The organism is Mesorhizobium sp. A623 (assembly GCF_054489405.1).
This window is the reverse complement of record NZ_JBTMXB010000003.1, coordinates 1-57,356: the sequence shown is the minus strand read 5'-3', so window position 1 is coordinate 57,356 and position 57,356 is coordinate 1. Positions and strand designations below refer to the sequence as shown.

The window sequence follows — 57,356 nt, the reverse complement described above, 5'->3', positions numbered from 1 at the left end:
GGCCGCAAGGCCGGCGAACGGGCCGTGCGGCGCCTGGGAGCGCGCAAGGCGGCGACCGGTCCGGTCGATGTCGTCTTCGACCCCCGCGTGGCTCGCGGCATTGCCGGTCATCTGGCAGGCGCGATCAACGGCGCATCCGTCGCGCGAAAGACCAGCTTTTTGCGTGATATGATGGGCAAGCAGGTCACGGCGGCGGCAATCACAGTCAGCGACGAGCCGCTGCGCCGGCGCGGCCAGGCATCGCGACCCTTCGACGGCGAGGGCGTCGAAGGCGAAAAGCTGCTCATGGTGGAAAAGGGCATCCTGAACCATTGGTTCCTGTCCACATCGGCTGCACGGGAACTCGGACTGGCAACCAATGGCCGCGGTTCGCGCGGTGGATCGTCGGTGTCGCCGTCCTCGACGAATTTTGCCATCGAAGCCGGCGACAAGACCCCGGAAGAATTGATCGGATCGCTCAAATCCGGTTTCTATGTAACCGAGGTGTTCGGACAGGGCGTCAACATGATTACCGGCGAATATAGCCGTGGCGCTTCCGGGTTCTGGATCGAGAACGGCGCGCTTGCCTATCCCGTCTCCGAAGTGACCATCGCCTCCAACCTGAAGACGATGTTCCTTGGCATGGTTGCCGCCAATGACCTCGACCGTGGCTTTGGAACCGCCTCGCCGACGCTTCTTGTCGAAGGAATGACCCTTGCGGGAAGTTGAAGAAAGCAGTTTACCCGACGTTGCAGACGATCTCGCGCTGCTTCTGGATGCCGCGCGTCAGGCGGGCACTATCGCCATGGGCTATTTCGGCAACAGCCCGGAAGTGTGGATGAAGGGCGGCACGTCTCCTGTTAGCGAAGCCGACTACGCAGCCGACAAATATTTGCGCGAAACCCTGCTTGCGGCACGCCCGGACTATGGATGGCTGTCGGAAGAGACAGCGGACGACCTCGCCAGGCTTTCCGCGCGCCGCACGTTTGTCGTCGACCCCATCGATGGCACGCGGGGCTTCCTGCAAGGCCTCGATACATGGTGCGTCAGCGTTGCCGTGGTCGAGCAGGGCAAGTCGCTTGTCGGCGTGCTGGAGTGCCCGGCCAAACAGGAAACCTACCGGGCGGTACGGGGAGAGGGCGCGTTCCTCAACGACCGTCCCATCCGTGTCAATCGGCCCGGCCAAATGTTGAAAATGGCCGGCCCCAAGGCGATGATCGACCTTCTTTCGCCGGGTTGGCAGGAACGGCTGACGCGGATACCGCATATCCCATCGCTTGCCTATCGGCTGGCCATGGTTGCCAGCGGCACGCTGGATGCAACCTTTGTCAAGCCGAACGCTCACGATTGGGACATTGCCGCTGCCGACCTTATCTTGCGAGAAGCGGGCGGCGAACTGATCGGTCGGGACGGCCAGGCGCCCAATTATGGCGGCGAAGCGATCCGCCACGGTGCGCTTGCCGCAGGCAGCGGCGAACTGTTTGCCGCTCTCGCCGATATAGTCGCGACGCTTGACCGCTAGGAAGCGGTTTTCAAGGCGTCTGCTTTGCTCTAGACACAGCGCTAATCACGGAGCGTGAAGGACCCGACATGGCTGGCAATGGCGAAAAGAAGCAGTTGCTTCATCTGGTTTTCGGCGGAGAGCTGACAAATGTGGGCGGAACTGAATTCCGCGACCTCAATGCGCTCGACATCGTCGGTATCTACCCGGACTATGACACGGCGCAGACGGCATGGAGGGCAAAGGCCCAGGCCAGCGTGGATGATGCCCATATGCGCTATTTCGTCGTTCACCTGCACCGGCTTCTTGATCCCGACGGCAAGGCCGACGCGTGACGACGGACCAGTGCATATCGGCAGTGCGAGCGGCTACGCCCCCATCTGACAAGAAGCGCGGCGGAAAGGCGAAAGGGCTGTGGCGCAAGATACGCCAGCCCTTGGCGAAATCGCGGTTCGTCAAAGGTGCCATCGCCAGCCTTTTCGCGACCGGCCTGCGGTTCGTGCGCCTGACCAACCCGCTGGTCGAAGGCTCGGCGAAAATCCTTGGTGATTCGTATTCCGATATCGAGCCGGTGATCGTTGCCCTCTGGCATGGCCAGCATCTGCTGGCTCCAGCTTTCTACCCGCGTGGAAGCGGCCTGGCCGCAATGGTATCGCGTAGCGCCGATGCGGAACTCAATGCGGCGGTACTCGCAAAATTCGGTATCGAGAGCGTTCGCGGTTCAGGCGGGCGCGAGGCCGCGCACAATACCGACAAGGGCGGCGCAAAGGCCCTGATCGCCTTGAAAAAGACCCTGAAGGCAGGCACCAATGTGTGCATGATCGCCGACATCCCACACGGTACGCCCCGCGATTCCGGCATGGGCATCATCCTGCTGGCGAAATTGTCCGGTCGGCCCATACTGCCGGTTGCCTTCACCACCAGCCGCCGCAAGGTGCTGGAGAAAAGCTGGGACAAGACCACGATAAACCTGCCTTTCGGACATGGGTCGACAGTGGTCGGTGCGCCCGTCTTCGTTCCTTCGGACGCCGACGGCGCCGAAATGGAGCGCAAGCGGCAGGAACTCACCATCGCCCTCAACGCGGCGACGGCGGAAGCCTATCGCCTGGTGGATGACCGGCGATGAGCGAGCGCTGGGCGCGCACCGTATTGATGCTGTACCGCTGCGCCGGTGCCGCCGCCTATCCGGTCATGGGATCCTATGTGGCGTGGCGCGCGGCCAGGGGCAAGGAAGAGCGCAGCCGCAGCCGCGAGCGCTATGGCATCACCACGCGCGAGCGGCCGCAAGGCCCGCTCATCTGGGTTCACGCCGCAAGCGTGGGCGAAACCATCGCCGTGGTGCGGCTGGTGGAGAGCATTCTCGACTACGGCATCCATATCGTTCTCACCACCGGCACGGTGACATCCGCCAAGGTTGCCGAAGAACGGCTTGGCCAGAGGATCATTCACCAATATGTTCCGCTCGACCTGAAACCGGCCGTCAGCCGCTTCCTGAATCACTGGCGGCCCGACCTCGCGATTATCGCCGAGTCGGAAATCTGGCCGATGACCATTCTGGAACTGGGTGCCCGCCATGTGCCGCAGGTACTCGTCAATGGCCGGCTTTCCGACCGTTCCTTCGCCTCGTGGAAGAAGCGCGCCAATATCGCGGCGGCGCTGTTCGAAAACCTCGCCCATGTCGTTGCCCAATCCGAGATCGACAGCGAACGTTTCAAGGAACTGGGCGCGAGGCCGGTAACGGTTTCGGGAAATCTCAAGGTCGATACCAGCCCGCCGCCAGTCGATGACAAGGCGCTGCACGCGCTGAAGCATCAGATCGCTGCGCGCCCGACCTGGGCTGCCGTGTCGACGCATGAGGGCGAGGAAATCGTGGCGGCCGAGGTCCACGTGACCCTGGCAGCGCGCCATCCGGGATTGCTGACGATCATCGTGCCGCGTCATCCCGACCGGGCGCAGGCGCTTGGCGAGCAATTTGCCGGGATGGGGTTGAAGGTGGCGCGGCGCAGCGCAGGCGACAAGATCACGCCCGACATCGATATTCTGCTCGGCGATACGATAGGCGAAATGGGCCTTTACCTTCGGCTCACGGAGATCGCCTTTGTCGGCCGGTCGCTTACCTCCGAGGGTGGGCAGAACCCACTTGAACCGGCAATGCTCGACACCGCCGTTCTTGCCGGCCGCAACGTCCAGAATTTCCGCGATTCCTATCAGCGCCTGATCGACAAGGGCGGCGCCAAGCTGGTGCGCGACCGCACCATGCTGGCGGGGGCCGTTAATTTCCTGCTGACCAATGAGGGCGCGCGCCATGACATGATGGCTGCGGGTGCGGCGGCGGTTGAGGAAATGCGCGGTGCGCTCGCCTGTACGCTAAAATCGCTCGAGCCGTTTATCCAGCCTCTCGTTTTGAAGGCGCGCCTGAAGGGCGCGAACGGCAGGTAGGCGTGGTTTCGGAAGCCCCTCCGTTCTGGTGGGAAAAGCCCGACTGGCGCGCCCGCGCATTGTGGCCGCTTTCGATGCTGTACGGGGCGGTTGCCGGCCACCGCATGAAGGCGGGCCCCCGCGAAAAAATTGGCGCGCCGGTGCTGTGCGTCGGCAACCTGACAGTTGGCGGCACCGGCAAGACGCCTGTGGCGATTGCGTTGGCGAAACGCGCACGTCGCATGAACCTCAAGCCGGGCTTTCTGTCACGCGGTCATGGCGGCAGCTTTGGCGAGCCGCACATCGTGGACGCGGCACATGACAGCGCCAGGCATGTCGGCGACGAACCGCTGCTGCTTGCAGCCCATGCGCCGGTCGCCGTCACGCCCAACAGGGCGGCGGGGGCTCGCCTGCTTCTGGAAAAGCAGGGTTGCGATTTCCTCATCATGGACGACGGCTTCCAGAGTGCGCGGATCCATATCGATTATGCGCTGGTGGTGGTCGATGCCCGCTACGGCCTGGGCAACGGGCATGTCATCCCGGGCGGCCCGCTCCGGGCCAGCGTTTCGAACCAGCTTCTGTTCACCGATGCGGTTCTGAAAATGGGGGACGGGCAAGCGGCCGATGCGCTGGTGCGCCGGGCGGCGCGTGGCGGGAAGCCGATTTTCGAGGCTCGCACCAGACCGCTTGGCAAGAAGGCATTTGCCGGAAAAAGGCTGCTCGCTTTTGCCGGCATCGGCCATCCGGAAAAATTCTTCGCTACCCTGGCGGAAGCCGGCGGTATCGTTGAACAGACGCGCTTCTTCCCGGACCACCATTTCTATCTCGAGGATGAACTGGCGGATCTGGAGGAGGAAACGAAAAAGACCGGTCTCGAACTTGTCACGACGGCAAAGGATGCCGTGCGCCTGCATCACGACGCCCCGCAGGGTTTTATAGATCGACTCGCCGTCATGGAGATCGAAACCTTGTTCGACCCGGAACAGGCGCCCGAAAGGATCATCGGCGAGACGCTCGATGCCTGGCAGCGCCGCCGGCTGGCGGGCTGAAGTCAGTGGCGGCTACGCAATTCCGGGTGGCTGGCTAGCTCTCGCTCAAGTGCTGCTGTCGCGGTAGCATAGGGTTCCTGCCGCGCCACGCTCCAGTATTTCAGCTCGTCAAGCGGGATGGATTCACCGGTTACCGCGCAGCGGACGAACGCGCCGGCGCTGATGACCTGGAAATCGCCATCTAGATAGCGGACGCGGGCTTCCTTGCTGCCGGGGCCTTCGAAACGGTTCATCATTGTGCCATACCTGACGTTATCGGTGTGTCATCACCATAAACCCACTCCAGGTCAAGCATCACGATTTTTGCGGCATGGTGATAATTTGCCTCGGGCAGGCAGCATGGCGTCGAAGTCTTCCGCCCGGAATCGGGTGTCTGCCAAGCTGGAAAGGCGATAACACCGAAGTCCTTGCGTAGGAGAGACCTGTGAACCCCACCCTGAGCGCCGCAAAAAAGCTTCCGATGGACATGGTCGCGTTCATTGCCGTGTTCGTCACCGTGGTGGGCTGGGCGTCGTCGTTTCCGGCGATTCGTGCGGGGCTTCATGCCTTTGGGCCTATCGAACTGGGTTCGCTGCGTTTCACCATCGCGGCGGTGCCGGCAGCGGTCTTTCTGGCACTCAAGCGGCCGCCCATGCCCCGGCCCGGCGAATGGTGGCGCTTTGCCTGCGGCGGCATTGTCTTCGTCGCGCTCTATACCGTCATGCTCAATATCGGCGAGCAGACCGTGTCGGCGGGGGCCGCCAGCTTCATCATCAATGTCGCGCCGATCCTGACTGCGATCATGGCCATGCCGCTGCTTGGCGAGCGCTTTTCGGTGCTGGCCTGGATCGGCACGTTCCTGTCTTTTGTCGGTATCGGCATCATTGCGCTTGGCGAAGGGCAGGGCCTGGTCCTCGATCACGGCGCGGTGCTGATTCTCGGCTCCGCCTTTTGCACGGCGGTCAATACGATCGTGCAGAAACCGCTTTTCGCGCGCCATCAGCCGCTCACCGTAGCCGCCGGCAACATGGTGATCGGAGCACTCTGTCTTTCGCCGTTCCTGGCGAGCGGGCTTGCGCAGGCTGCCGTCGCAAAAACCGCTGACCTGGCGGCCGTGCTTTATCTGGGCATCGTGCCGAGCTTGATCGCCTATGCGACCTGGGCCATAGCCCTGTCACGGCTGCCGGCCGGGCGCGCCTCGAACTTTCTCTACTGCGTGCCGCCGGTGGCGACGCTCATCGGCTTCGTCTGGCTGGGCGAGGTGCCGACGGCACTGGGCATCGTCGGCGGCGTTCTGGCGCTGGGCGGCGTCGTGGTGGTCAATCTGAAGCGGTGAGCCGCTCTATCTTCTTGTTTGGGCATCGGATTTTCCGAAAACCGGTCCCACTTTTCGGTCCGATACTCTAACGCCGCCCGAACAGGCGCTCTATGTCCGCCAGCTTCAACTCGATGTAGGTTGGACGGCCGTGGTTGCAGGTGCCGGACCCCGGCGTTGCTTCCATCTGGCGCAGCAGGGCGTTCATCTCATCGGGCTTGAGCAGGCGACCCGAGCGCACGGAACCGTGACAGGCCATGGTCGAGGCGATGCGGTCCAGCCGCTCGGTTAGCGTATCCGTCGTGTCGTTGTCGGCGATTTCGTCGGCAAGATCGCGGACCAGTTGCTGGACGTTGGTTTCGCCCAGCATCGACGGCGTTTCGCGCACGGCGACCGCTCCCGGCCCAAAACGCTCAAGGCGAAGCCCGAACCGGGCCAGCGTTTCCGAATGCACGGCCAGCCGCTCGGCATCGTCTTCCGGCAGGTCGACGATTTCCGGCAGCAGCAACATCTGCGACGGCACCGGGCGTGCGTAAAGCGCGTTTTTCAAAGCCTCATAGACCAGTCGCTCATGCGCGGCATGTTGGTCGACGATAATCAGTGAATCGTTGGTCTGGGCGACGATATAGTTCTCGTGCACCTGCGCGCGCGCCGCCCCTAACTCCTTGGAGAGCAAGGCTTCCGCCGGCTCGCTCAGGCCGGCGCGGCTATCCGCGCTGAAGGCCGACTGGAGGTTTTCTCCAAATCCCGGTTCCAGGGGACGGTGCGGTGAAGAGGATAAATCGAAGCCGGAAGAACCGGATGCCCTCTGCGCTGCTCCATAGCTGCGATGGTCGGCAGCGGCGGCTGGATGCGCGTAAGGTGCCGCACCCTGCCGAAACGCGGCCATCATGCCGGCAGCGCCCGTTGTGGCGGCGCGGATGCCAGCCCCTTCAAGCGCTTGCCGGATAGAGCCCACGATCAGTCCGCGAACCAGTCCGGGATCGCGGAAACGCACATCCGCCTTGGCCGGGTGGACATTGACGTCGACCGTCCCCGGATCAAGGGTCAGGAACAGGACCGTCACCGCGTTTCGGTCGCGCGGCAACACGTCCGCAAACGCGCCGCGAATGGCGCCCGCGATCAGCTTGTCGCGTACTGGGCGGCCGTTGACATAGGCATATTGCTGCAAGGCGTTGGCGCGACTGAAGGAGGGAATGGAGACGTAGCCGGTCAGCCGGACACCCTCGCGCATCGCATCGATGAGAATTGAATTTTCGGGAAAGTCCTTGCCCATCACCTGCGCGATGCGCCGCAATTGTCCCTCCGGCGTGGCGTCGGTCACCGGCAGTTCGAGCGTCGAACGGTCCGGTCCCGCCAGCGTGAAACGCACCGAAGGGAAAGCGATGGCAATGCGCTTGACCACGTCGCCGGTGGCCGTGCTTTCGGCCCGCTCGCCCTTCATGAATTTCAGCCGGGCGGGCGTGGCGAAGAACAGGTCGCGTACCTCGACCGTGGTGCCCCGATTGGCGGCTGCCGGCCGGATCGGCAGGATGTGGCCGCCTTCGATGCCGATTTCGGCGGCATTCTCGCTCGATGCCGTCCGCGACCGGATGGACAGCTTTGCGATCGACCCGATCGACGGCAGCGCCTCGCCACGAAAGCCCAGCGAGCGGATATCGTGGATGTCGTTTGAAAGTTTGGAGGTGCAGTGACGGGCAATTGCCAGCGCCAGTTCGCCCTGCGAAATACCCGCGCCATCATCCGTGACGCGGATGAGCGACAAGCCGCCGCCTGCGGTGGCGATGTCGACCCGGCTCGCGCCTGCGTCCAGCGCGTTCTCGACCAGTTCCTTGACGACGCTGGCAGGTCTTTCAATGACCTCGCCGGCCGCGATCTGGTTGATCATCGTTTCGGAAAGCTGGTGAATTGGCATAAGTGGATTATAGGCAGATTCGCCCAGAGACGATACAAGCCGAATAATTCTGGTGGCCGAAACCATGCCAATCCCCGCACGATAGGCAGACATCGGGCTTGCATCGTTTTACGGTGGATTTTTCGCTGGAGCAGCGCAACAGTTTCCAGACCAAAAGGGCGGCCATGACCACGACATTTCTTTCCCATCTTGAAAGCGAACTGGACGGCTTGAAAGCGGCTGGCCTCTATAAGGCAGAGCGCGTGATTACTTCCACGCAAAGCGCCGAGATCGAAGTCGGCGGCGACAAGGTGCTGAACTTCTGCGCCAATAATTATCTCGGCCTTGCCGACAATGCGGAACTGCGCAACGCGGCGAAAAAGGCGCTCGACCGCTATGGCTACGGCATGGCGTCCGTGCGCTTCATCTGCGGTACGCAAGAAGAACACAAGCAGTTGGAGGCGCGGATTTCCAGCTTCCTCGGCCTGGAAGACACAATCCTCTACGGCTCGTGCTTCGACGCCAATGGCGGCCTGTTCGAAACGCTGCTCGGGGAAGAGGACGCGGTCATCTCCGACGCGCTCAACCACGCCTCGATCATCGATGGCGTGCGGCTTTCGAAGGCAAAGCGTTTTCGCTATGCGAACAACGACATGGCCGCGTTGGAAGAAGAGTTGAAGAAGGCCGATGGAAGCCGCTTCAAGCTTATCGCCACGGATGGCGTGTTCTCCATGGACGGCATCATCGCCGATCTGGGTGGTGTCTGCGACCTTGCCGAAAAATACGGCGCCATGGTGATGGTGGACGACAGCCATGCGGTCGGCTTTGTCGGCAAGCACGGGCGCGGTTCGGCCGAGCATTGCGGTGTCGAGGGCAGGGTGGACATCGTTACCGGTACGCTCGGCAAGGCTCTCGGCGGCGCTTCCGGCGGCTACACGTCGGGCAAGCGACCGGTCGTCGACTGGCTGCGCCAGCGTTCGCGCCCGTATTTGTTTTCAAATACGCTGATGCCGGCGATTGCCGCCGCTTCGCTCCAGGTATTCGACATCATCGACAATGGCGATGCGCTTCGCCGCCATCTCTATGCCAATGCGAAGCAGTTTCGCGACGGCATGACCAAGCTTGGTTTCACGCTGGCTGGATCCGATCACCCGATCATTCCCGTCATGCTGGGCGATGCGGCGCTGGCGCAGGAAATGGCGTCGCGGATGTTGAAGCGCGGCATCTACGTTATCGGCTTTGCTTTCCCGGTCGTGCCGAAAGGCCAGGCGCGCATTCGCACGCAGATGTCCGCCGCGCACTCGACGGTCGACATCGACCGCGCGGTGGAAGCGTTCGGCGAAGTCGGCCGTGAACTGGGGGTGATCTGATGTCGAACATGATGCGCGCGCTCGTCAAGGCCAAGGCCGAGCCGGGCATATGGATGGAACAGGTGCCGATCCCGGAAATCGGCCCCAACGATGTGCTGATCAAGATCAAGAAGACCGCCATCTGCGGCACCGATGTCCATATCTACAACTGGGACCAGTGGGCGCAAAAGACCGTTCCCGTGCCGATGGTGACCGGCCATGAATTCGTCGGCACGGTCGCGGACTTTGGTGCTGCCGTGACCGAATACAAGGTCGGCCAGCGGGTTTCGGGCGAGGGGCATATCGTTTGCGGCCATTGCCGCAACTGCCGGGCGGGCAGGGGGCACCTGTGCCGCAATACGCTGGGCGTCGGCGTCAACCGGCCTGGCGCGTTCGGCGAATACCTGTCCATTCCCCAGCACAATGTGGTGCCGATCCCGGACGACGTGCCGGATGAGATCGCCGCGATTTTCGATCCGCTCGGCAATGCGGTTCATACCGCCCTGTCGTTCGACCTCGTCGGCGAGGACGTTCTGGTCACCGGTGCCGGACCGATCGGCATCATGGGCGCGCTGGTGGCGCAATGCGTCGGTGCGCGCAAAGTGGTTATCACCGATATCAATCCGGTGCGGCTGGCGCTGGCGAAAAAACTCGGCGTCCAGCATGTGGTGGACGCTTCGAAGGAAAAACTCCGGGAGGTGATGCCCAGTCTCGGCATGACGGAAGGGTTCGATGTCGGCCTGGAAATGTCGGGCGCGGCACCCGCTTTCCGCGACATGATCGACACGATGAACAATGGCGGCAAGATCGCCATTCTCGGCATCGCGCCGACCGGGTTCGAGATCGACTGGAACAAGGTCATCTTCAAGATGCTGACATTGAAGGGTATCTACGGCCGCGAGATGTTCGAAACCTGGTACAAGATGATTGCGTTGGTGCAGGGGCCGCTTGACGTAAGCGGTCTGATAACGCACCGCATCGGCATCGATGACTACATTTCAGGCTTCGAGGCGATGAAGAGCGGCAGTTCCGGAAAAGTGGTGATGGATTGGTGAGGGCCCGCCCTTGATAGGATGCGCGGTTTGATGCACACGGCATGCCGATGACCCAGATCTTGCCCGAGTTTCCTCATCCGCTCGACCATCTCGTGCTACCGACGGCGGACCTTGCGGTCGCCCGCACGCGGCTGACAGCACTTGGCTTTACCGTTGCGCCGCGCGGCATCCACCCCTTCGGCACCGAAAATTGCTGCGTCTATTTTTCGGGCGGGACTTTTATGGAGCCGCTCGCGGTCGGCGATGCGGACGCGGCGAGGATCGCGATTGGCAAAGGCAACGTCTTCGTGGCACGGGATCGCACCTATCGTGATTGCCTGGGCGATGAAGGTTTTTCGGCCGTGGTGTTCGGCACGGCTAATGCCGACGCCGACCATGCACGTTACGTCGCGGCGGGCGTTTCGGCCGGCGACCGGCTCGATTTCTCACGCCCGTTCGTCGATACGTCCGGGAAAAGCGACATGGCATCTTTCCGGCTGGCATTCGCCACCGCCAAGGCTGCGCCCGAATCCTTCCTGTTCTCCTGCGAGCGCGTCAACGCGCCGAATGTGGATCGTTCCGCGCTTCAAGCCCATGCCAACGGCGTCAGCGGCATCGCCGAGATTGTGGCGGTCAGCCTCGATCCTGCCGGGCAACGCGACCTGCTGCGCATAGCCGCCGGCGCCGATGACGGGGTTCCCGGAAATACGCTGGACCTGCCCAACGCGACGCTCACCGTGCTTGATGGTGACGCTTTCGAGAAACGCTTCGGTGTTGCGCCCAATGCGGCTTCCAATTTGCGCTTCGCGGCGGTCGTATTTTCCGTCGACAGCCTGGAAGCCGTCGGCGAACTGCTTGCGGCCAACGCTGTCGCGCACCATTTGCGCGGTGACGCCATCGTCGTTTCGCCAGTGCCAGGACAGGGCGCAATTTTCGTTTTCAGAGAGATCGCATGACCAAGCCAAACGCATCCGTGACAGCCGGCAAGGTTGTTTTCGACAATCATGGGCCATTGTCGCTGATCGCCGGTCCGTGCCAGCTGGAATCGCGCCAGCACGCCTTCGACATGGCTGGCGCGCTGAAGGAGATATGCACGAAGCTTGGTATCGGCCTCGTCTACAAGAGCAGTTACGACAAGGCCAACCGTACGTCGCTTGGCGGCACACGTGGAGCCGGGCTCGATGCCGCGTTGCCGGTGTTCGACGATTTGCGCCGGGAGTTCTCGCTGCCGGTTTTGACCGACGTTCACACTGAAGAGCAATGCGCCATCGTCGCGTCGCATGTCGATATCCTGCAAATCCCGGCCTTCCTGTCGCGCCAGACCGATCTTTTGATCGCGGCGGCGAAAACCGGCAAGATCGTCAACGTCAAGAAGGGCCAGTTCCTGGCGCCCTGGGACATGAAGAACGTCGTGGCCAAGATCACCGGTTCCGGCAACGCCAATGTGCTAGTCACCGAACGCGGCGCTTCCTTCGGCTATAACACGCTGGTTTCCGATATGCGCTCCTTGCCGATCATGGCCGAGATGGGCGCGCCGGTCATCTTCGATGCCACCCATTCCGTGCAGCAGCCGGGCGGGCAGGGCGGCTCGACGGGTGGCGAGCGCCGCTTTGTCGAAACGCTGGCGCGCGCGGCGGTCGCTGTCGGTGTCGCCGGCGTCTTCATCGAAACGCATCAGGACCCCGACAACGCGCCCTCCGATGGCCCGAACATGGTGCCTCTGAAGGATTTGTCGGCGCTGCTTGAACGGCTGATGGCGTTCGACCGCATCGCCAAGTCGGCATAAGGCGCTTTGCCTTTTGCCGTGCATTGGCTACGAGCCAGTTTGCAAACTCTACCCAGCCGGTCATCTGACGCAGTTTTCTGCGCTTCCGATGCTCACGTACTGTAGTACGCTCCGCTCCGGTTCTCGAAAACCACGCCATATGCCTCGACTGGACGAGTTATCAAACAGTCTCTAAGACGTTTCGCAAACTTCCGATCCGCAAAATAGGGACGTACAATGACCGCTATCATCGACATCGTCGGCCGTGAAATCCTCGACAGCCGCGGCAATCCGACCGTCGAGGTCGATGTCTTCCTCGAAGACGGTTCGATGGGCCGCGCTGCTGTTCCCTCCGGCGCGTCCACCGGCGCACATGAGGCGGTCGAGTTGCGTGACGGCGGCGCGCGCTATCTCGGCAAGGGCGTCGAGCGTGCGGTCGAGGCGGTCAACGGCGAATTGTTCGAGGCCATTGGCGGCATGGAAGCCGAAAACCAGATCCATATCGACCAGACTATGAGAGAACTGGACGGCACGCCCAACAAGAGCAGGCTCGGCGCCAATGCGATCCTCGGTGTGTCGCTGGCGGTAGCCAAGGCTGCGGCGGACGCTGCCGGCCTGCCGCTCTACCGCTATGTCGGCGGGGCGAATTCGCATGTCCTGCCGGTGCCGATGATGAACATCATCAATGGCGGCATGCATGCCGACAATCCCATCGATTTCCAGGAGTTCATGGTGCTTCCGGTCGGCGCTTCGTCGATCCGCGAGGCGGTGCGCTGGGGCTCGGAAATTTTCCATACGCTGAAGAAGCGGTTGAAGGATGCCGGCCACAACACCAATGTCGGCGACGAGGGCGGCTTTGCGCCGAATTTGAAGAGCGCGCAGGCAGCGCTTGATTTCATAATGGAATCCATTGAGCAGGCCGGCTTCAAGCCGGGCGAGGAAGTGGCGCTTGGCCTCGACTGCGCCGCGACCGAATTCTTCAAGGACGGCAATTACGTCTATGAAGGCGAGCGCAAGACGCGCGACCCCAAGGTCCAGGCCAAATATCTGGCCAAGCTTGCCGCCGACTACCCGATCATCACGATCGAGGACGGCATGGCTGAGGACGACTGGGAAGGCTGGAAGCACCTCACCGACCTGTGCGGCAAGAAGGTTCAACTTGTCGGCGACGATCTGTTCGTCACCAATACGGCGCGCCTGAGGGACGGCATCCGCATGGGCGTCGCCAATTCCATCCTTGTCAAGGTCAACCAGGTCGGCTCGCTGAGCGAGACGCTCGATGCGGTCGAAACCGCGCACAAGGCCGGCTACACGGCAGTGATGTCGCATCGCTCCGGCGAGACGGAAGATTCCACCATTGCCGACCTCGCGGTCGCTACCAATTGCGGGCAGATCAAGACCGGTTCGCTGGCGCGCTCGGACCGCACCGCGAAATACAACCAGTTGATCCGCATCGAGCAGGAACTCGGCAAGCAGGCGCGCTATGCAGGCAAGTCCATCCTCAAAGCATAGGCTTTGAAGCAATCGGCATGAAAAGGCGGGGAATTCCTCGCCTTTTTCGTTGCTCGCCCTGCCGCAACGGCGCTCCGTAACCGTCCATTAAGCACAATCGGCGACAAGGAACGGATAAGGATTCGGGCCATGTGGACACGTCAGCACAAGCAGAGAAACACCGGGCGGCTGATCATCCCCCTGCTTTGCGCGGTGTTCGTTGCCTATTTCGGCTACCATGCGTATCATGGTGAATTCGGCATCACCTCAAGATCCCGCCTTCAGGCTGAAACGGCGGGGCTTCAGGCGCAACTCGATGCCGTCAAAACGCGGCGCATCGATCTGGAGCGACGCGTCCGGCTCTTGCATGATGGTACGATCGAGAAGGATATGCTGGACGAGCAGGCGCGCAGCGCTCTCAATTTGTCTCGCGAGGACGAGATCACCATCATGTTGCCTTCCGCATCGAATTAACCTGAATCCGGTTAATCATCGATATTCTCAACGATTTTAATTGCTTAGACGCATGCCAGCCATGCGTTTTTCCACATGGCGAAAGCTGGATTTGCGTGTTAGCCTTTTCCCTACCGGTTGGGAGAACGGTCTCCCTCAATGTCCGTAAAGAGACGCCATCAGGGAGTGATGCATGGCTACCGCCGCCAAGAAAGCGCCTGCCAAATCCAGCAGCAAATCGCCGGGTCTTTCCACGCCCAAGCCCGCGGAATTCTCCAAGGACGATGAACTCGCCGCCTATCGGCATATGCTGCTCATCCGCCGCTTCGAGGAAAAGGCCGGCCAGTTGTACGGCATGGGCTTCATCGGCGGCTTCTGCCATCTCTATATAGGCCAGGAAGCCGTCGTTACCGGCATGCGGATGGCTCTGATCGAAGGCGATCAGATGATTACGGCCTACCGCGATCATGCCCATATGCTGGCGATGGAACTGTCACCGCGCGGCATCATGGCCGAATTGACCGGGCGCCGAAGCGGCCTTTCCCATGGCAAGGGCGGCTCCATGCACATGTTCTCCAAGGAAAAGCATTTCTACGGCGGTCACGGCATCGTCGGGGCGCAGGTGTCGCTTGGTACCGGGCTAGCCTTCGCCAATCGCTATCGCGGCAACAAGAATGTGTCGCTGACCTATTTCGGCGACGGGGCGGCCAATCAGGGGCAGGTCTACGAGAGCTTCAACATGGCCTCGCTATGGAAGCTGCCGGTGATCTACATCATCGAAAACAACCGCTACGCCATGGGCACAGCCGTGACCCGCTCGTCGGCGGAAACGAATTTCTCGCATCGCGGCGCTTCCTTCCGCATTCCCGGCATCCAGGTCGACGGCATGGATGTGCGGGCGGTGAAATCCGCCGCCGACATGGCGACCGAATGGTGCCGTTCGGGCAATGGCCCCATCATTCTCGAGATGGAAACCTACCGCTACCGCGGCCACTCCATGTCCGATCCCGCAAAATACCGCACCAAGGAAGAAGTGCAGAAAATGCGCTCCGACCATGATCCGATCGAGCAGGTCAAGGCGCGGCTGATCGGCAAGAAGTGGGCCAGCGAAGACGAACTCAAGACCATCGACAAGGAAGTTCGCGACATCGTCGCCGATGCGGCCGAGTTCGCGCAAGCCGATCCAGAGCCGGATGCGTCCGAACTCTGGACCGATATCGTACTTTGAGGGGGAACAGGACATGCCCATCGAAATTCTCATGCCCGCCCTCTCGCCAACTATGGAAGAGGGCAACCTTTCAAAATGGCTGAAAAACGAAGGCGACAAGGTCGCTGCTGGAGATATTCTGGCTGAAATCGAGACCGACAAGGCGACGATGGAAGTCGAAGCGATCGATGAGGGCACGATCGGAAAAATCCTGATCGCGGCCGGCACCGAAGGCGTCAAGGTCAATACGCCGATTGCGGTGCTGTTGCAGGATGGCGAAAGCGCCGGCGATTTGGACAAGGCAGCCGCGCCTGCGAAGGCCGAAGCGCCCGCGTCGGAGGAAAAAACGCCGGACACCAAGGCGGCAGCCGCACCCGTCGCCGCCGCGCCGAAGATGGAGATTGCCGCCGATCCCGACATTCCCGCCGGCACCGAAATGGTATCGACGACGGTGCGTGAAGCGCTGCGTGACGCGATGGCAGAAGAAATGCGGCGCGACCCGGACGTGTTCGTCATGGGTGAGGAAGTCGCCGAGTACCAGGGCGCTTACAAGATTACCCAGGGCCTGCTGCAGGAATTTGGCGACCGGCGCGTCGTCGATACGCCGATCACCGAGCACGGCTTTACCGGCGTCGGCGTAGGTGCTGCCATGGCCGGCCTGAAGCCGATCGTGGAATTCATGACCTTCAACTTCGCCATGCAGGCGATCGACCAGATCGTCAACTCGGCCGCCAAGACGCTTTACATGTCGGGCGGCCAGATGGGCGCGCCGATCGTGTTTCGTGGCCCGAACGGGGCCGCCGCGCGCGTCGGTGCCCAGCATTCGCAATGCTATGCCGCCTGGTACAGCCATATTCCCGGCCTGAAAGTGGTGATGCCCTACACGGCAGCCGACGCCAAGGGCCTGCTCAAGGCGGCGATCCGCGATCCGAACCCGGTGATCTTCCTCGAAAACGAAATCCTGTATGGACAGCATTTCGACGTGCCGAAGCTTGATGATTTCGTCCTGCCCATCGGCAAGGCGCGCATCCACAAGCAGGGCAAGGACGTCACCATCGTCTCCTTCGGCATCGGCATGAGCTATGTCGTGAAGGCGGAAGCCGAACTGGCCGCACTGGGCATCGATGCCGAGATCATCGATCTGCGGACGATCCGTCCGCTCGACCTGGACACCATTCTTGCCTCGGTGAAGAAGACCAACCGCCTGGTCGTCGTGGAAGAAGGCTTTCCGCAATCCTCGGTCGGCGATCACATCGCCAGCCAGATCATGCAGCGCGCTTTCGATTTCCTGGACGCGCCGGTCATCACGATTGCCGGCAAGGACGTTCCGATGCCCTATGCGGCCAATCTGGAAAAGCTGGCACTGCCCAATGTCGGCGAAGTCGTCGAGGCGGTCAAAGCCGTCACGTATCGCTGAGCGCCGGGGGAGGACAACATGCCGATCAACATTACCATGCCGGCCCTTTCGCCCACGATGGAAGAGGGCAATCTCGCCAAATGGCTCGTGAAAGAGGGCGACAAGGTTTCGCCGGGCGATGTCATCGCCGAGATCGAGACTGATAAGGCGACCATGGAAGTGGAAGCCGTGGATGAAGGCACCGTTGCCAAGCTGGTCGTTCCGGCTGGTACGGAAGGCGTCAAGGTCAACGCGTTGATCGCAATTCTGGCGGCCGAGGGCGAGGATGCCGGCGCTGCCGCGAAGAGCGGTGGTGACGCTGCACCAGCGAAGGCAGAAGCGCCGAAGGAGGAAACTCCGAAGGCGGACACACCCAAGGCTGAAGCGTCAAAACCGGAAGCTGCACCCGCTCCCGTAGCTGCTGCCAAGGCCAGCGAGCCGTCCAGCGGCAACCGCAGCTTCGCGTCGCCTTTGGCGCGGCGGATTGCCAAGGATGCCGGCGTCGATGTGTCGGCGGTGATTGGCACCGGGCCGCATGGCCGTGTCGTCAAGGCCGATGTGGAGGCAGCGATTGCCGGCGGCGGCGCAACAAAAGCTGCACCTGCTGCAAGAACGGCACCCGCAAGTGCTGCAGCACCCGCATCCAAGGCCATGTCCGACGAGCAGGTGCTAAAACTGTTCGACAAGGATTCCTACGAACTCGTCCCGCACGACAACATGCGCAAGACGATTGCGCGGCGTCTGGTCGAAGCGAAAAGCACCATCCCGCATTTCTACCTGACGCTCGATTGCGAACTCGACGCCCTCCTGGCGCTGCGCTCGCAACTGAACGCGGCGGCTCCCGTCAAGAAGACGGAAAAGGGCGAGATTCCCGCCTACAAACTGTCCGTCAACGATATGATCATCAAGGCCATGGGCCTGGCGCTCAAGGCCGTGCCGGATGCGAATGCGTCCTGGACCGATACGGCGATGGTCAAGCACAAGCACGCCGATGTCGGCGTCGCCGTGTCCATCCCCGGCGGGCTGATCACGCCGATCATTCGCAGGGCCGAGGAAAAGACGCTGTCGGTCATCTCTAACGAGATGAAGGATCTGGCCGCCCGCGCCCGGACGCGCAAGCTCAAGCCGGAAGAATACCAGGGCGGCACCACGGCGGTGTCGAATTTGGGCATGTTCGGCATCAAGGACTTTGCGGCCGTCATCAACCCGCCGCATGCGACCATCCTGGCGGTCGGGGCAGGTGAGGCTCGGCCGGTGGTGAAGGATGGCGAGATCAAGGTCGCGACCGTCATGTCGGTGACGCTGTCGACCGACCATCGCGCTGTCGACGGTGCGCTCGGGGCCGAACTGCTGGTGGCGTTCAAGCGGTTGATCGAAAGCCCGATGAGCATGCTGGTTTAGCATCGGCTTATGAAAGCATTCCCTTGCTGCGGTTACGCTGACTTGTGACTGCGACGCGGGGCGTAACGGGAGAAAATACCGTGGCTGAGAATTACGACGTCATCATCATCGGCTCCGGCCCCGGCGGCTATGTCACGGCCGTTCGCGCAGCGCAGCTTGGCTTCAAGACAGCCATCGTCGAACGCGAGCATCTGGGCGGCATCTGCCTGAACTGGGGCTGTATCCCGACGAAGGCGCTGCTGCGCTCGGCCGAAATCATGCATTACGCCGACAATCTGAAGGATTACGGCCTGAAGATCGACGGCAAGGTCACCGCCGACACGGCAGCCATCGTAGATCGCTCGCGAAAGGTTTCGCTGCGGCTGAACGGCGGCGTCGGATTCCTGATGAAGAAGAACAAGGTCGACGTGATCTGGGGCGAAGCCAAGTTTACCAAGCCAGGTGAAATTGTCGTGTCCAAATCGGCCAAGAAGCCGATGGAGCCGCAGCCGCCAGCGCCGAAAGGCACGAAAGGCGAGGGCACCTACACCGCCAAGCACATCATCGTCGCGACCGGTGCGCGTCCGCGCGTGCTGCCCGGCATCGAGCCTGACGGCAAGCTGATCTGGACCTATTTCGAGGCGATGGTGCCGCCGGAAATGCCGAAATCGCTGCTGGTTATGGGATCGGGCGCTATCGGTATCGAATTCGCCTCATTCTACCGCACCATGGGCGTCGATGTGACCGTGGTGGAATTGATGTCTGCGGTCATGCCGATCGAGGATGCGGAAGTTTCGAAATTCGCGCAGAAGCAATTCGAGAAGCAGGGCATGAAGATCATCCTCGAAGCCAAGGTGACCAAGGTCGAGAAGGGCGCGAACTCGGTCACCGCGCATATCGAGATGAAGGACGGAAAGGTCGAGAAGATCACGGCCGACCGGATGATTTCCGCTGTCGGCGTCCAAGGCAATATCGAGAATCTCGGACTGGAAGCGCTTGGCGTGAAAACTGATCGCGGCTGCGTGGTGGTCGACGGTTTCGGCAAGACCAACGTTGCCGGCATCTATGCCATCGGCGACGTCGCCGGCCCACCGATGCTGGCGCACAAGGCCGAGCATGAAGGCGTCATCTGCATCGAGAAGATTGCAAATGTGCCGGGAGTGCACGGGATCGACAAATCGAAGATACCGGGCTGCACCTACTGCAACCCGCAGGTAGCGTCAGTCGGTTTGACGGAAGCAAAAGCGAAGGCCGAGGGGAAGGAAATTCGGGTCGGCCGCTTCCAGTTCGCCGCCAACGGCAAGGCGATCGCGCTTGGCGAAGATCAGGGTTTTATCAAGACAATCTTCGACAAGAAGACTGGTCAGTTGCTCGGCGCGCATATGGTCGGCGCGGAAGTGACCGAACTGATCCAGGGCTTCGTCGTGGCAATGAACCTCGAGACCACCGAAGAAGAACTGATGCATACCGTGTTCCCGCATCCGACGCTTTCGGAAATGATGAAGGAAAGCGTGCTCGACGCCTATGGGCGGGCGTTGAACGCATAGTGCGGGCCTTGCGGGAACCAAATCGCGGATTGGTGCGTTTCTGGATGCTTTTGTGTGCATCATATGAGGAGAGGGCGAATGGACGTAAACGGCGTAGGCTGGATAGGAGCTATTATAATTGGCGGTTTGGCCGGTTGGCTGGCCGAAATGTTTATGAAGAGCAATACGGGCGTCTTCATGAATATCATTCTGGGTATTATCGGCGCTGTGGTGCTCAACGCCATTTTGCAGGCGTTGAACTTCAGCAGCTTCGGTGTGGGCTGGCTGGCTTATCTGATTACGGGCTTTATCGGAGCCTGCATCCTGATTGCCGTTGGACGCATGATACGCCGTTAAACCGGCATACTACTCGCTATGCGAAAAAGGCTGTTGCGGCATGCGCCGCAGCGGCCTTTTTTCTTCTGCCGAAAAGCCTTAGATGTCTTTGTGAAAGCAGGAGCCACAGAGTGCCTGCGCATGAACTGGATTTCAGATGGTCACCGTTCTAGATTCGCTCGCCAACCCGCCCCGAGTACGGCATCCTGAAAAGGCCCATCGGCCCGATCAGGAAGTCTTGCGCAAACCCGACTGGATTCGGGTCCGGGCGCCGGTTTCCAAAGGCTATGCCGAGACGCGCGAGATCGTGAAATCGAACAAGCTGGTTACGGTGTGCGAAGAGGCCGGGTGCCCCAATATCGGTGAGTGCTGGGACAAGAAGCACGCAACCTTCATGATCATGGGCGAGATTTGCACGCGCGCTTGTGCTTTCTGCAACGTTGCCACCGGTATCCCCACCGCGCTCGACGCGGACGAGCCCGCGCGCGTGGCACATGCCGTCAAGCAGATGGGGCTGGCGCATGTCGTCATCACCTCCGTCGACCGCGACGATCTGGACGATGGCGGCGCGCAGCATTTTGCCGAGGTAATCCGCGCCATTCGCGCAGCCACGCCTTTGACCACGATTGAAATCCTGACGCCCGATTTCCTGCGCAAGGATGGCGCATTGGAGATCGTGGTTGCCGCCAAGCCGGATGTGTTCAACCACAATCTGGAAACCGTGCCGTCGAACTACCTGACCGTTCGGCCCGGCGCGCGCTATTTCCATTCGATCCGGCTGCTTCAGCGCGTGAAGGAACTGGACCCGACCATCTTCACTAAATCGGGCATCATGGTCGGCCTCGGCGAGGAACGGCACGAAGTCCTGCAATTGATGGACGATCTGCGTTCGGCAAACGTCGATTTCATGACCATCGGCCAGTATCTGCAGCCGTCGAAGAAGCATCACCCGGTGATCCGCTTCGTCACGCCGGAGGAGTTCACGTCCTTTGCCACCATCGGCAAGACCAAGGGCTTCCTGCTGGTGGCTTCAAGCCCGCTGACGCGGTCGTCGCATCATGCCGGCGATGACTTTGCCCGCTTGCGTGCGGCTCGCGAAGCATCCCTGAAGAAAATCGCATAAACGTCTGCCTGAATGCCGAAATTCGAAGCAAAACGCCGCGTCGCCCATACGCCAGACCAGATGTTTGCGCTGGTTGCGGACATCGAAAAATATCCGCAGTTCCTGCCTTTGTGCGAATCGCTCACCGTGCGCTCGCGCAAGGAGCGCGATGGCCGCACCATGCTCATTGCCGACATGAGCATCGGCTACAAGGCCATACGCGAAACCTTTACGACGCAGGTTCTGCTCAAGCCGGACGAGAAGACGATCGACGTGAAATATATCGACGGGCCGTTCAAATACCTGACCAATATCTGGCGTTTCGAAGCGTCCGGTGACGGTTGCGACGTGTGCTTCTTCATCGACTACGAATTCAAGAGCCGCATCCTGGGCGCTATCATGGGAACGATGTTCGACCGGGCATTCCGCATGTTTTCGGAAAGCTTTGAAAAGCGCGCCGATGCAATCTACGGAGCGGCTCAGCCGGCCTGATCGTCGGCGAGCGCCCGCAAGCCCATCTCAAGCGCATGCCGAACCGTTTCGCGGCGGATGAAATCGCGCCCGCGATTATCGAAGATGAGCTTTTCCGTGACGACGGGCTTGCCCTTCAACGCCAGACCGAACCAGACCAGCCCGACCGGTTTTTCCGCACTGCCCCCGTCCGGCCCGGCAATGCCGGTGACCGAAAGCGCGATGCCGGCATGGGAGCGCGCCAGCGCGCCAGCCGCCATTTCCTGTGCCGTCTGGAGCGAAACCGCGCCATGCGCATCAAGCGTGGCGGCGGCAACGCCGATCATCTCCATTTTGGCGTCGTTGGAATAGGTGACGAAGCCCCGGTCGACCATCGAGGACGAACCGGGAATATCCGTAAGCTTGGAGATGATCATGCCGCCGGTGCAGCTTTCGGCCGTTGCAACCAAGATCTTGTGGCGCACGCATGCTATCAGGAAGCGATCCGCGAGGTCGTCCAGTCCGCTCATGCCGGGATTTCTCCTGGAAAGGCCACGGTGGCCGTTGCAATTGCCGCGATGCCTTCTTCCCGCCCGAGGAAGCCGAGCTTTTCGTTGGTGGTCGCCTTGACCGAGATGCGGTCCGGGGAGAGGCCGAGGATGGCCGACAGCTCGGCCGTCATTGCGGGGCGATGCGGCCCGATTTTCGGAGCCTCGCAGATCAGCGTGATATCGACATTGGCGATGCGCCCATCGTGTTCGCGCACCAGCTTTGCCGCATGCTCAAGGAAGATATGCGACGCGGCACCTTTCCATTGCGGATCGGAGGGCGGGAAATGCGTACCGATGTCACCGGCCCCGCAGGTGGCGAGTAGCGCATCCGTCAATGCATGGAGGCCGACATCGGCATCCGAATGGCCGGAAAGTTTTTTGCCATGCGGGATCGCGACGCCGCAGAGCATGACATGGTCGCCCGCTTCGAAAGCATGGACGTCGTAACCGTTGCCCGTGCGGATATCGGGGAAATTTGTCGTTGAAAAACGTTGATCGGCCATGGAAATATCTCGCGCCCAGGTAAGTTTCGTATTCTCTGGCGAGCCGGCGACGAGTTTCACCGGCAGCTGCGCCCATTCGGCAATCGAGGCGTCGTCGGTAAAATCCGCTTTACCCTGCTGATGCGCCTTTTCATGTGCGGCAAGGATTGGCTCGAAGGGGAACCCTTGCGGTGTCTGGGCGGCATACAGGCCCAGACGCTGCACCGTCTCGCGGATCATGCCATTTTCTTCGCGCTTCAGCGTATCCGAAACCGACAGCGACGGCAGCGCGCCCTGATGCTCGCCGATGGTGTCGATCGTGCTGTTGATGAGATCGGCGTCCAGAAATGGGCGCACGGCATCGTGGATGAGCACCCGTTTCGGCGCGCCGGTGCGAAGGGCCAGCAAGCCAAGCCGCACGGAATCCTGCCGCGATGGTCCGCCTATCACGACTGTAACGCTATCTGCATCAACGCCCACCGCTTCCCGGAACAGGCGGTAATCGTCGGGGTGGATGACCACGGCGACCGGGCCAATGCGGGGATGTGCCAGAAATACGTCAAGTGTGCGGGCGATAACGGCGCGGCCACCGATTTTCCGGTACTGCTTCGGTCCATCGCCCTGGCCTGCGCGCTCGCCTCGGCCGGCGGCGACGATGACCACGGCGACCTTTTCATCTGTTGTCACGGATAATAGACCCTGTCTGCCTCGCTTGCAGCAAGAGGCTTACAAGCGGCTGTCGTGGATGGCCAGTGGATTCCAAAACCGCCTTGTTGTCTGCCTATGCGTTGCGCAACGAAGCCGTTCTGTCTAATGAATAGGCAGATAATCAAATTGCATGGTTTTTGTGCATGAACTCTTTGAGCAACCTGGCTGAGCCACTCGACCTTGGCGGCGTGACAATCCGCAACCGCGTGTTTCTCGCGCCTATGTCGGGAATTACGGACGAACCGTTTCGCCGCCGCGCTTATGCGCATGGGGCCGGGTTGGTCGTGTCCGAAATGGTGGCGAGCGGCGAACTTGCCAAAGGAAGGGCCGGGCACAATCTGCGCATCCGCCACAGCGGCTTGCCGGTTCATATGGTCCAGCTTGCTGGACGGGAGGCTTCCCATATGGCCGAGGGAGCGCGGATCGCAGTGGGCGAGGGCGCAGACATCGTCGACATCAACATGGGTTGCCCCGCAAAAAAGGTGACCGGCGGTTATGCCGGGTCGGCGCTGATGCGCGACCTCGACCATGCCTTGACCCTGATCGAAGCGGTTGTCGGGGCGGTGAAAGTGCCGGTGACGCTCAAAATGCGGTTGGGCTGGGACGACGACACCCTCAATGCGCCATTGCTGGCGAAGCGGGCCGAGAATGCCGGCATCGTTATGGTGACGGTGCATGGCCGTACCCGTTGCCAATTCTATCAGGGCAAGGCCGACTGGCGCGCCATTGCCGGCGTCAAGCAGGCGGTTTCCATTCCGGTCGTCGCCAATGGCGACGTTTCCACCCCGGCCGAGGCGTTGGCGATACTCGAGCAATCGGGCGCGGATGCGGTGATGATCGGCCGGGCCCATTACGGCGCGCCATGGCTGGCCGGCACGATCGTAGCCGCTGCTGCCAGCGATGCCGTACCGGAAGGAGGCCAGGCTCTCGCCAGCTATGTCGGCGCGCATTACGAAGACATGCTGGCGCTCTACGGCATCGAGAGCGGCCTGCGACAAGCACGCAAGCATCTTGGCTGGTATCTGGACCGGCATGTGGCGGGTCTTCCTGCCGCACAACGAAAGGCGATCCTGACGTCTTGCGACCCAGTGCAGGTTCTGTCTCTTTTGCGCAGCGCTCTCGAAACGGAGGCGCAAGACATGCGCAGCGCGGCATGAGCGGGTCTGCCGTCCAAATGCCCGGCATGGCGAGTGCGGCCGAAATCGTCCTCAACACGATCCGCCGCCCGGTCATCATGGTCGATGGGCAGGGAATTGTCAGTTACGCCAATGCCGACGCGGAGGACTTTTTCCGGTCGAGTTCGGCAATGCTCGCCCGAAATTCGCTGTCCCAACTGATTCCTTTCGGAAGCCCGTTGCTGACGCTGGTGGATCAGGTGCGGGAACGAGCGGTGCCGGTCAACGAATACCGCGTCGATGTCTCGTCGCCGCGGCTCGGTATCGAAAAGATGGTCGACCTCTACGTCGCGCCGGTGCCTGAATTTCCGGGCTCCGTCGTGGTGATGTTTCAGGAACGCTCGATGGCCGACAAGATCGACCGCCAGATGACGCATCGCGGGGCCGCACGCTCCGTCACCGGCCTGGCGGCGATGCTGGCGCACGAGATCAAGAACCCACTTTCAGGCATCCGGGGGGCGGCCCAACTGCTGGAGCTTTCCGCATCCGACGAAGACCGTGCGTTGACGCGGCTGATCACGGAGGAAACCGACCGGATCGTCTCGCTGGTGGATCGCATGGAGGTCTTTTCAGATGAACGGCCGATCGACCGTTATCCCGTCAACATCCACGTCGTCCTCGATCATGTGAAGGCAATAGCCCGGAACGGATTTGCTAGGAATATCAATATCCTGGAGGAGTATGATCCATCGTTGCCTCCGGTCTTCGCGAACAGGGACCAGTTGATCCAGGTGTTTCTCAACCTCATAAAGAATGCGGCGGAAGCCGTTGGCGGCGATCCGCGTGGCGAAATCACGTTGTCCACCGCCTTCCGTCCGGGCATTCGCGTTTCTGTTCCGGGCACGCAGGATCGTGTTTCGCTGCCATTGGAGTTTTGCGTGCGCGACAACGGATCGGGCGTGCCGGAAGACATTTTGCCGATCCTGTTCGACCCGTTCATCACAACCAAGCTGAACGGTTCTGGGCTGGGCCTTGCGCTGGTTGCCAAGATCGTCGGCGAGCATGGCGGGATCGTGGAGTGCGATGCGACGCCCAAGGGCACGACCTTCAGGGTTCTAATGCCGGCCTGGAAGGAACCACTGCAAAGTGACAATCAGGAAAATGGGGAGATCGTCGCATGAGCGAGCGTGGCACCATTTTCGTTGCCGACGACGACGCTGCGATCCGCACGGTGTTGAACCAGGCGCTTTCGCGGGCAGGCCACGATGTGCGCGTCACATCCAATGCGTCGACGCTGTGGCGCTGGATCGCGGCCGGCGAAGGCGATCTTGTCATAACCGACGTCGTCATGCCCGATGAGAACGCCTTCGATATGATGCCGCGCATCAAGAAGGCGCGGCCGGAACTGCCGGTCATCGTCATGAGCGCACAAAACACGTTCATGACGGCCATTCGTGCTTCCGAAGCCGGGGCTTATGAATATTTGCCGAAGCCATTCGACCTGACCGAATTGCTCGCCGTCGTCAGCCGCGCCCTCTCCGAACCGCGCCGCCCAAAGATCGAGCAACGCACGGAAGACCAGATCGAGGCGATGCCGCTCATCGGTCGGTCCGCGTCGATGCAGGACATCTACCGGATGCTGGCGCGCATGATGCAGACCGATCTGACGGTGATGATCAGCGGGGAATCTGGAACCGGCAAGGAATTGGTGGCGCGCGCGCTGCATGAATATGGACGCCGGCGCGGCGGTCCGTTCGTGGCGATCAACATGGCGGCAATCCCGCGTGACCTGATCGAATCGGAACTGTTCGGCCATGAGAAGGGCGCTTTTACCGGCGCCCAGAACCGCTCCATCGGCCGTTTCGAGCAGGCAGAAGGCGGCACGCTGTTCCTGGACGAGATCGGAGACATGCCGATGGAGGCGCAGACGCGGCTGCTGCGCGTGCTGCAGCAGGGCGAATATACGACCGTCGGCGGCCGCACGGCGATCAAGACGGATGTGCGCATCGTTGCCGCCACCAACAAGGATCTGCGAACGCTTATCAACGAAGGTCTGTTTCGCGAGGATCTGTTCTACAGGCTGAATGTCGTGCCGCTGCGGCTTCCGCCGCTGCGCGAGCGGTCTGAGGACATTCCCGACCTCGTGCGGCATTTCTTCAAGGCTGGCGTGAAGGAGGGGTTGCAGGCAAAGCATATTTCCGCCGGCGGCTTGGAAACGATGAAGCGCTATGGCTGGCCGGGCAATGTTCGCGAACTGGAAAATCTCGTCCGCCGCCTTGCCGCACTTTACCCGCAGGACGAAATTTCTAGCGAAATCATAGACATAGAGTTAAGTTCCGCCCAACGGTCGCCGGATCAGGACGGCAGTGGACGCTTTTCCGAAGAGTTTACGATCGGCCAGGCGGCCGAGCAGTATTTGCAGCGCTATTTCAAGGCATTCGGCGACCAGCTTCCCCCAGCCGGCCTCTACCAGCGCATCCTGGAGGAAGTCGAGCACCCCCTGATCCTTGCATCGATGACCGCCACGCGCGGCAACCAGATAAAGGCAGCCGAATTGCTCGGTCTCAACCGCAATACGCTGCGCAAGAAAATTCGCGAACTTGGCGTCAACGTCTACAGGGCGTCGAAGCCGGATTAGCACCAGGATTCCAGCCGGCGGATCGAATAGCTGGGTACTACCGAGGCCATGCACGCTGAAAGATTTCCGTCCGGCGTGGAATTGTTGCATAATCGCCACAATGCGCTGCATACATCCGGTTTGATTTCCGGTTCCCGATGGCAATATGGCGATACAGATACCGACAATGAAAGCGCCGCTTTTCAGCGAGACCTCCGCTCGAGAGGGCCGACGGCTGCTTGCGCTGCCCGGCGTGGTGACGATTGTCGGCGCGCTGATTGCGGCTGGCGTATCTTTCGCCATTCTTGTCGGCGCAACCCCGATAGCGCCCGATGCGACGGCAACGCTGACGTTGATTGCGCTCAACGCGGCCTTTATCTTGCTTCTCATCGCGCTGGTCAGCCGCGAGGTCCATCGGATCGTGATGGCGAGGCGCAGGGGCAGGGCGGCCTCCAAGCTGCATGTGCGCATCGTCACGATGTTCGCGCTAGTCGCGGCGATCCCCGCCATCATGGTCGCGATCGTCGCCTCGATCACGCTCGATATCGGGCTGGACCGCTGGTTTCAGATACGCACCAAGACGATCGTCAACTCCTCTCTGGCCATAGCCGACGCCTATGTGCAGGAAAATGCGAGGAACCTTCAGGGCACGACATTGTCGATGGCATATGACCTCGACAGCGCCCGCACGCTCTATGGCCTCGACCGCACCGGGTTCCTCGATTTGTTGAGCAAGGAGGCGACCGGGCGTGGGCTTGCGCATGCCGCTCTCGTCAAGCCGGACGGCTCTTTCGTCATGAGCGCAAAGACCGATGCGGATTTTGGCATGCCGGAACCGCCCGAAGGGGCCATGTCCACAGCCGCCAACGGCCAGCCGCTGCTGATTGAGCCCAAGACACGCAACATCATGGGCGCCATCATCAAGCTGCGCGACATAGAAGGACTCTATCTCTACACGATCCGGCTGGTCGATCCGGAAGTGATCAAGGCGCGCCAGATCGTCCGGTCCAATACGGACGAATACAAGGGGTTGGAGGCCAACCGGCGAACCTCGCAGGTGGCGTTCGCGCTGCCGTATCTGTCGTTGACGCTGATAATCATCCTGTCGGCCATTTGGACCGGCATCGCCGTCGCGGACCGGCTGGTTCGGCCTATCCGCCAGCTTATCGGCGCGGCTGACGAGGTGGCGACTGGTAATCTGGATGTATCCGTGCCTGTGCGGCAGTCGGACGGCGATGTCGCATCGCTCGGCGACACCTTCAACACGATGCTGCTCGAACTGAAATCGCAACGCAACGAGATACTCTCGGCCAAGGACCTGATCGACGAGCGCAGGCGGTTTTCGGAAGCCGTTCTGGCTGGCGTGACCGCCGGTGTCATCGGCGTGGATTCCGACGGCATCGTCACCATCGTCAACCGCTCCGCCGAAACCATGCTCGGGATTTCCGCACAGGCGGCCGTCGGGCAAAACCTTTCCACGCTGATGCCCCATGTCGGGCGCGTCTTCGAGATCGGGCGCAATTCCGGCAAGCCAGTCTATCGCGAACAGGTGACTTTCTACCGGGCCGGGGCCGAACGCACCCTGAGCGTCCAGATCACCATCGAGGAGGAGGAGGTCGAGGAAGAAGGCAAATCCTACGTCGTCACCGTCGATGACATCACCGATCTCGTCCAGGCGCAGCGCACTTCCGCGTGGGCAGACGTCGCGCGGCGCATCGCCCATGAGATCAAGAATCCGCTGACGCCGATCCAACTTTCGGCCGAGCGCATCAAGCGGCGCTACGGCAAGGTCATCACCGAGGATCGCGAGGTCTTCGATCAATGCACCGACACCATTATCCGACAGGTCGAGGATATCGGCCGCATGGTCGACGAATTCTCTTCCTTCGCGCGCATGCCCAAGCCGGAGATGAAAGTCATAGACCTTCGCGAGCCGCTTCGGGAAGCGTCGTTCCTTGTCGAGGTCAGCCGTGCCGATATCTCCTTCGAGCGCGTTTTCGGCGACGAGGCGCTGAAAGGCACGTTCGACAGTCGGCTACTGTCGCAGGCGTTCGGCAACATCATCAAGAATGCGGCCGAAGCGATCGACGGCCGCGAGGACGACGACACGCGCGGCGTCATCCGCATCAAGGCCGGGCACGAAAACGGCGCTATGCGGGTCGACGTGATGGACAATGGCAAGGGGTTGCCGCGCGAGAATCGTCAAAGGCTGCTCGAGCCCTATATGACAACGCGCGAGAAAGGCACCGGCCTTGGCCTCGCCATCGTCAAGAAGATCGTAGAGGACCATGGCGGTAAACTTGAACTCCATGATGCGCCAGCGGATTTTTATGGCGGGCAAGGCGCGATGATCAGCGTGATCCTGCCACCTGCCGCGGCGGCGCGCGGCGCATCCGTTCCGGCACGCGAACGAGAAACTGAAAAGGTCGATAATGGCGTCTGATATTCTTATCGTCGACGACGAGGAAGACATTCGTGAACTCGTCGCCGGTATCCTGAGCGACGAAGGACACGAAACCCGCACGGCATTCGGTGCCGACAGCGCGCTGGCGGCCATTGCCGACCGGGCGCCGCGGCTCATTTTCCTCGATATCTGGTTGCAAGGCTCGCGGCTGGATGGGCTGGCCCTGCTCGACGAGATCAAGGTCATGCATCCCAATCTGCCGGTGGTGATGATTTCCGGGCATGGCAACATCGAGACGGCGGTATCGGCGATTCGCCGTGGCGCCTATGACTTCATCGAAAAGCCGTTCAAGGCCGACCGGCTGATCCTAATCGCCGAGCGTGCGCTCGAAACGTCGAAGCTCAAGCGCGAGGTATCCGACCTCAAGATGCGCAGCGGCGAAACGTTCGACCTGATCGGCATGTCGTCGGCCATGAGCCAGTTGCGCCAGACCATCGAGCGCGTCGCGCCGACCAATAGCCGGGTGATGATCCTTGGACCGTCCGGTTCGGGGAAAGAACTGGCCGCGCGCGCCATTCACGCCCTTTCTGCGCGCAAGAGCGGGCCATTCGTGGCGGTCAACGCCGCCAATATTACGCCGGAGCGCATGGAAATAGAACTGTTCGGAACCGAATCCAACGGCACCGAACGCAAGGTGGGCGCGCTCGAGGAAGCGCATCGCGGTATTCTCTACATCGATGAAGTGGCCGACATGCCGCGCGAGACGCAAAACAAGATTTTGCGCGTGCTGGTGGAACAGCAGTTCGAGCGGGTAGGGGGCACCAAGCGGGTTAAGGTCGATGTCCGCATCATTTCCTCGACCTCGCAAAATCTGGAAGCGATGATCGCGGACGGGCGGTTCCGCGAGGATCTCTACCACCGCTTGGCGGTTGTCCCCGTAATGGTGCCGGGCCTTGCCGAGCGCCGCGAGGACATTCCTTATCTGGTCGATAATTTCATGAAGCAGATCGCCCGCCAGTCCGGCATCAAGCCGCGGCGCATCGGCGACGACGCGCTGGCCGTGCTGCAGGCGCACAACTGGCCCGGCAACGTCCGCCAATTGCGCAACAACATCGAGCGCTTGATGATTCTGGCGCGCGGCGACGATGTCGATTCGCCGATCACCGCCGATCTGCTGCCGGCTGAAATCGGCGATGTGATGCCGCGCACGCCCAGCCAGTCCGACCAGCACATCATGGCGCTGCCATTGCGCGAGGCGCGGGAACAGTTCGAAAAGGACTATCTCGTCGCCCAGATCAACCGCTTTGGCGGGAATATCTCCAAGACGGCGGAATTCATCGGAATGGAGCGGTCGGCCCTGCATCGGAAGCTGAAATCGCTGGGGGTGTAAGAGCGCCGGCAGACCGGCTGGCCCATGCATTTCTTCGTTACGACGATGGCGGAATCACGTAGAAGAGCCTGATTCTCCGGGGATGAAGCCATGCCGCGCATTGCCTATGTCAACGGGCGCTATGTCGCCCACGCCGATGCTGCCGTGCACATCGAGGACCGCGGATATCAATTCGGCGATGGCGTCTATGAGGTGTGCGAAATATCGCGCGGCTTCATCATCGACATGACCCGGCACCTCGATCGGCTGAACCGTTCGCTCTCCGAACTGGCCATCGAATGGCCCATGGCGCGGGCAGCGCTGGTCGTGGTCATGCGTGAAGTGATCCGCCGGAACCGTGTCGAGAACGGCCTTGTCTATCTTCAGGTAACGCGGGGCGTGGCGAGCAGGGATCATTTCTTTCCATCGCCCGACATCCGGTCGGCCCTGGTGGTCACCGCCAGGAAGATCGATCCGGCATCTTATGTTCGCAAAGCCGAAGCTGGGCTGAAAGTCATCACCGTGCCGGAAAACCGGTGGGACCGGGTCGACATCAAGAGCGTTGGCCTGCTGCCCAATGTGCTGGCCAAACAACAGGCCAAGGAAGCCGGCGCCTACGAGGCCTGGTTTGTCGACAAGCAGGGCATGGTGACGGAAGGCGCTTCGACCAATGCCTGGATCGTCACCAGGGACGGCACTCTGGTCACGCGCCCGGCCGAACATGGAATTCTCCGGGGAATTACGCGCACCACCCTTTTCGACGTGGCAGCCAAGCTCGGACTGAAGATCGAGGAGCGCGGTTTCACGGTGGCCGAGGCCAAGGCGGCGCGCGAGGTATTTATCAGTTCCGCAACCACGCTGGCCATGCCGATCGTAGCGATTGACGGCGACCCGGTTGCCAACGGCCATCCGGGATCAATCACACATTCGCTCCGGCGGGCATTTTTTGACGTTGCGGAAAAAAGTCCAGCCTGATAACCGCAGGGATGGTATCGACGTTAATTTAACTCATTCTGCTGTCGTTTTTGAGAGCGGAGGAGTTTGCAGGATCTAGGACGCCGAATAAATTGGCGCACCGCCCTGCAAACTACGGGGATCGGGCGAAAGATAAGAAAAATGGCGGAACGATCGCAAAATCTTCAGGACCTGTTCCTGAACTCAGTTCGCAAGAGCAAAAACCCCCTCACGATATTTCTCATCAATGGCGTGAAATTGACGGGCGTTGTGACCTCGTTCGATAATTTCTGCGTATTGCTGCGCCGCGACGGCCACTCCCAGCTTGTCTACAAGCACGCCATTTCCACCATCATGCCGAGCCAGCCGGTTCAGATGTTCGATGGTGAAGAAGGCCAGGGCGCCTGATTGGCCCGCAAAAAGGACGGGGACCGTCAGGTCCGCGAAAAAGCTGACAACGCAGCGGGCGAGCGCGCCACGGGACCGACCCGTGCTGTCGTCATCGTGCCGGCGCTGACGCGCCACCAGCACCGCGACGAGGACACCAACCGTCCCCGGTTGATCCGCTCGTCCGAAGCCCGCCACGACGAGGCGGTCGGGCTTGCCCGCGCAATCGACCTCGATCCGGTCCATACGGCCATCGTTACCGTCAACGATCCGCGCCCGGCCACCTTGCTCGGCAGCGGCAAGGTCAAGGAATTTGCCGAGATCGTGAAGGAGACGCAGGCGGAACTGGTCATTGTCGACCATCCGCTGACGCCGGTGCAGCAGCGCAATCTCGAAAAGGAACTCGACGCCAAGGTGCTGGACCGTACCGGGCTGATCCTTGAAATATTCGGCGCGCGCGCCCGCACCAAGGAAGGGACGCTGCAGGTCGAGCTTGCCCATCTCAACTACCAGAAGGGCCGGCTAGTGCGGAGTTGGACCCACCTTGAGCGGCAGCGCGGCGGTGCGGGATTTCTGGGCGGTCCGGGCGAAACCCAGATCGAGGCGGACCGGCGCGCCCTCCAGGACAAGATCGTCAAGCTGAAGCACGAACTGGAGACGGTGCGGCGCACGCGCGACCTGCACCGGGCAAAGCGCAGGAAGGTGCCTTTCCCGGTCGTGGCCATCGTCGGCTATACCAACGCCGGCAAATCGACGCTTTTCAACCGCCTAACCGGGGCGGAAGTGCTGGCCGAGGATATGCTTTTTGCGACGCTGGACCCCACATTGCGCCGGCTGCGATTGCCGCACGGCACGCCGGTGATCCTGTCCGACACGGTGGGCTTCATATCCGATCTGCCAACGCATCTCATCGCCGCGTTCCGCGCCACGCTGGAAGAGGTCGTGGAAGCCGACATCATCTTGCACCTGCGCGATATTTCCGACCCGGATACCGCGGCCCAAGCCGAAGATGTGGAGCATATCCTGGCTGACCTTGGCGTCGACCCCGCCGATCCGAAACGTGTAATCGAGGTCTGGAACAAGATCGACCGGCTCGACGACGGCAATCGGGAGCGGCTGCTGGCCGGGGGCGAACTGGCCGCGCCTTCACCGCCAATCGCCATATCGGCGGTAACCGGCGAGGGGCTGGAAGCGCTGAAGGCTGCCATCGAGGAAAAGGTTTCGGGCGAACTGCAACCGGTAACGGTGATGCTGGCGCCGGCTGAACTGGGGCTTGTCGACTGGCTCTACCGCAATGGCGATATTGTTTCCCGAACCGACAATGAGGATGGCAGCGTTACGATTACGCTCAATGCGACGCAAAGCGCCCGGGAAGAAATTACGGCGAGATTACATCGTAAAAACAAAGGGTAGGGTCTTTTATTTAAAGCGCTTTGCCTGCTGCCACAGCTCTTCCATTTCTTCCAGCGATGCGCCTCCGAGCGACCTTCCCGATGCTTCGAGCGCCTGTTCGACATAATGGAAACGCGACCGAAATTTGTCATTGGTGCCGCTGAGCGCCGCTTCGGAATCGAGCGTCAGGTGCCGACCGAGATTGACGAGCGCAAACAGCGTGTCGCCGAACTCATCCTTGATCGAAGCCTGGTCGCCTTTGGCCAGGGCTTCGCGTAACTCGCCGATTTCTTCCTCGATCTTGTCGAGTATCGGTTCCGCCTCGCTCCAGTCGAAACCAACGCGCGCCGCTTTTTCCTGAAGCTTCAGGGCGCGGGTCAGTGCGGGCAGAGCTAGCGGCACGCTGTCCAGGAAGCCTTTGCCGTTGTCTTCCGGGTCAAGCCCGCGGGCGACGCGCACGGTGCGCTTTTCGGCCTTTTCTTCGGCCTTGATCTTCTCCCACATGCCTTTGGCCATCCCGGCTCTGCGCGCTTTCTCGTCGCCAAAGACATGCGGATGACGCCTGATCATCTTGGTAGTGATGGCCTGTACAACATCCGGGAACGTGAACTCGCCAGCCTCTTCGGCCATGCGCGCGTGATACACCACCTGCAACAGCAGATCGCCCAACTCGTCGCGCAGATCGTCGAGATCGCCACGCGCTATCGCATCGGCGACTTCGTACGCTTCCTCGATCGTATAGGGGGCGATGGTCGAAAAATTCTGCTCGACGTCCCACGGACAGCCGGTGTCCGGCGCGCGCAACGCCGCCATGATCTCGATCAGCCGGGAAATCTCAGAGGAGGGCTTCATGGCCGGGATGCTACTGCGGCAAGTGGGCCAACGCCAATGCCGTCAGCGCGAGCACTCAGCTTGTCCACAAGCCTGAAAGAGACATCCTACTCGGCCCATACGAAAGTCGCATAAGATAGATTATGGAACTGAACGATGTTTGATGAATGCAGAAGTAGCCCGGCTTTTGGGCCCTGATCGCCGAATTTGGTCGGCGTTCCTCGATAACCTCAATAGTCGCCTGAAGCGCTGGCGTTCGATCTATCAGGCAACCCTGTCGATAAGCCGTCAAGCGTCGCGGTATGGAAGCTCGATAGTCATGCCATCATAAGCCGGCTCGACGTGGCTCGGCGTGTCCGCCGCGACAGCCGAATAATCGAGCGGTACGTGCATGTGTGTAAGCACCGCCTTTTTCGGTTTCAGCCTGTCGATCCAGTCAAGAGCCTCATCAAGCGACAGATGGCTGGGATGCGGCTGAAGTTGCAGCGCATCGATTATCAGAACGTCCAGTTCATGCAGGCGTTCGACCGTTGCATCGGGGAAATCGCTGACGTCGGGGCAATAAGCTAGTGAGCCAATACGGAAACCCAAGGAGATTATGTCGCCGTGAACCTGCGGTAGCGGTTCAAGGGTGAGGGTGCCGCCCTCGCCTTCGATGCGTACCGGTTTGGCGTGATCTATACGGTGCGGCTTGAGTATCGGCGGGTATGAACTGCCGGGAGGCGTCTCGAAACAATAGCCGAACGCGGCATACAACCGTTCCATGGTGGAATCGTCGGCATGGATGTCGATGCGGTGGCGCTGCTGCAGAACGTAGCCGCGCAAATCGTCGATGCCGTGAATGTGGTCGGCATGCGGATGCGTATAGACGACGGCATCGATGCGCTCGGCCGCCGCCATCAGCATTTGCGAGCGGAAATCGGGGCCGGTATCGATAACAACGACCGTCTTGCCGCCTGTCGGGGAAATGCGCTCGACAAGGGCTGCCGCCCGCATGCGCCGGTTCTTCGGGTTAGCTGGATCGCAAGCGCCCCAATCGCCGGTGATGCGCGGCACGCCCGGAGATGAGCCGCAACCGAGGATGGTGAGGCGCAGGAGGTCGCTCACGGAGCGAAGTTCCGGGCGTCGGGACGCGGCATTTTGGTGAACAGCCGAAAGAAATTATCGGTGGTGATTTCAGCGATTTCGAGGTCGCTGACACCAATCGTCTGCGCCAGTACCGTGGCCGTCTGCGCGACGAAGGAAGGTTCGTTGCGCTTGCCGCGGAACGGGACCGGGGCCAGATAAGGCGCGTCGGTTTCCACTAGCAGCCTGTCACGCGGCACGTCTGCCGCGATGGCGTGCAGTTCGGCCGAATTCTTGAAGGTCAAAATGCCGGAAAAAGAGACGTAGCCGCCGAGCGAAACGCCCACCTCGGCCAGCCGGCGGCCCGACGAAAAGCAGTGCAGAATGAAGGGGAACGCGCCCTTCCCTGTTTCTTCCTCGAGGATGGCGGCCATGTCGTCATCGGCGGCACGGGCATGGATCACCAACGGCAAACCGGTCATGCGAGCGGCGGCGATATGGGTGCGCAAGCCCTGCGCCTGGGCATCGCGCGGCGCCTTGTCGTAGTGATAATCGAGGCCAGCCTCGCCGATCGCCACGACTTTCGGGTGGGCGGCCAGTCGCACCAATTCGTCGGCGGTTACGTCCAGTTCCTCGTCCGCATTATGTGGGTGCGTGCCGACAGAGCAATAAACAGCATCGAATTGCTCGGCGACTTCAAGGATCTGTGGAAATTTCTTGACCCGTGTCGAGATCGTTACCATGCGCCCGATCCCGGCCGCGAGGGCGCGCGCGACGATTGCCTCGCGTTCGTCGGCGAAATCCGGGAAATCCAGATGGCAATGGCTGTCGACCAGCATCATCAAGCTTCTGCTGCGGGTTCAACATAGCGCGGAAACACCGGCGTCGGTGCCGGCAGCGGCACGCCGGAAGCCAGCGCGCGCGCATCCCCGACGTCCGCCAGGTTGCGGCACTCGTCGGGCACGGCCAGCAAGTCGAGCAGCTTTGCAGCCGAAGCCGGAATGAACGGCTGGCATAGGATGGCCACACGCCGGATCGTCTCGGCCGTTGTCCAGAGCACCGTTTCCATGCGAGCCGGATCGGTCTTCTTCAACGCCCATGGCTCCTGCGCCGCGAAATAGCGGTTGGCCTCGGCAACGACGGCAAAGATCGCGGCCAGCGCCAGATGGATCCCCTGCTCCGCCATTGCCTTGCGCGCGGTGGCGAGCGCGGCGGTCGCCTGATCGAGAATGGCCTTGTCGGCCTCCGTCAGTTCGCGGCGTTTTGGTACGACGGCACCGCAGTTCTTGGCGATCATCGACAGCGACCGCTGTGCGAGGTTGCCGAGATCGTTGGCAAGATCGGCATTTGTGCGGTTGACGATGGCTTCATGACTATAGCTGCCGTCCTGACCGAAGGGCACTTCGCGCAGGAAGAAATAGCGGACCTGGTCGAGGCCGTAGTGCTCGACCATCGTGAAAGGATCGATGACGTTGCCGAGCGACTTCGACATCTTCTCGCCGCGGTTGAACAGGAAGCCGTGGCCGAAAACGCGCTTCGGCAATTCGATGCCGGCCGACATCAGGAAGGCTGGCCAGTAGACTGCGTGGAACCGCACGATGTCCTTGCCGATGATATGCGCATCGGCTGGCCAAAAGCCCCATTTCTCATCATTTTCATCGGGATAACCGATTGCGGTGATGTAGTTCGTCAGGGCATCCACCCAGACATACATGACGTGCTTTTCATCGCCTGGAACCGGCACACCCCAGTCAAAGGTGGTGCGTGAGATCGAAAGATCCTTCAATCCGGATTTGACGAAGCTCATGACCTCGTTGCGCCGCTCCGATGGCCCGATGAAGCCGGGTTGATCCTCGTAGAGCGCCAGAAGCCGGTCCTGATAGGCGGAAAGGCGGAAGAAGTAGCTTTCCTCTTCGACCCACTCGACCGGCGTTCCCTGCGGGCCATAGCGGACCTTGTCGGCGCGAACCTCGGTTTCGTCCTCGCCGTAATAGGCTTCGTCGCGCACCGAATACCAGCCGGCGTAGCCGCCCTTGTAGATGTCGCCGTTCGCAGCCATGGCCTTCCAGATGGCCTGGGAGGCGCGGTAGTGGCGCTCTTCCGTCGTGCGGATGAAATCGTCGTTCGACGCCCCCAGCACCTTTGCCATCTGCTGGAACTCGGCGGTGTTGCGGTCGGCCAGTTCGCGTGGGGAAATGCCTTCCTTCTTGGCCGTTTGGAGCATCTTGATGCCGTGCTCGTCGGTTCCGGTCAGGAAGAAGACATCCTTGCCCTCCAGCCGCTGGAAGCGGGCAAGGGCATCAGTTGCGATCAATTCATAGGCATGACCGATATGCGGCTTGCCGTTGGGATAGGAAATCGCCGTGGTGATATAGTATTTTTCGCGTGACATGATCGAACCGTTTTAAATGCCGGATGAAAGGAGGTCGCGGTGGGATAGCGCATCGGAATTGCCGGCGCTACCCGAGAGGCAGTTGCGATCACATTCGCATCGCGGTGTTCAGGCGGTCAATCATCATCAATGCGTGCTGCTTCTTGTCGAGATTATACGTCTCGGTCTCGGATATCGCGTTCAACGCTTCCTGCCAAGTATCCGCCAGCGCTTTGGCGCGGCCGATGGACCCTGCTTGCGCCGCCGTTCTCGCCGCGTCCGACAACAGGTCGAGGGCCCGGCGGTTGAAGATGTCGAAGGCGATTGCGCCGTCGCGGCCCGACACGCCTTCGGCAATGCGATAGGCGCCGGTCATGTCGAGCTTCCGAGCCGCGAGCAGACCGTCCAGCGCTTCGGCAATTTCGATCCCGCCATATTGCGCCAGTAAGATCGCGGTGCGTACGCTGCCCCCTGCCCGCCTGGCCAACGCCTCCTGTGCGGCAAGATCGGCCGGCAGCGGCTGGCCTGTGGCATCCAGCACCTGCATCAGTTCATCGGGGGCAAGCGGGGCCAGCCGCACAAGTTGGCAGCGGGACCGGATGGTTGGAAGCAGGCTTCCGGGCGCATGCACCACCAGAATGAAAAGCGTGCGCACCGGCGGCTCTTCAAGATTCTTCAGTAACGCATTGGCCGCATTGGTGTTCATGTCATCGGCGGGATCGATGATTACCACCCGGTAGCCGCCGTCATGCGAAGTCATCGACAAAAAGCGATTGACCTTGCGGATTTCGTCGACCGTTACGACCGTCTTGAAGGACTTGCTTTTTTCGTTCATCGGCCGGGTCAGGTGCAGAACCGCCGAATGCGAACCGGTGGCGATCTGCCGGAACAGGGAAGACGACGGATCGGGAACGGCCAGTGTCTCGGGCGCTGCTTCGGCGTTAGGGTATTTCAGCAGATGATGCGCCAGATGAAAGGCGAACGTCGCCTTGCCGATGCCGACCGGTCCGGCGATGAGCAGGGCATGCGGCAGTTTGCCGGCCCTGTACGCCGCAGTCAGCATGGCAGCCGCTTGTGCATGCCCGACCAGCAGGGCCGTCTCGGACGGTTCCGGCACGCCGTCCAGCGTATCGTGCTGCTCGGGGGCTATCCGCTCGAAACTCATGCCAGCGCGTTTCCTTGCGGCTGCGCAAGCAGGTGCCGTTCAAGTGCGGCGAAAGCTGCTGCCGTGACCTCGTTGTCGACAATCTCGGCCGATGCCGCCGCATCGATGACGACGCAGCGCTCCGGCTCGGCTTCGGCGATGGCCAAAAATGCCTCGCGCCGCCGCTGATGGATCGAGAGCGTCTCTTTTTCGAAGCGGTCGGCGACGGCTTCCTCGCCTCGCCTGGCGGTCGCTCGCGCCAGCCCTTCCGCCGGGTCGATGTCGAGAATAAGCGTCAGATCGGGCACGGTTCCATGTACCGCCACGCGCTCCAGGGCGTCCATGAAGCCGGCATCCAGACCGCCGGTTACCCCTTGATAGACGCGCGAGGAATCCATGAACCGGTCGCACAGAACGATTGCGCCGCGCGCGAGCGCCGGCCGTATCAGTTGCTCGACATGGTCGGAGCGCGCCGCCGCGAAAAGTAGCGCCTCCATCTCAGGTCCGAGCGGTTCGGCGGCACCAGACAAGATTACGTGGCGAACCGCCTCGGCCCCCGGCGAGCCGCCCGGCTCGCGGGTTACGACGACATCATATTTCTTGGCGCGAAGTTTTTTCGCCAGCAGACCGATCTGTGTCGATTTGCCGGCCCCTTCCCCGCCTTCGAAAGTGATGAAAACGCCTTTTGCCAAGCGACCGATCCTAACCTTGCGGAGACCGTCATAGTCCGCGCTGCCCGAAAGGTCCACGGCGGTTGTTTCTATCGAAGCCAGCCGATTGCCAGTTCTTCCGCGGCATCGAGGGCGCGGCTTGGCAGCGACCCGACATTGACGGTTTCGCCCGCGAAAAGCGGCGTTTCCTGGCTCAGTGTATCGCCGATCCACACGCGGAGCGAACCGACGGGCTGCCCCTGTTCGACCGGCGCGGTCAAGGGACCATTATAGACGATCCGCGCCGTCATCTTGTCGCGATTGGTGATCGGCAAAAAGATATCGATCGGCCCCTTCGCTTTCAAGGGCACAGTGGATCGAGTCCCGCCGAACACTTCGGCTTCGCCTACCACTTCGTCCTTGGCGAATATCTCGGTTTTCTCGAAGGAGCGCAGTCCCCATTCCAGCAGTTTGCGGGCTTCTTCCGCACGCTCCTTGTCGTTGGCAAGACCGCTCATCGCGGCAATCACCCGCTTGCCGCGCTGGCTGGCCGAGCCGACGATGCCGAATCCGGATTGCTCGCTAGCGCCGACGGCCAGGCCGTCCGCGCCGATATCCATGGCCAGAAGCGGATTGCGGTTCCTCTGGAAAATCTTGTTCCAGGTGAAATCCTTCTGCCCGAAATACCGGTAGAGATCGGGATACTCGCGCCAGATATGCATCGAGAGAAGGGTGAGATCCCTCACGGTCGTCTGCTGTGCGTCCGCCGGCAGTCCGGTCGAATTGGCAAAGACTGAGTTCTGCAGCCCGATTTTGCGCGCGCGCTCTGTCATCTGGCGCGCGAAATTGTCTTCGGAACCCGCGATCCCCTCGGCGATGACGATGCAGCCGTCATTGGCTGCCTGCACCGCTACGCCCTGGATCAAATCCTCCAGCCGGATGGTAGACTTGATCTTCGCAAACATGGTGGACGTGCCCGAAGGGGCGCCGCCCGTTCGCCACGCATTTTCGCTGACGACGAAGGTATCGTCGAGCTTCAGCCGGCCTGTCTTGATAGCGTCGAATGTCACCTCCAACGTCATCAGCTTGGCGAGCGATGCCGGCTGGATGATCTTGTCGGCGTCCTTGAAGAAAAGCACGGTGCCGGTTTCGGCGTCGATCATGAAAGCCTGGGCGGCCTTCGTCTCGAAGAGCTGGGCCGAGGCCGGCCCGGCTGACAGGCAGGACAGCAAGAGGCAAAGAAGAGCAACAGGAGCTAGAGCCTTGGACCGAAAGGCGGAATCGGCTTTCCGGTTATTCCAATGCTTGAAGCCGCCGAAGCCCAAAGGTCAATCGCGCACGGCAAGAGCGTCGGGCGCACCATGCGACCATGCCGCCTGCAGCAAGTCATCAACGGTGCCGTGACCGTCGGCATAGAGGTTCACCGAATACCAGATTTTGCCGTCGTGCTGCAGCCGCTGCACTTCGGTCTTGCCGAAGCCGGCAAGCTGCGAGGCGATGTTCGCGGCTTCAAGCGCGTCGTCATAGGAGCCTGCCGCCACATAGTCGCCAGATCTGGCGCTGTCGGCGAGCGTCGCTTTTCTCCAATCGGGTTGCCCACCCTGGTCCAGGGCGGCGAACGCGCTTGCCGCCTGCGGCTTGCTCTCCTCGGCATAGGACAATGAGGCCACGGCGAACGGTACCGTGGGCACCAGTGCGGGCCGCTGCGGCACGATCGGACCGAAGTCGGGCAGCGGCGCGAAGCCGAATGCCTGTGCGGCCATGACCGGCCCGTCCGAAAAAGCCGGCTGCGAATTCGTCAACTGGCCCGGAAATGGCGCTGCCGGTGCATTTGCCGCGCCACTCGGCGTCGAGCCGTTCATGGCAATCATCACGCCGGTCGGCAGACCGTCGGACGGATCGGGAGCCCTGCTTCCGGGATGGTACGACGCCATCAGAAACTGGTCGTCATGGCCGTCGAGCGGTGCGCGGCCGACATATTCGACCTTAACCTTGGTCGTACCGGAATGCGCATAATCGAGCATGTCTGCGGCTCGTTCCGACAGGTCGATGATCCGCCCGTGTGCATAAGGGCCGCGATCGTTGACGCGTACGATGACGGAGCTTCCGTTCTTCAAATTGGTTACCCGCGCGTAGCTGGGCAAGGGCATTGTCGGATGCGCGGCCGTCAAATGGGTCATGTCGTAGACTTCGCCATTGGCGGTCAACCGGCCGTGGAACGCATCGCCATACCAGGAGGCCGCGCCGATCTTGGTGTAGCCTTTATCTTCCTTGGGATAGTACCATTTGCCGCGTACCTGATAGGGCTTGCCAGTCTGATCGCGGCCACCGCCGCGTCTCACATCGGTCTTGCTCAAGGTCACGCGCGGGCTGGCTTTGACGCCATATTCGGACTCGGCGAAATATTCTTTCGAGTGCGTCTTTTTGTTGACCGCCACTTGCGGTTGCTGGCTGGCGCAGGCGACCAGCAAAGCCGCCGACCCGGCAAGCAACGCAAAAACGGAAACGCGGCGGAGATGCAGGCGCGCCGATGTCTGCATGTTCTGATTGTCCCCTGCCCGTCGTAAATGCCTGTCGACGCCAAAAACCGCGACTCAGACATTCCCGCAGGATGTTTGAGCAGCGTGCGCCCCATTCCTTCTATACAGGAAGTTCTTATGACGCCCTTAACCGACTATGTCCGGAAGCGGGCAAGATTGTGGCAGGTGCTTGGCGAAGCGAGCGCCGGTAAACCGGAGGCGTTCGCCGATGGTCCCACCTATTGCACAATACGACCAGAGGCTTCGCGATCGCGCTCATAACGCCGCGCAAGCGGAAACGGCGGCAGCCATGTTTCGCGGCGGATGGTCCACAGTTCGTATGTCGGCGCGAACTGGTCAGGGGCGTCCAGAGATCCCAGGCTCACCTCGATTTCATCGTCCGTGCGTGCGTAAACGGACGAGCCGCAACGAGGACAGAAAAACCGCCCGGCATAGTCGCGTGTTTCACCCTCGATTGTCACCGCGTCCTGAGGGAATATCGCGGAAGCGTGGAAAAGCGCGCCGTGGTGCTTGCGGCAGTCGAGACAGTGACAGAGGCCGACCCGATACGGACGCCCCGACGCCACAATTCGAACGTCACCGCACAGACAACCGCCCGTAATCCGGTTCATACCGCCTATCCTCCTTGCAAAATAAGCGCCCCGATAGAGATGGCGATCTGTACCAGGCACACGGATGGCGGAGGGAGTGGGATTCGAACCCACGGTGAGCTTGCACCCACGCCGGTTTTCAAGACCGGTGCCTTAAACCGCTCGGCCATCCCTCCGATCCGCAAGCTGTATGCTTGAAGCTGCGTCCGTTTTCAAGAAGCACGCTGCATCGATCGGCCGTTCGCCATGCCATGATTGGCGCCGGAAGCCAGCGAACCCTTCAGGAATTGTCGGCCGGTCTTGATTTTTTCGGCATACTATGATGATTTCCCGCGCCATGAGGACATTTTGCCTTGCAGCCCTTGCTTTGCTGACATTGGGCCTTCCGGCCCACGCGATGGACACGCGGCTGCGCGCCGGTTTGCTGAAGCTCGATCCGCAGACGCGACTTGAACAGCGCTGCGACGCCGAAGTGCTCGACCGTATCACGCACGACAAGGCTGGCTATTCGGCGGATCGCGTCGTGGCCTATGCCTTCGCCACGCCGGAGATGAGCGATAATTCGATCAAGAGTCCGGGCGCGGCGTTTCGCAGTAAAGGTCAGTGGTACAGGCTGAAATTCAAATGCCAGACGGCTCCCGACCATATGAAAATCGTACAATTTCGCTATCGCATCGGGGATCAGATTCCGCTTAGCGACTGGTCGAAATATAATTTGTATCCATAGATCCTGATCCAAGGCCTACGTCGCCGCTCTCCCTGAAAATTGCTGGCAATCCTTGGCCGACTTGTGCAAATAACCCATGGCGTCTTGCTCGGCTGATGGTCCGTCCAACGCTTGAACGTGTGGTCGTGCAGGCATTACCGCGGCACTTCACGGATCAATGAACTGACGGAAGGCAATCGGGCGATGGAGATTTTCACAGCGGCGGGTTTTACGGCATTGCTGCAAGTCATTGCCATCGATCTCGTGCTGGCTGGAGACAATGCCATCGTTATCGGCCTCGCCGCTGCGGGCTTGCCGGCCGAACAGCGAAAGAAAGCCATCCTTATCGGCGTGCTGGCGGCGACTGTGCTGCGGATCGGGTTCGCTGCCGTCACCGTCAAGCTGTTGGCTGTCGTCGGGTTGCTGCTTGCCGGCGGCATCCTGCTTTTGTGGGTTTGCTGGAAGATGTGGCGCGAATTGCGCACCTCGCACGCCGACGAGCAGGAAGCCACGGAGGCTCTGTCCAATTCCGGCACGGGCAACGGTCGGTCGGCCGCGGGCAAGCCGCGCAAGACGTTGATGCAGGCGGCAATGCAGATCGTCATTGCCGATGTCTCCATGTCTCTGGACAATGTGCTGGCGGTTGCCGGTGCTGCCCGCGACCACCTCTCGGTGCTGGTTATTGGCCTGGTCCTGTCGATCGGTCTGATGGGACTTGCGGCGAGTTTCATTGCCAAGCTTCTGCATCGCCATCGCTGGATCGCCTATATCGGCCTGCTGATCATCCTCTATGTGGCGCTCGACATGGTGTATCGGGGCGTCGTGGAAGTATGGCCGCACGTTAACGGCGTGGTCGGCTGACCCGCTGACCTGTGCGGGCGTCGCTCAGGCGAGCGCCGCGTCGACGATACGGAATTGCACCGTCTTGTTGCCGTTCCAGTAGTTGCCGGACAGCGAGCCGGCAACGTGGACGGTCTTGCCGCGATTGTTGAACAGGAAATTCCCAAGCGCCGTATCCGCCGCGCGAAAGGCCATGGCCTGCACCCGCCCGCCGCTGGCTGATTGCAGTTCGACACGAATGTGATTGGTGCCGACCAGCCGCGCATCGGCCACCCTATGACGAGGCAGGACAAATACTGGCGAAACATGCCCTGCCCCGAACGGTCCCGCCTTTTCGAGCGCATCCAGCAGAGCAAGCATTGCGCCTTCCGCGGCAAGGGCGGCATCAATGTGCAGCGCCTCCTCATCCTGTAGACGGAACACGTCGGCCGCCGCCTGCTCTTCGAAAAAGGCCCTGAGCGCACCGAGTTTCTCTCGTTCGACCGTAATGCCGGCAGCCATGGCGTGGCCCCCACCCTTGACGATCAGCCCGGCATCCGCCGCTGCCCGCACCAGACGGCCGAGGTCGAAGCCGGCGACCGAACGGCCCGAGCCCGTTCCCGTGCCGCTCCCGTTGAACGCGATAGCAAAGGCCGGGCGGCGGGCATGGTCTTTCAGGCGCGACGCGAGCAGGCCGACAATGCCTGGATGCCAGGCGTCGCTGGCGGTGACGACAACCGCTGGCCCATTGCCGCCGGCAAGCTCGGCATCGGCCTCGGCGCGGGCTTGCGCCAGCATCTCCTGTTCCATTGCCTGCCGCTCTTGGTTGAGACGGTCGAGTGTTTCTGCAATGGTTTGCGCCTCCACCGGATCGTCGGTGGCAAGCAGCCGGCTGCCCAATGCAGCGTCGCCAATACGTCCCCCGGCATTGATGCGAGGCCCGATCAGGAAGGCCAGGTGAAACGGGCCTATCGGCTCGCCGATGCGCGCGACCCGCGCCAGGGCCGCCAATCCGGCGTTCTGTTGCTGGCGTATGACCTGCTGTCCCTTGACGACAAAGGCACGATTGACACCGGTGAGAGGCACCACGTCGCAGACGGTTGCCAAGGCCACCAGATCGAGCAGGCCCAGAAGATCCGGCTGCGCCGCGTCGGGAAGACTGGTGCGCAGGACCTTTGCCGTCTGCACCAAAGCGAGAAAAACGACGCCGGCTGCACACAGATGCCCCTGCCCTGAAAGATCGTCCTCGCGGTTGGGATTGACCACGGCGCGCGCCGCCGGCAACGGTCCGCCGACCTGATGGTGGTCGAGCACGACGACATCAGCCCCGGCAGCATTGGCGGCGTCGATGGAAGGGGCGCTGTTGGTGCCGCAATCGACGGTCACGATCAAGGTGGCGCCACGCGAAACGAGATCGCGCATCGCTTCCGGGTTCGGGCCGTAGCCTTCGAAAATGCGGTCGGGGATGTAGATTTCCGACGGCACGTCGAAATGCGCGAGAAACCGCTTCAGTAGCGCCGACGAAGCAGCGCCATCGACGTCATAGTCGCCGAAGATCGCCACTTTTTCCCGCCGCACGATGGCTTGGGCGATCCGAGCCGCTGCCTTTTCCATGTCGGTCACGGAGGCAGGGTCGGGCAGCAGTTCGCGGATCGTCGGATCAAGGAAGCGTGCCGCATCGGCAGCGCTGACGCCGCGTCCGGCCAGCACACGCGCGACGATGTCGGGCACGCCCTGCCCCTGCGCTATCGCCAGCGCCACCATGTCTTGCCTTTCGGTCAGTCGGTGCTGCCAGGAAACACCGGTTGCCGAGCGCCGGACATCGAGAAAGAAACGCTTTTCGCCGGTCATGCGTGAGGTCGTCTGTGAATCGCCATGCTGCACAATAGGCGACACGCCAACGGGACGGTATCCGTATTCGACGCCTTTGCGCATCCGGAAAGAACACGGCGCCACAAGGGCGCTAAAATAGCCAACCTTTTCAACAGAGAATTTCCGCAACTCCTTGCAAATCATGGAGTTGCGTTGACCATATCGTTTTTTGTGTCCATAGTATCAACCTGATTTGTTGGGTAAATAGTATGGTAAGACACAAACTCACTGATGCTAAAATCAAGGGCGCTAAGCTGCCCTGCGTCATGTCGGACGGCGGCGGACTCTATATAAGAGTGCACGCCGGTGGCAGCAAAAGTTGGTTTTTCATATACCGCAGAAACGGCCAGCGACGCGAACTTGGACTCGGCGGCTTCGCTGGTACGGCTCCGGTTAGCTTAGCGAAGGCCCGCGAAAAGGCAGATGCGTTTCGCCAGATACTCGCGGATGATCGCGACCCTTATGCAGAGCGGCTCGCGGCAAAGGCGCAGCGAGTGACGTTCGGCGATCTGGCCGAAACCTACATGCGCGAGAAGAACGAATGGACAGCGCACACCGAAAGGGAATGGCGGCGGCATCTATTGGAGCACTCGGCCAAGCTCAAGACCGTTGCCGTCGCGTCGATCAACACCGAACTGGTAGAGGCCACACTGCGCCCCTTATGGGATACGAAGCCAGCCACAGGCCAGCGTGTGCGCGGCAAGATCGAATCCGTTCTCGATTATGCGACGGCCAAGAAACTGCGCGTCGGTGATAATCCGGCAAGGTGGTCCGGCCATTTGGAGCATATACTAAAAGCGGCCAGCCGTGTCACGGGCGACAATCACGCTGCCCTGTCCTATAATGGTGTTGCAGCCTTCCTTCGCGCCCTAGACGCCACCACAGCAGCACAGTGCCTCCGGTTTGTCATCCTAACCGCCTGCCGAAGCGGCGAGCACGAGAGGCGAAATGGGCTGAAATAGACATGGAGGCCGCGCTATGGTCGATTCCGGACGAACGAACAAAGACTGGCAAACCGCTCGTCGTGCCGCTGTCTGATTCCGCCATGGCTGTCCTACGCGCCCTGCCGCGAGGAGAAGGCTACATTTTCGACGGTGTTCGCAAAGGCCGGCCAATCGGCAACTCGGCGATGCGGTCCTTTACCGGCGCGGCGGGCTGCACTGTTCACGGCTTCCGATCCAGCTTCAGGGACTGGGCCGGCGAGGAAACCAGCCACCCGCGCGAGATCGCGGAATGGTCGCTAGGCCACAAGGTGGGTGGCGAAGTGGAGCGTGCATATCGGCGCGGCGACGCGCTGGAGAAGCGGCGACAGCTTATGGGTGAGTGGGCGACCTACTGCGCATCATAAATAATTCCTGACGCGGACGATTTTTTTATTCCGCCAGTTGACACTGGATTCCGAGTCGCTCCCTGTGGACGTCACGGTTATCAAAACCGCTAGTGCCACGCGCACTGATTCTACAGCACTGCCGCAGCGCCGAGTTGCGGGAACCAGCCTGCAGTAACAAGGCCAACAGGCCACCCCACACACATTTCTAAATCGAGTCGAACTGCGTCCGAAATCCGTTTCGGCGCGAGAGGAGCCATCATGATTCACGCGAACGACAACGTTCTCGTTTCACTCAACGACGCCGCGCACATGACCAGCATGTCGCGGTCGATGCTTAATAAGTACCGCGCAGATGGGCGCTTCCCTAGTTCCGTGCAGTTGGGAGAGCGGCGCGTCGCATTTTTGAAAACTGAAGTATCTGCCTGGATTGACCAGCGCATTGCCGCGAGGGCAGCGGCGTGAACGGCATTGGCCACAACTCTTATGTTGCTAGCAATTTAAACCACCACCACCACAAAAAGAGCCGCACCAAGACGGCCAGCACTTACTACCACCCCACAGGGAACCAAAACATTGAAAATCTTATCTATCCGACCGCTACCGCATGGTGGCGGAGAGAGGAATCTCGCGCGTTTTGACGTCGAGATCAGCGAGCACCTGCGGCTCTATGGGCTGCTGTTGCGGCAATGGCCAGACGGCACTAGGCGCATTGCATCACCGACCGCCAACGGTCGCCATTTCGCTACGTTCCATTCCGCGCTTGCTGCGGAAATCACGGACTTTGCATCTCAAGCTTACGAGGGCCTCAATGCCGACCACCGCTTCAGCCACTAAATCCAACCCGCTCGTCGATCTCCGCGTCAGCCTGATCGAGAACGGCTATCGCATCATCCCGGTCAAGGGAAAACGTCCCATTATTAAGAAATGGTCGCGTCTGAATATCGACGCCGCGCAGGTCGAAAGCTACACACTCCGGCAATACCCAGACCATGAGAATACCGGTCTGCTTTGCGGCGAACTGGTCGGCGTCGACATTGATGCGCCTGACGCTGGGATTGCCGAAAAGCTGATCGCCCGCTTCATGGAAATCCCTGGCGCACCCGATCTGCCGCGCCGGGTGGGCAAGCCGCCGAAAGTCATGTTCGTATCGCGAGCCAACGAGCCACGGGAGAAGGCTGCGACGCCAGAATTCATAGTCAATGGTCAGAAGCATCAGGTCGAGATTATGGGCATCGGCCAGCAGATAGTAGCCTATGGAATCCACCCCGAGACGCTGCAGCCATACACATGGTCGAACGGCGATCCGCTGACTATTCCCCTCGCTGATCTTCCAGTCATTGCGCCGGAACATCTCGATGCCTTCCGCGCCGATGCAGAAACCATATTGGCAGCAGCAGGCGAACCGGTCCGGAAAGCCGAGCACCCGGCGCGCAAACCGTCCGGTGGCGAATCGTTCTGGACGCGCGTCAACTCCGCATCTCTCGCCAAGGCAGAAGCGTGGGTGCTGACGCTGTTCCCGCATGCCCGACAAGAGGCCGGCACCGGAGCGTGGCGCGTCACGTCGAAAGACCTTGGCCGTTCGTTGGAAGAGGACATCTCGATACACTCTTCGGGTATCCAAGACTTCGGGCGCGAGAAGCCGGAGACGGCGATCCAGTTAGTCTTGGATTACGGTGGCGCACCTACGCCGAAGGATGCTGCATTCTGGCTGTGCGAGCGAATGGGCGTTGAACCCGAAACACTCGGCTGGGAAATTCGAGCGCCGGTCACTATGCGCTTTGGTGCGGCTTCAGCGCATCCAGAAGCTGCGAATGATGACGATCCCGGCGAGGATGAAACGCCCGAGAATATCGAAACGCCTGCAGGGCTTGCAGACCATCTATGCTACCCGCCCGGCGCTGTTGGCGAGTTCGTCCGGTTCATCGAATCGTGCTCGCGGTTTCCGTCGCCGCATCTGGCTTTGGTGTCAGCACTGGCGCTCACGGCAGGGATTGTCGGTCGCAGATACAAAGGACCGACCGGGCTTCGTTCTAATATCTATATCGTCGGTCTGGCGGAATCTGGCTTTGGCAAGGACATAACCATCCGGGCAGCAGAAGCCATTGCCGACAGTACATCAGACGGTGACAAGGTTTCGCAGGCGATCTTCACGGACAAGTTGCGCAGCCTGCCCGGTCTGGCTGGACGATTGCGGCTATCACCTTCCTGCATCTCGACGATCGACGAGTTCGGCAAATTCCTGTCACTTCATACTGGGCGAAACGTGGCGCCCCATAGGGAGGAAATCACCACCGCACTAATGGAACTGACCGGAGCGACACAAGGCACCTGGGGCGGCGCAGAGAAGGCAGGCGGCAACATCGCGCGCATCGTGCAACCTTGCTTTTCCATCCACGGGATTTCCACCCCGTCGACATTCTGGCAGGCGCTTTCTTCCGGCAACATCTCCGAGGGGCTTCTTGGCCGTCTAATACTGATTGACGCCGGGGACACGGAACCGAAGAAGGTTCGCAATCCTTCAGGCTCTCTCGATGCAGTGCCTGAAGAGATAGCGGGCCGGGTAAACGATCTGCTTGGGAACAGCGGCAGCATCTATGGCGCTGGCGCGTTCTACGTCCTGAGCGCGAAGGCCGACGAAAAGCCGTGGCCGATCATTACCGCGGAATTCGCTCCCGGTGTCGATGATCTTTTCGAAGGTTTCGACGACAGGATGCGCGCAATGCGCTCGACCTTGGATCCACAATACCGCCCCATCCTCAACCGCGTTGGCGAGAATGCGGCCAAGCTGGCTCTTATCGTGGCCATCGGTTGCGATCCCAAAGAACCGGTCATCACGGCAGACATCCAGAAGTGGGCGAACGAGGTTGCGGAAGCATCGTTCCTGTCCATCGTCAGGGGATCAGATGACAACATCGCCGACAACGATAAGTCAGCGGAATATCTGCGCGTGCGCCGCATAATTGAGAAGTCAGGCACCAACGGTCTGCAATCCGGAATCATCACGAAGCGGTTGCGCGGAGCCATCGACAAGAGGCGGCTTGAGGACATCAAGGCGTCACTCAGGGAAGCCGGCGAAATCTATTTCGCAAAGCTGGTCGCAGACAGCGGGCAAGTTCAGTTCCGCTTCTGGACTAAGGAAAACTTGCCATCGAGCGCGGAGGTTTTGACCTGACAGCCATGCTCGAAGGCGTGGTCAAGGTATGGCGCAAGGCATGGCCGGTGACCATGGCTTCGCACCCAAGGCATGGCCGGTTTGCTTCGACTGACCATGCCTTGACCATGGCTTTGGCCATACCTTCGAAAGGGGAATATATAATAAAAACAATAATATAATACAAAGGTATGGTCAGAATGTAGAGGGGGTGTCCCACGACGACGTTTCTGCCCGTTTTTGGGGTGTGTGTACCCCTCCCGACCATGGCTTCGAAATTCATCAGATTGGAGGCAACAGCATGACCACCACCGCGACCACCGACGAACCCATCCGCGATATGACAGGCCGACCTGTCGCAACCGCCAAGCCACGTCTCGGCAAGCGGCTATCATGGGCCGACCTTTGGGCGATGCGTCCCGACCTGAAGCCCGACAACCAGAACGATCACAAGAAGGACGCCGCATGAGGGGGGCCATGCAACTCCAGGCCGCCGCTGCCCCGTACCGGTCGGGCAGTCGAGCGTCATCGCTAATACAGGAATTCCTATGAGGACTCACGCGCGTGCGCGCAACGCGCGCGAGGGGCCACTTTTCTTCCGCCATTATGCACGCGCGCAAATGTTCCTGGTGGCGTCGGTCATGGAGGATGCGGCCCCCGACTTTTTCGACCGCCCGGCCGGGGGTGCCAAAACTCCGGAACAGACTCCGCCCCACACCGGTCGGGCTCCAACGCACGCGACGCCGCAGGTTTTCATCTGTTTTTTTAGGGGGCGCTATCAGAAGTCCAAGCCCCGGCCAGCCCGTACCGTCGCCATCCAGACGCTGTGCAAAACGTGTAGAAAAAACCTTTCGCCCTCCATGCCGGGGAGCACCCAAACTCGACCGACTGCCCGGCCCATACCGGCCGGATAGGAAAATACTTGCATCCGCAAAACTGGAAATTTGAGCCGCATCAAGACGGCAATAATTGGAGGTAAAATGGACACCGAAATCACAGATTTGACTGGCAGGCACGCCCGTTTCGACGGCGCCTATCGCGGCAAGCGCATAAGCTGGCAAGCCTTTCGCGAGGTAACGCGCACGCCATCGGGCGAAGCCGGCCGCCGTGCTATGGTGCGTGTGGCGCCGCACTGGTACGTCAATGTCACTTCGGCCGCGGAGATTGGCCTGGCCGGTTCTGTTGCGTACGCAATCGCTGCCACGTCGATTGGCCGGCCTGATGGTTGCCCAATCCCACCTGGCGCGTACGAGCGACCGAAGCTGAAACGCCCGCGCCCTGAGCCGCGACCGAAGCCGCAATATTGGATGGGCCGAGAGCGCCGTTTCCCGCACCGCTGGAGCGATCCGACACGCTTCTGGAAGGGTTGGGCGCCTAAGTCCACAGAGGCCGCCAGCAAGCCTATGTCGGCGCTTCTACGCCCGTTGTCGGCTACTGCTCTTGCGCGCACTGCAATCGCGTCTGCGACCGCCCCAGCGCCGATTCAGCGGGCATCAATAGCGCGGCGCAATTCGCTGGCCGAAGAGCACACCGCAGGCCGCCTTTCGGCCAGGCATGTCACCGCGCTCGATTGGTTTACGAACATGCACCGCGAGGACCTGAGCCGCTCGGAAGGAATGCGCAGCAGTAGCGGCGGCTCGGAGAAGGTAGATTGCTCCGTACGGGATCCACTTGCGCTGTGGCCGGCTGAAGCCGAGGCGGACAGGGCCATTCGACTCCGCTGGCGATTTAGGACGCTTGGCCCGTTAGCGCGCATCGTGTGGCGTGCATTGAACGGCGCTGAAATGGCCGACCTGGCGCCCGCGTGGAGGTTCTCGCAGCGGAACACGGCGGAAGCTGGCCGCATCCGATTGCGCGCCGGGCTTGAGCTATGCGCCATCATGGCCGAGCGTGACGTCGACAGGCTTCCGATGCGAGAAGTGCTGGCCGTGGTGCAGGCCGCGTGCGCTGAATGCGCCAGGCTCGAAACAACGCGAAGAATGCGTGTGTTGATTCCGGCGAACGATAACAAATTTCAACGTATGGTGGCATAAACCTGACACTGTGGCGGGTTTCATCTGTTGATTACTTTAGTCTTTCTGGCTTCGCGCAAGGGTGAGTGGCGGTTTTTGCTATTGTAGAATTATAGGAAGTCCTTTCGAGGTGTTCAGCTTCCTGCAACTGGGCCGCTTTCCACATAGGGAAGCGGTCTTTTTTTATTCATTCGCCAAAAACAAAGGAGGCAAGCCGTGAAACTTTCGGAATGCGTCGAAATCCTTGCGCGCCGCCTTAACGTGAACCGCGGTCGCACCGCTGCAATCGCCAACCGGCTCCAGCACGCCGGGCTGGTGCAGATGGCCGAGGCGAAGAAGACGCCGCCCGAACTGGCGCCCGACGAAATGGTGGCGCTACTGCTCGCGGTGTTGGCGGAGACTGGCGTGGCAACCGCAGCGGCCCATGCAGCCGACTACGCGGCCATGACGTCACTAGATGGCTATCGGCTGCGCGAAACCCTGCTGGCCGTTATTCGCGGTCAGGTTCAGCCGGGCGACATCATCGTTCGCGAAGGCGGCGTGTCGGCAAACGTGAACGGCGCGCACGTTGTTTTCGGACATCCCGCGGAAGACGGCACGGCGCGGTTCGCGGCCGGCACCACCCTGTCGGCGATAGTTGCCGAATTACAGGGCGCAACGCCGGGCGCGGCTGACGCCGTGGCGGCAATCACAAGGATCCATAATGGATATCACTGAACTCCTCGATGCAGCCGCTCGCGCGGCGGTCGAGCACGGCGATGTTGTCGCCGAACATCTGAAGCCGGGATCGGACGAACGCTGCTTTGTATGGGATCGCATCTACGCCAACAAAGAGCAACGCCTGCGCCTCGACGCGAAATTGGCGGAATGCGTCCCCCAATTTCGGGCGCAAGTCGCAGAGGCTGAACGTCATCTCGCGGAAGAGATTGAAGACACGAACAACCGGCTCGCACGATTGCGCGCTGAAACCCCTGAACTCTACAAGGACGATAACTAATGGCAAATCTTGCTGAAATGATTACTGAGCTTGGCAACAACTTCAACGAGAAGGCTGGCGATTTTTCCACTCGCATCTCCGAACTTGAGAAGCGCGCCGCTCGCGAGCCTTCGCGCGACTACATTGCCGCCAACGACGACCTCCCGCTTTCCGCCGCGTTGCTGGATTCGAAGGACGTCCAGAACCTGACATCCACGTTCCGGGGGCGCGCTGTCGTCAAGCTTCAGGATGAGCGCGCCGATATTACTTCCGGCGACGGCACGGTAGGTGCTGGTCGCTCGGCCGGAACCAGCCTTGTGCCTGGCCATCGCGTTCCAGGTATCCTATCGCCCTACCAGCGCGAACTTCGCCTTCGCGATGTCATCGGCTCTGCCCGCACCACCAGCAATTCGGTCGAATGGGCGAAGGAAACAGGCTTCACCAACAATGCTAGGCCGGTGACTGAAGGCACGACCAAGCCGAAGTCGGACCTGACGTTCAACCTGGTGACGTCGCCAGTTCGCACGATTGCACACACCTTTAAAATCAGCCGGCAGATGCTGGACGACGCTCCGGCCTTGGCGGCGTATGTCGGCCGACGCGGTACCTATGGGCTGCAGTTTGTTGAAGAACAGCAGGTGCTTTCGGGGTCTGGCGCGGGTCAGAATTTGAACGGTATCATCCCGCAGGCGTCGGATTTTACCCCTGTTTTCTCCGGCACGGCGGACTCCGCGTTTGACCGCGTTAACCAGGCCATCAGCCAAGCCGAAGACGCAGAGGTTCCGGTCAATGCCATCGTGCTCAACCGCCGTGATTGGCGCCGCATGCTAGGAATCAAGGACGGCGACGACCGCTATATCAGTGCGCAGTCTCCGTTCGGCTTGCAGGATCAGCGGCTCTGGAACCTCCCGGTGGTTGCGACCAATGCAATGAGTGCCGGCGAGTTTCTCGTGGGCGCCTTCCAGGACGGTGCGACGATCTTCGACCGGCTCGACGTCGAGGTGCTGCTGTCGACCGAAAACGAGGACGATTTCGTCAAGAACCTCGCGACTATCAGGATCGAATCGAGATTGGCGCTCGCCGTGTTCCGTCCGGAAGCGTTCATCTATGGCGACCTATATCCTGCTACCAGCGAGTAGCTAACACCATGCCGCGCCGGGAAAGACGGGCTCGCTCGGTCCGCAAGGTGCGTCGCGTGGCGCGGAGGCTTTGGCCTTTAATGGCGCGCGCATCATGAGCATTGCCGCACTGTGGTTCCCCTTGGCTCTCGCCATGCACAGTGCGGCTTTCCATTTTCAGGAGACATAAATGCCTACAGGCAGAATCATCACCTACATCGAAAAGCGCGGCTTTGGCTTCATCCAAGCGCAGCCGGATAACATGTTCTTCCACTTCACCGCATTGCCCGACGGCTGCATCCCGCAGCGTGACGACTGGGTTCGCTACGAAATTCAGACCGGCCTCGACCGTCGTCCGCGCGCGATCAACGTGGTCCCCGTCGATGCTGCCGCTATCGAAGAGGTGGACAGAGTTTTCGGATAGGGGGCGGCTCAGAAGTCTAAGACCGCTCGCGCCCCGTACCGCTGGTCCCGCATTGCGCACGCATCCGCAATTGAAAATATGACCCTTATGCACGCCATCAAACGTGACTTTCACGTTAATGTTGTGTGCTTCCCGAAAACGTGCGTTGCATATTTCCGCGAGTGTAACCAATCTGGTGACACTTCGGGGAACGGGAGGCAGCAACAACTGCCTCCCGCCCTCTCCGGGGAGCCAACTGGAAAGCGGGTCTACGGTCAGTCATTCAGCGACACCGTAGACCCATCCAGCTTTCACAATTTACAATAGTATTGTCTCCCCTGCCTGTTCAGGGGGGTTGTTTCCCACAGGCATTTTGTTCCCTGTGTGTTCCCGTAGATATCGCGTGCCCTAACAGATGTAGGAGCTATTTCTCGATAGCTGATTGCCGGCGGCGGTCTCAGGTTACGACCCTGCGATTAAAAGTCGAATGAAAGCTGACCTGGCCAAGACCGAAAATGAGCACGTACATGCTCAAGTCGGCCGAAGCGCGTACGAAGGTACGCTCTAACTTTCACCGCTTGTGACCTCAACATTCTCATATTGACGTCTCCCTATTGCTTGAAGCGGGAATAAGCCCGCCACTCCAGCAAAGCTTCATTGCTTTGCCGTCCCGCGTGGCGAGTACAGCCGAAACTGCTCAAACAACAGGTTGCCGCCGGCAACCACCTAATCTTGTAGCCGATTCACTTCGTACGTGGCGCATATTTTTAATCTGTGCCCGTAATTCACACGCCCGCCACCGTGCGGGCTTTTCAAGGAATCCAAATGACATCGCTAATCTACAACACCGGCACGGTTTCCGTGTCGAACGGCTCCGCTGTGGTTACGGGCAGCCTGACCGGCTGGGCCGTTGCCTTGGTAAAGGGTGGCGGCTTCTCTTGCGCAGGCATGTCTATCCCGATTGAATCGGTCGAAGACGACACACACCTGACGCTGGCCTATGCTTGGCCCGGCACTAATGGCGCTGCGGCCGTTTACGCTATCTCACGCGACTCCAGCGAGGCCGTGCAGGCTGCCTGGACGAACGACCGACTGGCAACCATCATCCAGCGCCTGTCCTTGGTGGGCGTCCATCCAGACGGCAGCGGCACCATTGCGGAGCGCGATGCTTTGTCGCCTACTCCGGACAATGGCTTTTTGTGGCTTCATGCCGAACCCGGCGAAGCGCTTGCTTTCTATCGCAAGGTGGCGTCGGGGTGGGAAGGGCCGTATCCGGTTGATGGCGAGGGTCCGCGCGGTGCTGCGGGCGCGGCCCAGGTTACGGGCACGTCCACGTCCAGCGTTGCCATTGGCACCGGAACCAAGACATTCACCGTTGTCGAGGACGACCGCGGCTGGTTGGCTGGCGGCAGGCTGCGTGTGTCGGATGCAGCGACGCCCGCCAACTTCGTGGAAGGCGTCGTTACCGCGTACTCCGGGCATACGCTGGCAGTCGCGGTAGACGTAACTGGTGGTTCTGGCACCAAGGCGGCTTGGAACATCAATGTCGCCGGCCAGAAGGGAGCGAGCTTCGTTTCGAAGGGCGCTTATGCGGGCGCAACGGCTTATGTGCCGGGTGATACTGTTCTTTATAATGGCTCAAGCTGGGCGGCTAAAGCTGCCACGACCAGCAATGCACCTCCTGCCTTGCCTGCGACTTCCAACACCTATTGGCAGTTGCTTGCAGTCAAGGGAACGGACGGAACCGGCATTGGTGACGTTGTTGGCCCCGCGAGTGCGGGTGCCGACCGGATAGCTGTGTTCAGCGGGACGACTGGCAAGCTGGTCAAGGATGGCGGGAAGACGGTTGCGGAGTTGGCAACTGCCGCTCAAGGCGTGAAGGCGGATAGTGCCTATCAGAAAAGCAACATCCTCGGGACTGTCTCGCAATTGGCAGGAGTTCCGACCGGTGCCATCATCGAGCGCGGCAGCAACGCTAACGGTCAGTATGTTCGTTATGCAGATGGAACGCAGATCTGCACCATTAACAACATTACTCTCGCGTATCAGAACGCCGCCTCGGCCGCCTACACTTGGACACTTCCTGCCGCAATGAACGTGACCTTAGACCCTAAACTTCCTCCATGTTTTGGTAGAGTCCGCCCACTTTTGGAGACGGACAATGAAGCGCAGCAG

54 protein-coding genes, 1 tRNA gene and 1 pseudogene (1 of these 56 running past the window's edge) are annotated in these 57,356 nt (G+C 60.9%); 41 read left to right on the top strand and 15 right to left on the bottom strand.

The features are described from left to right. The 6 genes from ACX3P1_RS04250 to lpxK form a co-directional block, all read left to right on the top strand. Positions 1–708 carry the 3' portion of a TldD/PmbA family protein gene (locus ACX3P1_RS04250; RefSeq protein ID WP_459078309.1) on the top strand. Its footprint begins 636 nt before the window's first position, so only the last 708 of its 1,344 coding nucleotides appear in the window; its start codon lies beyond the left edge, outside the window; its stop codon occupies positions 706–708. Continuing rightward, entirely contained in the window at positions 695–1,501 is an 807-nt protein-coding gene (locus tag ACX3P1_RS04245) for a 3'(2'),5'-bisphosphate nucleotidase CysQ (protein ID WP_459078308.1), read from the top strand. The genes ACX3P1_RS04250 and ACX3P1_RS04245 overlap by 14 nt, the downstream gene beginning before the upstream one ends. Before the next feature lie 68 nt (positions 1,502–1,569). After that, positions 1,570–1,815: a DUF4170 domain-containing protein gene (locus ACX3P1_RS04240; protein ID WP_459078307.1), complete on the top strand. Its 246-nt coding sequence runs from the start codon at positions 1,570–1,572 to the stop codon at positions 1,813–1,815. Between the two features lie 14 nt (positions 1,816–1,829). Further along, on the top strand, positions 1,830–2,606 hold the full coding sequence (locus tag ACX3P1_RS04235) for a lysophospholipid acyltransferase family protein (RefSeq protein WP_459078557.1): 777 nt from the start codon (positions 1,830–1,832) through the stop codon (positions 2,604–2,606). Continuing rightward, positions 2,603–3,919 (top strand): lipid IV(A) 3-deoxy-D-manno-octulosonic acid transferase, encoded by a 1,317-nt coding sequence (waaA, locus tag ACX3P1_RS04230; RefSeq protein WP_459078306.1) that lies wholly within the window; start codon positions 2,603–2,605, stop codon positions 3,917–3,919. The genes ACX3P1_RS04235 and waaA overlap by 4 nt, the downstream gene beginning before the upstream one ends. A 2-nt stretch (positions 3,920–3,921) precedes the next feature. Next, positions 3,922–4,947, top strand: a complete 1,026-nt coding sequence (gene lpxK / locus ACX3P1_RS04225; protein WP_459078305.1) for a tetraacyldisaccharide 4'-kinase — start codon at positions 3,922–3,924, stop codon at positions 4,945–4,947. Positions 4,948–4,949: 2 nt separating this feature from the next. Here lpxK and ACX3P1_RS04220 read toward each other — a convergent pair whose 3' ends face one another. Further along, on the bottom strand, positions 4,950–5,183 hold the full coding sequence (locus ACX3P1_RS04220) for a DUF2093 domain-containing protein (RefSeq protein WP_459078304.1): 234 nt from the start codon (positions 5,181–5,183) through the stop codon (positions 4,950–4,952). Positions 5,184–5,407: 224 nt separating this feature from the next. On the opposite strand from ACX3P1_RS04220, the gene ACX3P1_RS04215 reads away from it, so the two are divergent. Then, the gene (locus ACX3P1_RS04215) at positions 5,408–6,262 is read left to right on the top strand and encodes a DMT family transporter (RefSeq protein ID WP_459078556.1); all 855 of its coding nucleotides are present in this window, start codon (positions 5,408–5,410) and stop codon (positions 6,260–6,262) included. 67 nt (positions 6,263–6,329) lie between these two features. Here ACX3P1_RS04215 and mutL read toward each other — a convergent pair whose 3' ends face one another. Then, positions 6,330–8,156, bottom strand: a complete 1,827-nt coding sequence (gene mutL / locus ACX3P1_RS04210; RefSeq protein ID WP_459078303.1) for a DNA mismatch repair endonuclease MutL — start codon at positions 8,154–8,156, stop codon at positions 6,330–6,332. A 164-nt stretch (positions 8,157–8,320) separates the two neighbouring features. Between mutL and ACX3P1_RS04205 the strand changes: the two genes are divergently transcribed. The 13 genes from ACX3P1_RS04205 to ACX3P1_RS04145 all read left to right on the top strand — a co-directional run bounded on the left by ACX3P1_RS04205 (position 8,321) and on the right by ACX3P1_RS04145 (position 21,666). Next, positions 8,321–9,505: a glycine C-acetyltransferase gene (locus ACX3P1_RS04205; protein WP_459078555.1), complete on the top strand. Its 1,185-nt coding sequence runs from the start codon at positions 8,321–8,323 to the stop codon at positions 9,503–9,505. Continuing rightward, on the top strand, positions 9,505–10,539 hold the full coding sequence (tdh, locus tag ACX3P1_RS04200; RefSeq protein WP_459078302.1) for an L-threonine 3-dehydrogenase: 1,035 nt from the start codon (positions 9,505–9,507) through the stop codon (positions 10,537–10,539). Before ACX3P1_RS04205 ends, tdh begins: the two co-directional genes overlap by 1 nt. 47 nt (positions 10,540–10,586) lie before the next feature. After that, positions 10,587–11,474, top strand: coding sequence for a VOC family protein (locus tag ACX3P1_RS04195; RefSeq protein ID WP_459078301.1), 888 nt, complete (start codon positions 10,587–10,589; stop codon positions 11,472–11,474). Next, positions 11,471–12,304 carry a 3-deoxy-8-phosphooctulonate synthase gene (kdsA, locus tag ACX3P1_RS04190; protein WP_459078300.1) on the top strand — a complete coding sequence of 278 codons (834 nt, stop codon included), beginning with the start codon at positions 11,471–11,473 and terminating at the stop codon, positions 12,302–12,304. The genes ACX3P1_RS04195 and kdsA overlap by 4 nt, the downstream gene beginning before the upstream one ends. A 216-nt stretch (positions 12,305–12,520) precedes the next feature. Beyond that, positions 12,521–13,795, top strand: a complete 1,275-nt coding sequence (eno, locus tag ACX3P1_RS04185) for a phosphopyruvate hydratase (protein ID WP_459078299.1) — start codon at positions 12,521–12,523, stop codon at positions 13,793–13,795. Positions 13,796–13,924: 129 nt separating this feature from the next. Continuing rightward, on the top strand, positions 13,925–14,248 hold the full coding sequence (locus ACX3P1_RS04180; RefSeq protein ID WP_459078298.1) for an FtsB family cell division protein: 324 nt from the start codon (positions 13,925–13,927) through the stop codon (positions 14,246–14,248). A gap of 172 nt (positions 14,249–14,420) precedes the next feature. After that, positions 14,421–15,455, top strand: a complete 1,035-nt coding sequence (pdhA, locus tag ACX3P1_RS04175) for a pyruvate dehydrogenase (acetyl-transferring) E1 component subunit alpha (RefSeq protein WP_459078297.1) — start codon at positions 14,421–14,423, stop codon at positions 15,453–15,455. Between the two features lie 13 nt (positions 15,456–15,468). Further along, positions 15,469–16,851 carry a pyruvate dehydrogenase complex E1 component subunit beta gene (locus ACX3P1_RS04170; protein WP_459078296.1) on the top strand — a complete coding sequence of 461 codons (1,383 nt, stop codon included), beginning with the start codon at positions 15,469–15,471 and terminating at the stop codon, positions 16,849–16,851. Between the two features lie 18 nt (positions 16,852–16,869). Continuing rightward, entirely contained in the window at positions 16,870–18,231 is a 1,362-nt protein-coding gene (locus ACX3P1_RS04165) for a pyruvate dehydrogenase complex dihydrolipoamide acetyltransferase (RefSeq protein WP_459078295.1), read from the top strand. 80 nt (positions 18,232–18,311) lie between these two features. Next, a complete protein-coding gene (gene lpdA, locus ACX3P1_RS04160; protein ID WP_459078294.1) occupies positions 18,312–19,757 on the top strand; it encodes a dihydrolipoyl dehydrogenase in 1,446 nt (481 codons plus the stop codon). 78 nt (positions 19,758–19,835) lie between these two features. Beyond that, positions 19,836–20,093 carry a GlsB/YeaQ/YmgE family stress response membrane protein gene (locus ACX3P1_RS04155; RefSeq protein ID WP_459078293.1) on the top strand — a complete coding sequence of 86 codons (258 nt, stop codon included), beginning with the start codon at positions 19,836–19,838 and terminating at the stop codon, positions 20,091–20,093. A gap of 136 nt (positions 20,094–20,229) precedes the next feature. Next, positions 20,230–21,195, top strand: a complete 966-nt coding sequence (gene lipA, locus ACX3P1_RS04150; RefSeq protein WP_459078292.1) for a lipoyl synthase — start codon at positions 20,230–20,232, stop codon at positions 21,193–21,195. 12 nt (positions 21,196–21,207) lie between these two features. Continuing rightward, positions 21,208–21,666 carry a type II toxin-antitoxin system RatA family toxin gene (locus ACX3P1_RS04145; RefSeq protein ID WP_459078291.1) on the top strand — a complete coding sequence of 153 codons (459 nt, stop codon included), beginning with the start codon at positions 21,208–21,210 and terminating at the stop codon, positions 21,664–21,666. Here the strand turns inward: ACX3P1_RS04145 and ACX3P1_RS04140 are convergent. Both ACX3P1_RS04140 and ACX3P1_RS04135 read right to left on the bottom strand, forming a co-directional pair. Beyond that, positions 21,654–22,154: a CinA family protein gene (locus ACX3P1_RS04140; protein ID WP_459078290.1), complete on the bottom strand. Its 501-nt coding sequence runs from the start codon at positions 22,152–22,154 to the stop codon at positions 21,654–21,656. The genes ACX3P1_RS04145 and ACX3P1_RS04140 overlap by 13 nt on opposite strands. Next, positions 22,151–23,344 carry a bifunctional 2-C-methyl-D-erythritol 4-phosphate cytidylyltransferase/2-C-methyl-D-erythritol 2,4-cyclodiphosphate synthase gene (locus tag ACX3P1_RS04135; RefSeq protein WP_459078289.1) on the bottom strand — a complete coding sequence of 398 codons (1,194 nt, stop codon included), beginning with the start codon at positions 23,342–23,344 and terminating at the stop codon, positions 22,151–22,153. The genes ACX3P1_RS04140 and ACX3P1_RS04135 overlap by 4 nt, the downstream gene beginning before the upstream one ends. A gap of 164 nt (positions 23,345–23,508) precedes the next feature. On the opposite strand from ACX3P1_RS04135, the gene dusB reads away from it, so the two are divergent. From dusB to hflX, 8 genes are all read left to right on the top strand, one after another. Next, positions 23,509–24,522: a tRNA dihydrouridine synthase DusB gene (gene dusB / locus ACX3P1_RS04130; RefSeq protein ID WP_459078288.1), complete on the top strand. Its 1,014-nt coding sequence runs from the start codon at positions 23,509–23,511 to the stop codon at positions 24,520–24,522. Then, positions 24,519–25,661 (top strand): two-component system sensor histidine kinase NtrB, encoded by a 1,143-nt coding sequence (locus ACX3P1_RS04125; protein WP_459078287.1) that lies wholly within the window; start codon positions 24,519–24,521, stop codon positions 25,659–25,661. The genes dusB and ACX3P1_RS04125 overlap by 4 nt, the downstream gene beginning before the upstream one ends. Beyond that, a complete protein-coding gene (gene ntrC / locus ACX3P1_RS04120; protein WP_459078286.1) occupies positions 25,658–27,118 on the top strand; it encodes a nitrogen regulation protein NR(I) in 1,461 nt (486 codons plus the stop codon). The genes ACX3P1_RS04125 and ntrC overlap by 4 nt, the downstream gene beginning before the upstream one ends. A gap of 145 nt (positions 27,119–27,263) precedes the next feature. Continuing rightward, a complete protein-coding gene (locus ACX3P1_RS04115) occupies positions 27,264–29,540 on the top strand; it encodes a sensor histidine kinase NtrY-like (RefSeq protein WP_459078285.1) in 2,277 nt (758 codons plus the stop codon). Further along, a complete protein-coding gene (gene ntrX / locus ACX3P1_RS04110) occupies positions 29,530–30,891 on the top strand; it encodes a nitrogen assimilation response regulator NtrX (protein WP_459078284.1) in 1,362 nt (453 codons plus the stop codon). The genes ACX3P1_RS04115 and ntrX overlap by 11 nt, the downstream gene beginning before the upstream one ends. Before the next feature lie 90 nt (positions 30,892–30,981). Beyond that, complete coding sequence (locus ACX3P1_RS04105) at positions 30,982–31,845, top strand: D-amino-acid transaminase (RefSeq protein ID WP_459078283.1); 864 nt, start codon at positions 30,982–30,984, stop codon at positions 31,843–31,845. Between the two features lie 141 nt (positions 31,846–31,986). After that, the gene (gene hfq, locus ACX3P1_RS04100) at positions 31,987–32,232 is read left to right on the top strand and encodes an RNA chaperone Hfq (protein ID WP_066989720.1); all 246 of its coding nucleotides are present in this window, start codon (positions 31,987–31,989) and stop codon (positions 32,230–32,232) included. Then, positions 32,233–33,624 (top strand): GTPase HflX, encoded by a 1,392-nt coding sequence (gene hflX, locus ACX3P1_RS04095; RefSeq protein ID WP_459078282.1) that lies wholly within the window; start codon positions 32,233–32,235, stop codon positions 33,622–33,624. A 6-nt stretch (positions 33,625–33,630) separates the two neighbouring features. Here hflX and mazG read toward each other — a convergent pair whose 3' ends face one another. The 10 genes from mazG to ACX3P1_RS04045 form a co-directional block, all read right to left on the bottom strand. After that, positions 33,631–34,455, bottom strand: coding sequence for a nucleoside triphosphate pyrophosphohydrolase (mazG, locus tag ACX3P1_RS04090; RefSeq protein ID WP_459078281.1), 825 nt, complete (start codon positions 34,453–34,455; stop codon positions 33,631–33,633). Positions 34,456–34,722: 267 nt separating this feature from the next. Then, a complete protein-coding gene (locus ACX3P1_RS04085; protein ID WP_459078280.1) occupies positions 34,723–35,541 on the bottom strand; it encodes an MBL fold metallo-hydrolase in 819 nt (272 codons plus the stop codon). Further along, entirely contained in the window at positions 35,538–36,338 is an 801-nt protein-coding gene (locus ACX3P1_RS04080) for a TatD family hydrolase (RefSeq protein ID WP_459078554.1), read from the bottom strand. Before ACX3P1_RS04080 ends, ACX3P1_RS04085 begins: the two co-directional genes overlap by 4 nt. A gap of 2 nt (positions 36,339–36,340) precedes the next feature. Continuing rightward, the gene (gene metG / locus ACX3P1_RS04075) at positions 36,341–37,891 is read right to left on the bottom strand and encodes a methionine--tRNA ligase (RefSeq protein WP_459078279.1); all 1,551 of its coding nucleotides are present in this window, start codon (positions 37,889–37,891) and stop codon (positions 36,341–36,343) included. A gap of 88 nt (positions 37,892–37,979) precedes the next feature. Beyond that, positions 37,980–39,035, bottom strand: a complete 1,056-nt coding sequence (locus tag ACX3P1_RS04070) for a DNA polymerase III subunit delta' (RefSeq protein WP_459078278.1) — start codon at positions 39,033–39,035, stop codon at positions 37,980–37,982. Further along, positions 39,032–39,706, bottom strand: coding sequence for a dTMP kinase (gene tmk, locus ACX3P1_RS04065; RefSeq protein ID WP_459078277.1), 675 nt, complete (start codon positions 39,704–39,706; stop codon positions 39,032–39,034). The genes ACX3P1_RS04070 and tmk overlap by 4 nt, the downstream gene beginning before the upstream one ends. A 68-nt stretch (positions 39,707–39,774) precedes the next feature. Next, positions 39,775–40,896, bottom strand: a complete 1,122-nt coding sequence (locus ACX3P1_RS04060; protein ID WP_459078276.1) for a D-alanyl-D-alanine carboxypeptidase family protein — start codon at positions 40,894–40,896, stop codon at positions 39,775–39,777. Between the two features lie 96 nt (positions 40,897–40,992). Continuing rightward, complete coding sequence (locus ACX3P1_RS04055; RefSeq protein ID WP_459078275.1) at positions 40,993–42,204, bottom strand: septal ring lytic transglycosylase RlpA family protein; 1,212 nt, start codon at positions 42,202–42,204, stop codon at positions 40,993–40,995. Between the two features lie 218 nt (positions 42,205–42,422). Continuing rightward, complete coding sequence (locus tag ACX3P1_RS04050) at positions 42,423–42,815, bottom strand: GFA family protein (protein ID WP_459078274.1); 393 nt, start codon at positions 42,813–42,815, stop codon at positions 42,423–42,425. Between the two features lie 65 nt (positions 42,816–42,880). Then, positions 42,881–42,970 (bottom strand) — tRNA-Ser (locus ACX3P1_RS04045). Between the two features lie 161 nt (positions 42,971–43,131). Between ACX3P1_RS04045 and ACX3P1_RS04040 the strand changes: the two genes are divergently transcribed. Beyond that, positions 43,132–43,521 (top strand): DUF930 domain-containing protein, encoded by a 390-nt coding sequence (locus tag ACX3P1_RS04040; protein ID WP_459078273.1) that lies wholly within the window; start codon positions 43,132–43,134, stop codon positions 43,519–43,521. A 183-nt stretch (positions 43,522–43,704) separates the two neighbouring features. Next, complete coding sequence (locus ACX3P1_RS04035) at positions 43,705–44,361, top strand: TerC family protein (protein ID WP_459078272.1); 657 nt, start codon at positions 43,705–43,707, stop codon at positions 44,359–44,361. A gap of 24 nt (positions 44,362–44,385) precedes the next feature. Here ACX3P1_RS04035 and recJ read toward each other — a convergent pair whose 3' ends face one another. Next, positions 44,386–46,170, bottom strand: a complete 1,785-nt coding sequence (gene recJ, locus ACX3P1_RS04030; protein ID WP_459078271.1) for a single-stranded-DNA-specific exonuclease RecJ — start codon at positions 46,168–46,170, stop codon at positions 44,386–44,388. 230 nt (positions 46,171–46,400) lie between these two features. On the opposite strand from recJ, the gene ACX3P1_RS04025 reads away from it, so the two are divergent. The 11 genes and pseudogenes from ACX3P1_RS04025 to ACX3P1_RS03975 form a co-directional block, all read left to right on the top strand. Beyond that, the gene (locus ACX3P1_RS04025; protein ID WP_459078270.1) at positions 46,401–47,153 is read left to right on the top strand and encodes a tyrosine-type recombinase/integrase; all 753 of its coding nucleotides are present in this window, start codon (positions 46,401–46,403) and stop codon (positions 47,151–47,153) included. Between the two features lie 83 nt (positions 47,154–47,236). Next, positions 47,237–47,539, top strand: a complete 303-nt coding sequence (locus ACX3P1_RS04020; protein ID WP_459078269.1) for a hypothetical protein — start codon at positions 47,237–47,239, stop codon at positions 47,537–47,539. Between the two features lie 240 nt (positions 47,540–47,779). Then, the gene (locus ACX3P1_RS04015; protein WP_459078268.1) at positions 47,780–47,983 is read left to right on the top strand and encodes a helix-turn-helix transcriptional regulator; all 204 of its coding nucleotides are present in this window, start codon (positions 47,780–47,782) and stop codon (positions 47,981–47,983) included. A gap of 346 nt (positions 47,984–48,329) precedes the next feature. Then, complete coding sequence (locus ACX3P1_RS04010; RefSeq protein ID WP_459078267.1) at positions 48,330–50,693, top strand: bifunctional DNA primase/polymerase; 2,364 nt, start codon at positions 48,330–48,332, stop codon at positions 50,691–50,693. A 280-nt stretch (positions 50,694–50,973) separates the two neighbouring features. Then, positions 50,974–51,141, top strand: coding sequence for a hypothetical protein (locus tag ACX3P1_RS04005; protein WP_459078266.1), 168 nt, complete (start codon positions 50,974–50,976; stop codon positions 51,139–51,141). A 511-nt stretch (positions 51,142–51,652) separates the two neighbouring features. Beyond that, positions 51,653–52,705, top strand: a complete 1,053-nt coding sequence (locus tag ACX3P1_RS04000) for a hypothetical protein (RefSeq protein WP_459078265.1) — start codon at positions 51,653–51,655, stop codon at positions 52,703–52,705. A 195-nt stretch (positions 52,706–52,900) separates the two neighbouring features. Further along, positions 52,901–53,401 (top strand): hypothetical protein, encoded by a 501-nt coding sequence (locus tag ACX3P1_RS03995; protein WP_459078264.1) that lies wholly within the window; start codon positions 52,901–52,903, stop codon positions 53,399–53,401. Continuing rightward, positions 53,388–53,681, top strand: coding sequence for a hypothetical protein (locus ACX3P1_RS03990; protein ID WP_459078263.1), 294 nt, complete (start codon positions 53,388–53,390; stop codon positions 53,679–53,681). The genes ACX3P1_RS03995 and ACX3P1_RS03990 overlap by 14 nt, the downstream gene beginning before the upstream one ends. Further along, complete coding sequence (locus ACX3P1_RS03985) at positions 53,681–54,799, top strand: phage major capsid protein (RefSeq protein WP_459078262.1); 1,119 nt, start codon at positions 53,681–53,683, stop codon at positions 54,797–54,799. The genes ACX3P1_RS03990 and ACX3P1_RS03985 overlap by 1 nt, the downstream gene beginning before the upstream one ends. 169 nt (positions 54,800–54,968) lie before the next feature. Next, positions 54,969–55,202 carry a cold-shock protein gene (locus ACX3P1_RS03980; protein WP_459078261.1) on the top strand — a complete coding sequence of 78 codons (234 nt, stop codon included), beginning with the start codon at positions 54,969–54,971 and terminating at the stop codon, positions 55,200–55,202. 804 nt (positions 55,203–56,006) lie between these two features. After that, positions 56,007–57,356: pseudogene (locus ACX3P1_RS03975) on the top strand (hypothetical protein); the annotation flags it as partial.

What these genes read in the sequence shown, in the direction of transcription:
- ACX3P1_RS04240 (WP_459078307.1), top strand. Translation starts at nt 1,570, where the DNA reads ATGGCTGGCAATGGCGAAAAGAAGCAGTTGCTTCATCTGGTTTTCGGC.
- waaA (WP_459078306.1), top strand. Translation starts at nt 2,603, where the DNA reads ATGAGCGAGCGCTGGGCGCGCACCGTATTGATGCTGTACCGCTGCGCC.
- ACX3P1_RS04220 (WP_459078304.1), bottom strand. Translation starts at nt 5,183, where the DNA reads ATGATGAACCGTTTCGAAGGCCCCGGCAGCAAGGAAGCCCGCGTCCGC.
- ACX3P1_RS04215 (WP_459078556.1), top strand. Translation starts at nt 5,408, where the DNA reads ATGGACATGGTCGCGTTCATTGCCGTGTTCGTCACCGTGGTGGGCTGG.
- mutL (WP_459078303.1), bottom strand. Translation starts at nt 8,156, where the DNA reads ATGCCAATTCACCAGCTTTCCGAAACGATGATCAACCAGATCGCGGCC.
- ACX3P1_RS04205 (WP_459078555.1), top strand. Translation starts at nt 8,321, where the DNA reads ATGACCACGACATTTCTTTCCCATCTTGAAAGCGAACTGGACGGCTTG.
- tdh (WP_459078302.1), top strand. Translation starts at nt 9,505, where the DNA reads ATGTCGAACATGATGCGCGCGCTCGTCAAGGCCAAGGCCGAGCCGGGC.
- ACX3P1_RS04195 (WP_459078301.1), top strand. Translation starts at nt 10,587, where the DNA reads ATGACCCAGATCTTGCCCGAGTTTCCTCATCCGCTCGACCATCTCGTG.
- kdsA (WP_459078300.1), top strand. Translation starts at nt 11,471, where the DNA reads ATGACCAAGCCAAACGCATCCGTGACAGCCGGCAAGGTTGTTTTCGAC.
- eno (WP_459078299.1), top strand. Translation starts at nt 12,521, where the DNA reads ATGACCGCTATCATCGACATCGTCGGCCGTGAAATCCTCGACAGCCGC.
- ACX3P1_RS04180 (WP_459078298.1), top strand. Translation starts at nt 13,925, where the DNA reads ATGTGGACACGTCAGCACAAGCAGAGAAACACCGGGCGGCTGATCATC.
- pdhA (WP_459078297.1), top strand. Translation starts at nt 14,421, where the DNA reads ATGGCTACCGCCGCCAAGAAAGCGCCTGCCAAATCCAGCAGCAAATCG.
- ACX3P1_RS04170 (WP_459078296.1), top strand. Translation starts at nt 15,469, where the DNA reads ATGCCCATCGAAATTCTCATGCCCGCCCTCTCGCCAACTATGGAAGAG.
- ACX3P1_RS04165 (WP_459078295.1), top strand. Translation starts at nt 16,870, where the DNA reads ATGCCGATCAACATTACCATGCCGGCCCTTTCGCCCACGATGGAAGAG.
- ACX3P1_RS04155 (WP_459078293.1), top strand. Translation starts at nt 19,836, where the DNA reads ATGGACGTAAACGGCGTAGGCTGGATAGGAGCTATTATAATTGGCGGT.
- lipA (WP_459078292.1), top strand. Translation starts at nt 20,230, where the DNA reads ATGGTCACCGTTCTAGATTCGCTCGCCAACCCGCCCCGAGTACGGCAT.
- ACX3P1_RS04145 (WP_459078291.1), top strand. Translation starts at nt 21,208, where the DNA reads ATGCCGAAATTCGAAGCAAAACGCCGCGTCGCCCATACGCCAGACCAG.
- ACX3P1_RS04140 (WP_459078290.1), bottom strand. Translation starts at nt 22,154, where the DNA reads ATGAGCGGACTGGACGACCTCGCGGATCGCTTCCTGATAGCATGCGTG.
- dusB (WP_459078288.1), top strand. Translation starts at nt 23,509, where the DNA reads ATGAACTCTTTGAGCAACCTGGCTGAGCCACTCGACCTTGGCGGCGTG.
- ACX3P1_RS04125 (WP_459078287.1), top strand. Translation starts at nt 24,519, where the DNA reads ATGAGCGGGTCTGCCGTCCAAATGCCCGGCATGGCGAGTGCGGCCGAA.
- ntrC (WP_459078286.1), top strand. Translation starts at nt 25,658, where the DNA reads ATGAGCGAGCGTGGCACCATTTTCGTTGCCGACGACGACGCTGCGATC.
- ACX3P1_RS04115 (WP_459078285.1), top strand. Translation starts at nt 27,264, where the DNA reads ATGGCGATACAGATACCGACAATGAAAGCGCCGCTTTTCAGCGAGACC.
- ntrX (WP_459078284.1), top strand. Translation starts at nt 29,530, where the DNA reads ATGGCGTCTGATATTCTTATCGTCGACGACGAGGAAGACATTCGTGAA.
- ACX3P1_RS04105 (WP_459078283.1), top strand. Translation starts at nt 30,982, where the DNA reads ATGCCGCGCATTGCCTATGTCAACGGGCGCTATGTCGCCCACGCCGAT.
- hfq (WP_066989720.1), top strand. Translation starts at nt 31,987, where the DNA reads ATGGCGGAACGATCGCAAAATCTTCAGGACCTGTTCCTGAACTCAGTT.
- mazG (WP_459078281.1), bottom strand. Translation starts at nt 34,455, where the DNA reads ATGAAGCCCTCCTCTGAGATTTCCCGGCTGATCGAGATCATGGCGGCG.
- ACX3P1_RS04080 (WP_459078554.1), bottom strand. Translation starts at nt 36,338, where the DNA reads ATGCTGGTCGACAGCCATTGCCATCTGGATTTCCCGGATTTCGCCGAC.
- metG (WP_459078279.1), bottom strand. Translation starts at nt 37,891, where the DNA reads ATGTCACGCGAAAAATACTATATCACCACGGCGATTTCCTATCCCAAC.
- ACX3P1_RS04070 (WP_459078278.1), bottom strand. Translation starts at nt 39,035, where the DNA reads ATGAGTTTCGAGCGGATAGCCCCCGAGCAGCACGATACGCTGGACGGC.
- ACX3P1_RS04055 (WP_459078275.1), bottom strand. Translation starts at nt 42,204, where the DNA reads ATGCAGACATCGGCGCGCCTGCATCTCCGCCGCGTTTCCGTTTTTGCG.
- ACX3P1_RS04050 (WP_459078274.1), bottom strand. Translation starts at nt 42,815, where the DNA reads ATGAACCGGATTACGGGCGGTTGTCTGTGCGGTGACGTTCGAATTGTG.
- ACX3P1_RS04040 (WP_459078273.1), top strand. Translation starts at nt 43,132, where the DNA reads ATGAGGACATTTTGCCTTGCAGCCCTTGCTTTGCTGACATTGGGCCTT.
- ACX3P1_RS04035 (WP_459078272.1), top strand. Translation starts at nt 43,705, where the DNA reads ATGGAGATTTTCACAGCGGCGGGTTTTACGGCATTGCTGCAAGTCATT.
- recJ (WP_459078271.1), bottom strand. Translation starts at nt 46,170, where the DNA reads ATGACCGGCGAAAAGCGTTTCTTTCTCGATGTCCGGCGCTCGGCAACC.
- ACX3P1_RS04025 (WP_459078270.1), top strand. Translation starts at nt 46,401, where the DNA reads ATGGTAAGACACAAACTCACTGATGCTAAAATCAAGGGCGCTAAGCTG.
- ACX3P1_RS04020 (WP_459078269.1), top strand. Translation starts at nt 47,237, where the DNA reads ATGGCTGTCCTACGCGCCCTGCCGCGAGGAGAAGGCTACATTTTCGAC.
- ACX3P1_RS04015 (WP_459078268.1), top strand. Translation starts at nt 47,780, where the DNA reads ATGATTCACGCGAACGACAACGTTCTCGTTTCACTCAACGACGCCGCG.
- ACX3P1_RS04010 (WP_459078267.1), top strand. Translation starts at nt 48,330, where the DNA reads ATGCCGACCACCGCTTCAGCCACTAAATCCAACCCGCTCGTCGATCTC.
- ACX3P1_RS04005 (WP_459078266.1), top strand. Translation starts at nt 50,974, where the DNA reads ATGACCACCACCGCGACCACCGACGAACCCATCCGCGATATGACAGGC.
- ACX3P1_RS04000 (WP_459078265.1), top strand. Translation starts at nt 51,653, where the DNA reads ATGGACACCGAAATCACAGATTTGACTGGCAGGCACGCCCGTTTCGAC.
- ACX3P1_RS03990 (WP_459078263.1), top strand. Translation starts at nt 53,388, where the DNA reads ATGGATATCACTGAACTCCTCGATGCAGCCGCTCGCGCGGCGGTCGAG.
- ACX3P1_RS03985 (WP_459078262.1), top strand. Translation starts at nt 53,681, where the DNA reads ATGGCAAATCTTGCTGAAATGATTACTGAGCTTGGCAACAACTTCAAC.
- ACX3P1_RS03980 (WP_459078261.1), top strand. Translation starts at nt 54,969, where the DNA reads ATGCCTACAGGCAGAATCATCACCTACATCGAAAAGCGCGGCTTTGGC.